This window comes from [Empedobacter] haloabium (assembly GCA_008011715.2).
Taxonomy (GTDB): Bacteria; Pseudomonadota; Gammaproteobacteria; order Burkholderiales; family Burkholderiaceae_D; genus Rugamonas; species Rugamonas haloabia.
Genome location: CP136508.1, coordinates 1,610,213 through 1,667,883 on the forward strand (window position 1 = coordinate 1,610,213; position 57,671 = coordinate 1,667,883).

Annotated in this window: 46 protein-coding genes, 2 tRNA genes and 2 rRNA genes (2 of these 50 running past the window's edge); 28 read left to right on the forward strand and 22 right to left on the reverse strand. The window is 65.9% G+C overall.

Annotated elements, in window-relative coordinates:
- The 3 genes from icd to E7V67_007040 all read left to right on the forward strand — a co-directional run.
- Positions 1–712, forward strand: partial view of an NADP-dependent isocitrate dehydrogenase gene (gene icd / locus E7V67_007030; GenBank protein WUR14858.1) — the 3' portion only. It extends 542 nt beyond the left edge of the window; only the last 712 of its 1,254 coding nucleotides appear in the window; its start codon lies off the left edge, out of view; the stop codon is at positions 710–712.
- 93 nt (positions 713–805) lie between these two features.
- Positions 806–1,501 carry an aspartate/glutamate racemase family protein gene (locus E7V67_007035; protein WUR14859.1) on the forward strand — a complete coding sequence of 232 codons (696 nt, stop codon included), beginning with the start codon at positions 806–808 and terminating at the stop codon, positions 1,499–1,501.
- 138 nt (positions 1,502–1,639) lie between these two features.
- On the forward strand, positions 1,640–3,682 hold the full coding sequence (locus E7V67_007040) for an ATP-binding protein (GenBank protein ID WUR14860.1): 2,043 nt from the start codon (positions 1,640–1,642) through the stop codon (positions 3,680–3,682).
- Positions 3,683–3,737: 55 nt separating this feature from the next.
- On the opposite strand, the gene E7V67_007045 is transcribed toward E7V67_007040, so the two are convergent.
- Positions 3,738–3,941: a cold-shock protein gene (locus E7V67_007045; GenBank protein WUR14861.1), complete on the reverse strand. Its 204-nt coding sequence runs from the start codon at positions 3,939–3,941 to the stop codon at positions 3,738–3,740.
- A gap of 325 nt (positions 3,942–4,266) precedes the next feature.
- Between E7V67_007045 and clpS the strand changes: the two genes are divergently transcribed.
- Both clpS and clpA read left to right on the forward strand, forming a co-directional pair.
- The gene (gene clpS / locus E7V67_007050) at positions 4,267–4,569 is read left to right on the forward strand and encodes an ATP-dependent Clp protease adapter ClpS (GenBank protein ID WUR14862.1); all 303 of its coding nucleotides are present in this window, start codon (positions 4,267–4,269) and stop codon (positions 4,567–4,569) included.
- Positions 4,566–6,866: an ATP-dependent Clp protease ATP-binding subunit ClpA gene (gene clpA / locus E7V67_007055; GenBank protein WUR14863.1), complete on the forward strand. Its 2,301-nt coding sequence runs from the start codon at positions 4,566–4,568 to the stop codon at positions 6,864–6,866. Before clpS ends, clpA begins: the two co-directional genes overlap by 4 nt.
- A gap of 67 nt (positions 6,867–6,933) precedes the next feature.
- On the opposite strand, the gene E7V67_007060 is transcribed toward clpA, so the two are convergent.
- Together E7V67_007060 and E7V67_007065 are read right to left on the reverse strand one after the other, a co-directional pair.
- Positions 6,934–7,380: a hypothetical protein gene (locus E7V67_007060; GenBank protein WUR14864.1), complete on the reverse strand. Its 447-nt coding sequence runs from the start codon at positions 7,378–7,380 to the stop codon at positions 6,934–6,936.
- Between the two features lie 90 nt (positions 7,381–7,470).
- Complete coding sequence (locus tag E7V67_007065) at positions 7,471–8,283, reverse strand: NF038132 family protein (protein ID WUR14865.1); 813 nt, start codon at positions 8,281–8,283, stop codon at positions 7,471–7,473.
- 219 nt (positions 8,284–8,502) lie between these two features.
- Here E7V67_007065 and E7V67_007070 point away from each other — a divergent pair, with 219 nt between their 5' ends.
- Positions 8,503–11,871, forward strand: coding sequence for a S41 family peptidase (locus E7V67_007070; protein ID WUR14866.1), 3,369 nt, complete (start codon positions 8,503–8,505; stop codon positions 11,869–11,871).
- 86 nt (positions 11,872–11,957) lie between these two features.
- Here E7V67_007070 and E7V67_007075 read toward each other — a convergent pair whose 3' ends face one another.
- The 5 genes from E7V67_007075 to prpR all read right to left on the reverse strand — a co-directional run bounded on the left by E7V67_007075 (position 11,958) and on the right by prpR (position 16,976).
- A complete protein-coding gene (locus tag E7V67_007075) occupies positions 11,958–12,659 on the reverse strand; it encodes a LytTR family DNA-binding domain-containing protein (protein WUR14867.1) in 702 nt (233 codons plus the stop codon).
- Positions 12,659–13,696: a histidine kinase gene (locus E7V67_007080; GenBank protein WUR14868.1), complete on the reverse strand. Its 1,038-nt coding sequence runs from the start codon at positions 13,694–13,696 to the stop codon at positions 12,659–12,661. Before E7V67_007080 ends, E7V67_007075 begins: the two co-directional genes overlap by 1 nt.
- Before the next feature lie 7 nt (positions 13,697–13,703).
- Positions 13,704–14,567, reverse strand: coding sequence for an alpha/beta hydrolase (locus tag E7V67_007085; GenBank protein ID WUR14869.1), 864 nt, complete (start codon positions 14,565–14,567; stop codon positions 13,704–13,706).
- Between the two features lie 215 nt (positions 14,568–14,782).
- Entirely contained in the window at positions 14,783–15,274 is a 492-nt protein-coding gene (locus E7V67_007090; protein ID WUR14870.1) for a DUF6328 family protein, read from the reverse strand.
- An 88-nt stretch (positions 15,275–15,362) separates the two neighbouring features.
- Complete coding sequence (prpR, locus tag E7V67_007095; GenBank protein WUR14871.1) at positions 15,363–16,976, reverse strand: propionate catabolism operon regulatory protein PrpR; 1,614 nt, start codon at positions 16,974–16,976, stop codon at positions 15,363–15,365.
- Between the two features lie 158 nt (positions 16,977–17,134).
- Between prpR and prpB the strand changes: the two genes are divergently transcribed.
- The 5 genes from prpB to E7V67_007120 all read left to right on the forward strand — a co-directional run bounded on the left by prpB (position 17,135) and on the right by E7V67_007120 (position 26,453).
- Positions 17,135–18,022, forward strand: a complete 888-nt coding sequence (prpB, locus tag E7V67_007100; GenBank protein ID WUR14872.1) for a methylisocitrate lyase — start codon at positions 17,135–17,137, stop codon at positions 18,020–18,022.
- A 13-nt stretch (positions 18,023–18,035) separates the two neighbouring features.
- Positions 18,036–19,184 carry a 2-methylcitrate synthase gene (prpC, locus tag E7V67_007105; protein ID WUR14873.1) on the forward strand — a complete coding sequence of 383 codons (1,149 nt, stop codon included), beginning with the start codon at positions 18,036–18,038 and terminating at the stop codon, positions 19,182–19,184.
- A gap of 23 nt (positions 19,185–19,207) precedes the next feature.
- Positions 19,208–21,814: a Fe/S-dependent 2-methylisocitrate dehydratase AcnD gene (gene acnD / locus E7V67_007110; protein WUR14874.1), complete on the forward strand. Its 2,607-nt coding sequence runs from the start codon at positions 19,208–19,210 to the stop codon at positions 21,812–21,814.
- Positions 21,814–23,004, forward strand: coding sequence for a 2-methylaconitate cis-trans isomerase PrpF (prpF, locus tag E7V67_007115; protein ID WUR16238.1), 1,191 nt, complete (start codon positions 21,814–21,816; stop codon positions 23,002–23,004). The genes acnD and prpF overlap by 1 nt, the downstream gene beginning before the upstream one ends.
- A gap of 197 nt (positions 23,005–23,201) precedes the next feature.
- Positions 23,202–26,453 carry an EAL domain-containing protein gene (locus tag E7V67_007120; GenBank protein WUR14875.1) on the forward strand — a complete coding sequence of 1,084 codons (3,252 nt, stop codon included), beginning with the start codon at positions 23,202–23,204 and terminating at the stop codon, positions 26,451–26,453.
- Positions 26,454–26,489: 36 nt separating this feature from the next.
- Here the strand turns inward: E7V67_007120 and E7V67_007125 are convergent, their stop codons facing one another.
- Complete coding sequence (locus E7V67_007125; protein ID WUR14876.1) at positions 26,490–27,260, reverse strand: exodeoxyribonuclease III; 771 nt, start codon at positions 27,258–27,260, stop codon at positions 26,490–26,492.
- Between the two features lie 446 nt (positions 27,261–27,706).
- Between E7V67_007125 and E7V67_007130 the strand changes: the two genes are divergently transcribed.
- The 4 genes from E7V67_007130 to E7V67_007145 are packed head-to-tail and all read left to right on the forward strand — an operon-like array spanning position 27,707 to position 33,432.
- Positions 27,707–28,033 carry a hypothetical protein gene (locus E7V67_007130; GenBank protein ID WUR14877.1) on the forward strand — a complete coding sequence of 109 codons (327 nt, stop codon included), beginning with the start codon at positions 27,707–27,709 and terminating at the stop codon, positions 28,031–28,033.
- Positions 28,034–28,042: 9 nt separating this feature from the next.
- A complete protein-coding gene (locus E7V67_007135; GenBank protein WUR14878.1) occupies positions 28,043–28,690 on the forward strand; it encodes a hypothetical protein in 648 nt (215 codons plus the stop codon).
- 36 nt (positions 28,691–28,726) lie between these two features.
- Complete coding sequence (locus E7V67_007140; protein ID WUR14879.1) at positions 28,727–32,005, forward strand: DUF2339 domain-containing protein; 3,279 nt, start codon at positions 28,727–28,729, stop codon at positions 32,003–32,005.
- Positions 32,002–33,432, forward strand: coding sequence for a DUF3999 family protein (locus E7V67_007145; protein WUR14880.1), 1,431 nt, complete (start codon positions 32,002–32,004; stop codon positions 33,430–33,432). The genes E7V67_007140 and E7V67_007145 overlap by 4 nt, the downstream gene beginning before the upstream one ends.
- 144 nt (positions 33,433–33,576) lie before the next feature.
- Here E7V67_007145 and E7V67_007150 read toward each other — a convergent pair whose 3' ends face one another.
- Entirely contained in the window at positions 33,577–35,070 is a 1,494-nt protein-coding gene (locus E7V67_007150; GenBank protein ID WUR14881.1) for a leucyl aminopeptidase, read from the reverse strand.
- Positions 35,071–35,172: 102 nt separating this feature from the next.
- Between E7V67_007150 and lptF the strand changes: the two genes are divergently transcribed.
- From lptF to E7V67_007170, 4 genes are read left to right on the forward strand one after another with little or no spacing between them, the layout of a single operon-like run.
- Positions 35,173–36,291 (forward strand): LPS export ABC transporter permease LptF, encoded by a 1,119-nt coding sequence (gene lptF / locus E7V67_007155; protein WUR14882.1) that lies wholly within the window; start codon positions 35,173–35,175, stop codon positions 36,289–36,291.
- Positions 36,288–37,451, forward strand: a complete 1,164-nt coding sequence (gene lptG, locus E7V67_007160) for an LPS export ABC transporter permease LptG (protein ID WUR14883.1) — start codon at positions 36,288–36,290, stop codon at positions 37,449–37,451. Before lptF ends, lptG begins: the two co-directional genes overlap by 4 nt.
- A gap of 8 nt (positions 37,452–37,459) precedes the next feature.
- The gene (locus tag E7V67_007165; protein ID WUR14884.1) at positions 37,460–37,828 is read left to right on the forward strand and encodes a CbiX/SirB N-terminal domain-containing protein; all 369 of its coding nucleotides are present in this window, start codon (positions 37,460–37,462) and stop codon (positions 37,826–37,828) included.
- A complete protein-coding gene (locus E7V67_007170; GenBank protein ID WUR14885.1) occupies positions 37,825–38,568 on the forward strand; it encodes a carbon-nitrogen hydrolase family protein in 744 nt (247 codons plus the stop codon). The genes E7V67_007165 and E7V67_007170 overlap by 4 nt, the downstream gene beginning before the upstream one ends.
- Positions 38,569–38,658: 90 nt before the next feature.
- Here the strand turns inward: E7V67_007170 and E7V67_007175 are convergent, their stop codons facing one another.
- Positions 38,659–39,399, reverse strand: a complete 741-nt coding sequence (locus tag E7V67_007175) for a hypothetical protein (GenBank protein ID WUR14886.1) — start codon at positions 39,397–39,399, stop codon at positions 38,659–38,661.
- Positions 39,400–39,527: 128 nt separating this feature from the next.
- On the opposite strand from E7V67_007175, the gene E7V67_007180 reads away from it, so the two are divergent.
- Complete coding sequence (locus tag E7V67_007180; GenBank protein ID WUR14887.1) at positions 39,528–40,019, forward strand: DUF2382 domain-containing protein; 492 nt, start codon at positions 39,528–39,530, stop codon at positions 40,017–40,019.
- On the forward strand, positions 40,016–41,149 hold the full coding sequence (locus tag E7V67_007185; GenBank protein ID WUR14888.1) for a YsnF/AvaK domain-containing protein: 1,134 nt from the start codon (positions 40,016–40,018) through the stop codon (positions 41,147–41,149). Before E7V67_007180 ends, E7V67_007185 begins: the two co-directional genes overlap by 4 nt.
- A 173-nt stretch (positions 41,150–41,322) precedes the next feature.
- On the opposite strand, the gene E7V67_007190 is transcribed toward E7V67_007185, so the two are convergent.
- From E7V67_007190 to E7V67_007220, 7 genes are all read right to left on the reverse strand, one after another.
- Positions 41,323–41,808, reverse strand: a complete 486-nt coding sequence (locus E7V67_007190) for a DUF6328 family protein (protein WUR14889.1) — start codon at positions 41,806–41,808, stop codon at positions 41,323–41,325.
- A gap of 202 nt (positions 41,809–42,010) precedes the next feature.
- Positions 42,011–42,730 carry a uroporphyrinogen-III C-methyltransferase gene (gene cobA, locus E7V67_007195; protein WUR14890.1) on the reverse strand — a complete coding sequence of 240 codons (720 nt, stop codon included), beginning with the start codon at positions 42,728–42,730 and terminating at the stop codon, positions 42,011–42,013.
- Positions 42,731–42,771: 41 nt separating this feature from the next.
- Positions 42,772–44,082, reverse strand: coding sequence for a GTP-binding protein (locus E7V67_007200; protein WUR14891.1), 1,311 nt, complete (start codon positions 44,080–44,082; stop codon positions 42,772–42,774).
- The gene (gene cysD / locus E7V67_007205) at positions 44,082–45,026 is read right to left on the reverse strand and encodes a sulfate adenylyltransferase subunit CysD (GenBank protein ID WUR14892.1); all 945 of its coding nucleotides are present in this window, start codon (positions 45,024–45,026) and stop codon (positions 44,082–44,084) included. Before cysD ends, E7V67_007200 begins: the two co-directional genes overlap by 1 nt.
- A 34-nt stretch (positions 45,027–45,060) precedes the next feature.
- Positions 45,061–45,777, reverse strand: coding sequence for a phosphoadenylyl-sulfate reductase (locus tag E7V67_007210; GenBank protein WUR14893.1), 717 nt, complete (start codon positions 45,775–45,777; stop codon positions 45,061–45,063).
- Between the two features lie 9 nt (positions 45,778–45,786).
- Positions 45,787–46,347 carry a DUF934 domain-containing protein gene (locus tag E7V67_007215; protein WUR14894.1) on the reverse strand — a complete coding sequence of 187 codons (561 nt, stop codon included), beginning with the start codon at positions 46,345–46,347 and terminating at the stop codon, positions 45,787–45,789.
- The gene (locus E7V67_007220; GenBank protein WUR14895.1) at positions 46,340–48,031 is read right to left on the reverse strand and encodes a nitrite/sulfite reductase; all 1,692 of its coding nucleotides are present in this window, start codon (positions 48,029–48,031) and stop codon (positions 46,340–46,342) included. Before E7V67_007220 ends, E7V67_007215 begins: the two co-directional genes overlap by 8 nt.
- A gap of 166 nt (positions 48,032–48,197) precedes the next feature.
- Here E7V67_007220 and E7V67_007225 point away from each other — a divergent pair, with 166 nt between their 5' ends.
- The 3 genes from E7V67_007225 (at position 48,198) to E7V67_007235 (ending at position 51,025) form a co-directional block, all read left to right on the forward strand.
- Positions 48,198–49,139, forward strand: a complete 942-nt coding sequence (locus E7V67_007225; protein ID WUR14896.1) for a CysB family HTH-type transcriptional regulator — start codon at positions 48,198–48,200, stop codon at positions 49,137–49,139.
- Positions 49,140–49,142: 3 nt separating this feature from the next.
- Entirely contained in the window at positions 49,143–49,781 is a 639-nt protein-coding gene (locus E7V67_007230) for a class I SAM-dependent methyltransferase (GenBank protein ID WUR14897.1), read from the forward strand.
- Positions 49,782–49,936: 155 nt separating this feature from the next.
- Entirely contained in the window at positions 49,937–51,025 is a 1,089-nt protein-coding gene (locus tag E7V67_007235; GenBank protein WUR14898.1) for a porin, read from the forward strand.
- 52 nt (positions 51,026–51,077) lie between these two features.
- On the opposite strand, the gene E7V67_007240 is transcribed toward E7V67_007235, so the two are convergent.
- The 4 genes from E7V67_007240 to E7V67_007255 all read right to left on the reverse strand — a co-directional run bounded on the left by E7V67_007240 (position 51,078) and on the right by E7V67_007255 (position 54,391).
- On the reverse strand, positions 51,078–51,353 hold the full coding sequence (locus tag E7V67_007240; GenBank protein WUR14899.1) for a hypothetical protein: 276 nt from the start codon (positions 51,351–51,353) through the stop codon (positions 51,078–51,080).
- 3 nt (positions 51,354–51,356) lie between these two features.
- The gene (locus E7V67_007245; protein ID WUR14900.1) at positions 51,357–52,124 is read right to left on the reverse strand and encodes a sensor histidine kinase; all 768 of its coding nucleotides are present in this window, start codon (positions 52,122–52,124) and stop codon (positions 51,357–51,359) included.
- Between the two features lie 86 nt (positions 52,125–52,210).
- The gene (locus E7V67_007250) at positions 52,211–52,972 is read right to left on the reverse strand and encodes a LytTR family DNA-binding domain-containing protein (GenBank protein WUR14901.1); all 762 of its coding nucleotides are present in this window, start codon (positions 52,970–52,972) and stop codon (positions 52,211–52,213) included.
- Between the two features lie 60 nt (positions 52,973–53,032).
- Positions 53,033–54,391 carry a histidine kinase gene (locus E7V67_007255; protein ID WUR14902.1) on the reverse strand — a complete coding sequence of 453 codons (1,359 nt, stop codon included), beginning with the start codon at positions 54,389–54,391 and terminating at the stop codon, positions 53,033–53,035.
- A gap of 515 nt (positions 54,392–54,906) precedes the next feature.
- Here E7V67_007255 and E7V67_007260 point away from each other — a divergent pair.
- The 4 genes from E7V67_007260 to E7V67_007275 all read left to right on the forward strand — a co-directional run.
- A 16S ribosomal RNA gene (locus E7V67_007260) occupies positions 54,907–56,437 on the forward strand.
- A 92-nt stretch (positions 56,438–56,529) separates the two neighbouring features.
- Positions 56,530–56,606 (forward strand) — tRNA-Ile (locus E7V67_007265).
- A gap of 7 nt (positions 56,607–56,613) precedes the next feature.
- Positions 56,614–56,689 (forward strand) — tRNA-Ala (locus E7V67_007270).
- 221 nt (positions 56,690–56,910) lie between these two features.
- Positions 56,911–57,671, forward strand: a 23S ribosomal RNA gene (locus E7V67_007275); it runs 2,113 nt beyond the window's last position.
- Together the 16S and 23S rRNA genes with 2 tRNA genes alongside form the textbook arrangement of a ribosomal RNA operon.

Genomic DNA, 57,671 nt, shown 5'->3' on the forward strand with positions numbered 1-57,671 from the left:
CGAGGAAATGGGCGTCAAGAAGATCCGCTTCCCCGAAACGTCCGGCATCGGCATCAAGCCCGTTTCGCGCGAAGGCACCGAGCGCCTGGTGCGCAAGGCGATCCAGTACGCGATCGACAACGACAAGCCATCCGTGACGATCGTCCATAAGGGCAACATCATGAAGTACACGGAAGGCGGCTTCCGTGACTGGGCCTATGCGCTGGCGCAGAAGGAGTTCGGCGCGGAGCTGATCGACGGCGGCCCATGGTGCAAGTTCAAGAATCCGAAGACGGGCAAGGACATCGTCGTCAAGGATTCGATCGCCGACGCATTCCTGCAGCAGATCCTGCTGCGCCCGGCCGAGTACAGTGTCATCGCCACCCTGAACCTGAACGGCGACTACATCTCGGACGCGCTGGCGGCCCAGGTGGGCGGCATCGGCATCGCGCCCGGCGCCAATATGTCCGACTCGGTGGCGATGTTCGAGGCCACCCACGGCACCGCGCCGAAGTACGCCGGCAAGGACTACGTCAATCCGGGTTCGCTGATCCTGTCTGCCGAGATGATGCTGCGCCACATGGGCTGGACCGAAGCGGCCGACCTGATCATCGCGTCGATGGAAAAAGCCATCACGTCGAAGAAGGTCACGTACGACTTCGCGCGCCTGATGGAAGGCGCGACGCAGGTGTCGTGCTCCGGCTTCGGCGACGTGATGATCGAGCAGATGTAATTGGAACACCGGGCCTGAGCCTCGCAACAGCCCTGCGCCGTCACGGGAAGCAGGGCTTTTTTGTGCCCGCCGCATCTACACAGGAGAGCTGTCATGAAAACCATCGGACTGATCGGCGGAATGAGCTGGGAATCGACGGTGCCGTACTACCGTCAGATCAACGAGACCGTGCGCGAACAATTGGGCGGCCTGCACTCCGCGAAGATCGCGCTTGTCAGCGTGGACTTCCACGAGGTCGAGGCGCTGCAGCGCGCGGGCGACTGGGACGCTGCCGGCGTGCTGCTGGCGCAGGCCGCGCGCAACGTGGCCGCCGCCGGCGCCGACTTCATCGTGCTGTGCACGAACACGATGCACAAGGTCGCGGGCGCCATCGAGGCGGCCGTCGACATCCCGCTGCTGCACATCGCCGATCCCACGGCAGCGGCGATCCGCGCGGCCGGCTGCACGACGGTGGGCCTGTTGGGCACGCGCTTCACGATGGAGCAGCCGTTCTACCGCGAACGGCTGGGCGAGCACGGGCTGGAAGTGGTCACGCCGGAGCAGGAAGACCGCGAGATCGTCCACCGCATCATCTACGAGGAGCTGTGCCTGGGCCGCATCGAGCCGGCATCGCGCACGGCCTATCGCCGCATCATGGAAAACCTGGCCGCGCGCGGCGCCCAGGCCATCATCCTGGGTTGCACGGAGATCACCTTGCTGGTCAACGGCTACGACGCGCCGGTGCCGCTGTTCGACACGACGGCCATCCACGCCCGCCACGCCGCGCTGCACGCCATCGGCGCCGCGTGAGGCCCCGCTCGCGGGCATCTGTCGCGTGAAGCAGCGGGGACAGGTGCCTGTCCCCTTGGGTTTCCAGCCGGACGGGCAGTAAGCGCAACAACTGTTATTGTGCGATAGTCCCGCCCTTGCAAACCGCTATCGTCCACCATGCCCGATTTCGTTCCGTCCGCCGTCCCTGCCGATGCGGTCTACCGTACCTTCTTCGACCAGGCCACCCACTTCGCCGGCCTGATGACGCTCGACGGCACGATGATCGACGTCAACCGCATCTCGCTGGAGGCGGGCGGCCACCGCCGCGAGGACATCATCGGCCGCCGCTTCTGGGACTGCGCCTGGTGGCGCCGTTCGCAGGCCGTGATGGACGAGGTACGCGCCTGCACCCTGCGGGCCGCCGCCGGCGCCACGGTCCGGTGCGAGCTGCCGTATCACCGTGAAGACGAACGCACCTGCTGGACCGACATCGTGTTCGCGCCGGTCACCGACGGGGCCGGCGCGGTGCAGTACGTCGCCGCGACGGGCGCCGACATCACGGAACGGCGCCAGGTCGAGGCGCGCCTGCGCCTGCTCGACACCATCGGCGAAGCCACCCGCGTGGCGACCGATGCGCGCGCCATCATGGCCGAGGCCACGCGCCTGCTGGGCGAGCACCTGGGCGTGACGCGGGTCGCGTATGCCGACGTGGAGCCGGACAACGACCGCTTCACGATCCGCCATGACTGGACCGTGCCGGGCGCCATCAGCACGGCCGGCGTGTACTCGCTTGATTTGTTCGGCTCGCGCGCCACGTCCAATCTGCGCGTGGGCCGCACCCTGCTGATCAACGACGTCGACCGCGAACTGGCGCCGGGCGACGGCGATGGCATGTTCAACGCCATCGGCATCAAGGCCATCATCTGCTGCCCGCTGGTCAAGGGCGGCGCGCTGGTGGCGATGATGGCGGTGCACCAGCAGCAGCCGCGCAACTGGACGACGGACGAAATCGCGCTGGTGGAGGCCGTGGTCGAGCGCTGCTGGGCGCACATCGAGCGGGTCCGTTCGACCGAGGCGCTGCGACAGGCGGACCGCCACAAATCCGAATTCCTTGCCACGCTGGCGCACGAACTGCGCAACCCGCTGGCGCCGATCAGCAACGGTCTCGAACTGCTGCGCCTGGGCGCCGAGCGCGGCGCCGACATGCGCCACGTGCGCGACATGATGACGCGACAGGTGAACCATATGGTCCACCTGGTCAACGACCTGCTGGACATCGCGCGCGTCTCCAGCGGCAAGATCGTGCTGCGGCGCCAGGTGGCGGACCTGAAGGACGTGATCGCGTCCGCCGTCGAGACCAATCTGCCGGCCTTGCAGGCACCGGGCCACCTGCTGACGGTGGACCTGCCGGACCAACCGCTGCTGGTCGACGTGGACGTGGTGCGCATGAGCCAGGTGCTGGGCAACCTGCTGTCGAACGCGGCCAAGTACACGCCGGCTGGCGGGCGCATCGCCGTGGCGGCGCGCCGCGACGGCAGCAACGTCGTCATCACCGTCAGCGACAACGGCATCGGCATCGCATCCGCGGCGCTCGAAGCCGTATTCGAGATGTTCACCCAGGTGGGGCGCAGCATCGAACGCTCGAAGGGCGGTCTGGGCATCGGCCTGTCGCTGGTGCGGCGCCTGATGACGCTGCATGGCGGCAGCGCCAGCGCGGCCAGCGCCGGCGAAGGGCGCGGCAGCACGTTCACGCTGCGCCTGCCGGTCGCCGGCCAGCCCGCGCAGGCCCTTCCTGTCGGGGCGGCCGCAGAGAGCGACGCGGCACCGGCCGGTGGCACGGCCGGCGCCCCGCTGCGCGTGCTGATCGCGGACGACAATGTCGATGCGGCCAACACCCTCGATGCGCTGCTGCGCCTGGCCGGCCACGACACGCGCGTCGCGCACGACGGGGCGGCGGCGCTGGCACTGGCCGAGAGCTTCCGGCCCCAGCTGGCCTTCCTCGACCTGGGCATGCCGCGGCTGGACGGCTACGAGACCGCGCGTCGGCTGCGCGAGCTGCCGCATATGGCGGATTTGGCACTGGTAGCCTTGACAGGGTGGGGCGCCGCCGAGGACCGGGCGCGGGCCCGTGCCGCCGGCTTCGACCGGCACCTGCTGAAGCCGGCCGCGCCGGAAGAAGTCGCCGCCGCGCTGGCGCTGGCGCGGGTGGCGCGGGGATAGTACGGACGAAAAAAAACCCCGCGCGGCGGGGTTCTTTCACGTCTGGGGGAGCAGATCAGCTCGCCTGGATGTTGGAAGCTTGCTTGCCTTTAGGGCCTTGCGTGACTTCGAACTGCACCTTCTGACCTTCTTTCAGGGTCTTGAAGCCGTTCATGTTGATTGCGGAGAAGTGTGCGAACAAATCCTCACCGCCATCATCAGGAGTGATGAAGCCAAAACCTTTGGAGTCATTGAACCACTTAACGGTACCTGTTGCCATAAAAAGAACTTTCAAATATTAACGAATCACACGAGCCATAAAAGCAAGAAGCTTCCTGCCCCCTCCTCGACAACTCACTTCTTACCAACATGTACATTTCTGCACGAGTCGATATGGCATTGTTGGCGGAACAATTTTTAATGTCAAGCGCTTTGTACCCGGGCTAGTAAGATTTTTGCAACATGAAAATTGCCCCCAACACTTGATTTCACGGAAGACAGCGCCATCTGCGCCAAGTCGGGAAAGCGCGTAAGATTGAGCACAAACGGAAAGGCACGCCTAAACGGGCGTTGCATCGGTCACGAAAGCATTAGAATATAAGCGTATGGCAACCAAGCATGACACTGAGACCGTCCTGGAGCGACAAGCGCTGAAACCGCCACCCATGTACCAGGTGGCGTTGTTGAACGACGACTACACCCCGATGGAGTTCGTGGTCGCCATCATCCAGGAGTATTTCAACAAGGACCGTGAAACGGCGACACAAATTATGCTGAGCGTGCATCGCTACGGCAAAGGCGTGTGCGGTGTGTTCTCGAAAGATATTGCATCGACAAAAGTGGAGTTCGTTTTAACGCATGCGCGCAAGGCGGGGCACCCCCTGCAGTGCGTGATGGAGGAAGTATGATCGCGCAGGAATTGGAAGTAAGTTTGCACATGGCGTTTGTCGAGGCTCGGCAGGCACGGCATGAATTCATCACGGTTGAGCATCTGTTGCTGGCGCTGCTGGACAATCCGTCGGCGGCGGAAGTGTTGCGTGCCTGCGCGGTCAACATCGAGGACCTGCGCAAGACACTCACCAACTTCATCGGCGACAACACCCCCACGGTCCCTGGCACGGGCGAGGTGGACACCCAGCCCACGCTGGGCTTCCAGCGCGTCATCCAGCGCGCCATCATGCACGTGCAGTCCGCTTCCAACGGCAAGAAGGAAGTGACGGGCGCGAACGTGCTGGTCGCCATCTTCGGCGAGAAGGACTCGCACGCTGTTTACTATCTGCACCAGCAGGGCGTGACCCGGCTGGACGTGGTGAACTTCATCTCGCACGGCGTGCGCAAGGACCAGTCGGGCGACACGGCCAAGGCGTCCGAAGGCGTCGAGGAGGGCACGCAGGCCGAAGGCCAGACCAAGGAAAGCCCGCTCGACCAGTTCACCCAGAATCTGAACAAGTCGGCAGCCGAAGGCAAGATCGATCCGCTGATCGGCCGCGAGGACGAAGTCGATCGCGTGATCCAGATCCTGTGCCGCCGCCGCAAGAACAACCCGCTGCTGGTGGGCGAGGCCGGTGTCGGCAAGACCGCCATCGCGGAAGGCCTGGCCTATCGCATCACGCAGGGCGATGTGCCCGAAGTGCTGGCCAACGCCGTCGTCTACTCGCTGGACATGGGGGCGCTGCTGGCGGGCACCAAGTACCGCGGCGACTTCGAGCAGCGCCTGAAGGCGGTGCTCAAGCAGCTGAAGGACAACCCGAACGGCATCCTGTTCATCGACGAGATCCACACCATCATCGGTGCCGGTTCCGCGTCGGGCGGCACGCTGGATGCATCGAACCTGCTGAAGCCGGCCCTGGCCAACGGCCAGCTGAAGTGCGTCGGCGCGACCACGTTCACGGAATTCCGTGGCGTGTTCGAGAAGGACCACGCCTTGAGCCGCCGGTTCCAGAAAGTGGACGTGAACGAGCCGACCGTCGAGCAGACCGTGCAGATCCTGCGCGGCCTGAAGTCGCGCTTCGAGGAGCACCATGGCGTGAAATATTCGTCGTCGGCGCTGTCGACGGCGGCCGAGCTGGCGGCCCGCTTCATCAACGACCGCCACCTGCCGGACAAGGCCATCGACGTGATCGACGAAGCGGGCGCAGCGCAGCGCATCCTGCCGAAGTCGAAGCAGAAGAAGACCATCGGCAAGACGGAAATCGAGGAAATCATCTCGAAGATCGCGCGCATCCCACCGCAGACCGTCAACCAGGACGACCGCAGCAAGCTGCAGACGATCGACCGCGACCTGCGCAACGTCGTGTTCGGCCAGGACCCCGCCATCGAGGCGCTGGCATCGGCCATCAAGATGTCGCGCGCCGGCCTGGGCAAGCAAGATAAACCCATCGGCTCGTTCCTGTTCTCCGGTCCGACCGGTGTCGGCAAGACGGAAGTGGCGAAGCAGCTGGCCTTCATCCTCGGCATCGAACTGATCCGGTTCGACATGTCCGAGTACATGGAGCGCCACGCCGTGTCGCGCCTGATCGGCGCGCCGCCGGGCTATGTCGGTTTCGACCAGGGCGGCCTGCTGACGGAAGCGATCACGAAGAAGCCGCATGCCGTGCTGCTGCTGGACGAGATCGAGAAGGCCCATCCGGACATCTTCAACATCCTGCTGCAGGTGATGGACCATGGCACGCTGACGGACAATAACGGTCGCAAGGCCGACTTCCGCAACGTGATCATCATCATGACGACCAACGCGGGCGCGGAAGCGCTGCAGAAGGCGCCGATCGGTTTCACGAACACCAAGGAAACCTGCGACGAGATGGCCGACCTGAAACGGATGTTCACGCCGGAGTTCCGCAACCGGATCGATGCGATCATCAGCTTCCGCGCGCTGGACGAGGAAATCATCCTGCGCGTGGTGGACAAGTTCCTGATGCAGCTGGAAGAGCAGCTGCACGAGAAGAAAGTGGAGGCGATCTTCACGGAGAACCTGCGCAAGTTCCTCGCCAAGAAGGGCTTCGATCCGCTGATGGGCGCGCGGCCGATGTCGCGCCTGATCCAGGACATGATCCGCAAGGCGCTGGCCGACGAGCTGCTGTTCGGCCGCCTGGTCACCGGCGGCAAGGTCACGGTGGACCTGGACGAGAAGGACCAGATCAAGCTGGACTTCCCGGAGCCGGATGCCGCGCCGATGCCGCCGCCGGAAACCGTCGAAGTCGAGTAAGCCAAAACCCGCTCTCCCGAGCGGGTTTTTTTGGGGTCAGTCCCCTTCGGGGACAGACCCCAGGTATTTACCCCTGCCGCCGCAAGAACACCACCAGCATACCCAACAACATCCCCACGCCGAGGGGCACGGCCGCCCCCACGGCGTAGCGCCGCCGCCCGGCCCGCGCCTGCGCCGCCAGCGCCGCATCGTCCGGATGGATGTACGTCTCGAACACCGTGCGGTACGTCTCGAAGTCGTCGTTGCGGACCCGTGCTCCCAGCTCGCGCGCCAGCTCGATCATCATGCCCAGCAACTGAAGGCTGGGATTGCTGACCCACAGCTCGCCCACCTGCAGGAACAGCACGTCGGTGTCGCCGCCCCGCGTCGGGTCATACACCCGCGCATCCGCCCGCGCATCGGGCGCCAGCACATAAGGGCTGTGCAAGCGCTGCAACGCAAGCTCCACCTCGGTTGGCGCGATCGGGGCTGGCGCCGCAGCCTGGGTGCGGACGATCGTGATATGGGAACCCATGGTGTCAAAAATATAATATCGGCGAGCAGCTTAACGCTCTCTTAACTTATTCGCAACGTATCTGTTCCTGAACGGCACGGATGTGCAGATTTACAACTGTCGTGCGGCGAGCCGTCCGCGCAAGTGCTGTCGTAGGGCCAGCACTGCCACGCCAGCGGCCAGCAGTGTGGCGCCTGCCGGTTCCGGCACGGCCGGCAGCGTGCGTCCATCCAGTTCGATCGCGTCGAAGGCCATGCCCGTATCGGACGACGCGTCGACCCAGTTGACGACGCCGAACTCGAGCCGGTACTGGCCGCTGGCGGCGATCGTGTAGCGTGCGCCGATCCAGTCGGTCACCCCGCATGGCTCCACGTAACACGTGCCCGAGTCGGGACCCAGCGGGCTCCAGACCGGTGCCGGCCCCAGCACATTGCTGTAGGGCGGGTCGAGCGTGGCGGCCCCGGCCGGCATGCCGAAGCCGGGCACGGCGCCGCCGCCGGGCGACGTGCGCGCCGTGACCAGCATGGCGACCTGGTTGCCGCCCGCGTCCAGCAGGCGCACCCAGCCGTAGTCGCTGAAGTCGCCGCCGTCCGTCGTCACGTAGTTGAGTTGAAAGCTCAACACCTGGCCAGCGCCGGCGGAAAACGCATGCGAGCGCAACAGGCTGCCGTTGAAGGAATCGCGTGGAACGCCGACGCCGGGCAGGCGCACGCCCGCCACCCCATTGTGGTTCGACACCCAGCCGTAGCGCTCGCCGCCGCCGGGTGCCAGCCAGACATCGCCATCGGTTTCGGCGGTGCCGCAGTTGCCCTGGCATTCCCAGCTCGGCGGCAGGCCGGCGTCGAAAACCTGGGCCGCGGCGGGCGATGCCAGCGCCACGCCGGTCGCGACGGTCGCCATCAAACGATAAATGGACGGTTGCATGATCATTTCTCCACGGTGAATTGAGCGGGAACAAAACAATGCATATTTCGTGCCCTGTGCGTCAATATGCGTATTCCCAGGCATGTCGCCCATTTGGCAGACCTGAATGTAAAAATTACCGACAGCCGTGTAATGGCTACAACGTTGCCGACGTAAATGGTTATTTCCGCCTCGTAAAACTGTGCCAGAATCGCGTTTTCCCTTGCCCCGCCTACTGCCATGCAAATGCGCCGCCTTGCCATCTGTTTCCTCGCCGCCGGCCTCGTTACCATCGCAACCTCGGCCGCCGCACTCGAGCCCTATCTGCGCTACCCCGCCGTACGCGGCGACAACGTCGTCTTCACTGCCGAGGGCGACCTGTGGCGCGTGTCCCGCAGCGGCGGCGCGGCGCAGCGCCTGACGACCCATGCCGCGGCCGAGACGCATGCCGCCATCTCGCCGGACGGCCGCTGGGTTGCCTTCGCTGGCAGCTACGAGGGCGCCCAGGAGGCGTATGTGATGCCGCTGGCCGGGGGCCTGCCGCGCCGCCTGACGTTCGAGAACGGCAGCGTCACGGTGCTGGGCTGGACGGCGCAGGGCGAGGTGCTGGTCAGCACGCAGAATTCGGTCGGTCCCGGTGCGCACCGCATCGTCGCCGCGGTTCATCCGGCGAGCGGCGCGCGCCGCGTGTTCCCTGTTGCCGATGCCAACGACGCGGTGCTGGACGACGCCGGCAAGACCCTGTATTTCACCCGATACGGCCTGGTCATGACGAACGATAACGTGCGCCACTACCGCGGTGGCGCCCATGCCCAGCTGTGGCGTTTCGACCTGGACGGCAAGGCCGAGGCCCGGCCCGTATTTCCGGGCGACGCCGGCAACAACAAGCGGCCGATGTGGTGGCAGGGCCGCCTGTACTTCGTCAGCGACCGTGCCGGCACGGACAACCTGTGGAGCGCCAACGGCGATGGCGGCGAGCCGCGCCAGCTGACGAACTACAAGGACTGGGACGTGCGCAACGCGGCGCTGGGTGACGGCCGCATCGTGTTCCAGCTGGGCGCCGACCTGCACGTGTACGACATCGGTGCCGCCAGCGCCACGCGCCTGCCGGTGACCCTGGTGTCGGACTTCGACCAGCAGCGCACGCGCCTGATCCGTTCGCCGCTGGAGACGTTGACCAATGTGCAGCTGTCCGGCAAGGAGGAGCGCATCGTGCTGACGGCGCGCGGCCGCGTCAGCATCGCCGGCACCGGCAGCCAGCGCCGCGTGGAGATCGCCGTGCCGGAAGGCGCACGGGCGCGCGACGCGATCTTCTCGGCCGACGAGAAGTGGGTCTATGCGATCGTCGATACAACGGGCGAGAACGAGATCTGGCGTTTCGCCGCCGATGGCTCCGGGCATGGCGAGCAACTGACCCGCGACGGCAACAACCACCGCTGGGCGCTGTACCCGTCGCCGGACGGACGCTGGCTGGGCCATACGGACAAGAAGGGGCGCTTCTGGCTGCTCGACCTGGCGAGCAGGCACAACACGCTGATCGACGACGCCGGCAAGGCCGGCATCGACCAGCACGACAGCGTGGTGTGGTCGCCGGACAGCCGCAACATCGCGTTCGTGCGCAGCGCCAGCGACGCCCAGCGCGAGCAGATCGGCATGGTCAACCTGGCCACGAAGGAGGTGGCGTTCGTCACCAGCGACCGCTACACGTCGGGCGATCCGGCCTTTTCGCCGGACGGGCGCTGGCTGTACTTCCTGTCGGCGCGCCACTTCAAGCTGGACAACGGCTCGCCCTGGGGCGACCGCAACATGGGACCGGTTTTCAACAAGCGCACCGGCATCTTCGCGCTGGCGCTGCAGCCGGGTAACCGCTTCCCGTTCAAGCCGGACGACGAACTGAGTCGCGCCGCCGTCAAGCCGGCCGAGAGCCCCGAGGAGACGGCCGCCGAGAAAGCGCTGGAGAAAGCGGCCAGCAAGGACAAGGAAGCCAAGGACAAGGACGGGCGCCAGGCCAAGGACGCCAAGCCGGCGCCGCCGCCCAAGCCGGAGCTGCCCGCCGTGGCGTACGCAGGGCTGGCGCAGCGCCTGTTCGAGGTGCCGCTCGCGCCAGGCAATTACCGCAAGCTGGCGGTGGACGACAAGCGCCTGTACTTCCTCGACGAGGACGGCGCCGACGGCAAGCCGGCTTTGCGAACGCTGGCCATCGCCCGCACCGAGCCGAAGCCGGAAACGTTCGCCGCCAACGTGCGCGATTTCGACCTGGCGGCCGACCGCAAGCACCTGTATTACCGCACGGCCAGCGGCAATCCGGGCGAGATGCTGATCGTGGACGCGGGCGCCAAGGCGCCGCCCGACGTCAGCAAGGCGCGGGTCAAGGTTGACGACTGGAGCATCGTGTCGAACCCGCGGCAGGAGTGGAAGCAGATGTTCAACGACGCCTGGCGCATGCACCGCGACTTCCTGTATGACGTGAAGATGCGCGGCGTGAACTGGGTCGGCGTGCGCGACAAGTATGCGCCGCTGGTCGAGCGCGTGACGGACCGCGCGGAGCTGAACGACATCCTCGGCATGATGGTCGCGGAGGTGGGCGCGCTGCACTCGCAGGTGGCGCCGGGCGACATCCGCAAGAGCGCGCCGGAAGGCACGCCATCCGGCCTGGGCGCCGTACTGACGCGCACGGCCGCCGGCTACCGCGTCGATCGCGTCTACCGCAGCGAAAGCGAGCTGCCGGCGCAGCGCGCGCCGCTGGCGCAGGCGGACGTGGACGTGCGCGAGGGCGACATCATCACCGCCGTCAACGGCAAGTCGGTGCTGGAAGCGCGCGACATCTCGGACCTGCTGCTGAACCAGGCCGACCGCCAGGTGCTGCTGCAGGTGCAGCCGGCCCGCGGCGGCAAGCCGCGCGCTGCCATCGTGATTCCGGTGCCGATGGCGAAGCAGGCGGCGCTGCAGTACAGCGACTGGGAGCAGGGCAGGGCGGAGCAGGTCGAGCAGGCCTCCAACGGCCGCATCGGCTACCTGCACCTGCGCGCGATGGGCGCGGACGACATCGCCGCCTTCGCGCGCGACTTCTACGCCAACGTCAACCGCGAGGGCCTGATCATCGACGTGCGCCGCAACCGCGGCGGCAATATCGACAGCTGGATCATCGAGAAGCTGCTGCGCAAGGCCTGGGCGTTCTGGTCCACCCCGGTGGGGCAGACTTCGCCGAACATGCAGAACACCTTCCGCGGCCACCTGGTGGTGCTGGTGGACGAGCTGACGTACTCGGACGGCGAGACCTTCGCGGCCGGCGTCAAGGCGCTCGGCCTGGGCCCGCTGGTGGGCAAGCGCACGGCCGGCGCGGGCGTCTGGCTGTCCGACCGCAACCGCCTGGCCGACAACGGCATGGTGCGGGTGGCGGAGACGGGCCAGTTCGACAGCGACAAGGGCGTCTGGCTGATCGAGGGCGTGGGCGTGGTGCCGGACGTGGAAGTGGACAACCTGCCCAACGCCACCTTCAACGGCCAGGACAAGCAGCTGGAGACGGCGCTGGCGCTGCTGAAGAAGAAGATCGCGGAGCAGCCGGTCAAGCGCTATCAGGCGCAGCCGATCCCTTCGCTGAATTATTGAAGCGAACCCGCGTGAGGCAAACCCGCGGTGACAGGCTCCTATCTCAGGGTCTCCGACCCTGAGATAGGAGCCTGTCACCATGGGTCTCACAAGCCGGCGCTACGCAGCGCCGCGGCCCGCCGCCGCGACACCTCCACCCGCATCCCGTCCGTCATCTCCAGCACCAGCGCCCCGCCATCGCCCGCCGTCATCGTCCGCGCATGATCGAGGTTGACGAGGTGCTTGCGGCTGGCGCGCACGAAGCGCGGGCCGAGCCGTTCTTCCAATTGGTTCAGGGAGCGCAGCAGCAGCGGCCGTTCGGCATCGAAATACACCCGGGCATAATTGCCGTCCGATTCGAACAGCCGGATGCGGCCCGTCTCGACAAACCAGCAGCGTTCGCCGTCCTTGATGAACAGCTGGCGCGGCGCTGCGGCCGCCGCTGGCAGCGGGTGCAGCGACAGGCGCCGCGCCGCCCGCTGCAGCGCGGCCGCCAGCCGCGGCGCCTGGATCGGCTTTTGCAGATAATCGAGCGCGTTGACCTCGAAGGCCTGCAGCGCGTAGCGGTCGAACGCGGTGGTGAAGATCACCTCGGGCGGATCGTCCAGCGCCTGCAGCAGGTCGAAGCCGCTGGCGCCTGGCATCTGCACGTCCAGCAGCAGCACGTCCGGGCGCAACTGCGCCACCTGCTCGATGGCCTGCGCCGCGTTGACCGCTTCGCCGGCGATCGTCACCTCCGGATGCGCGGCCAGCAGCCGCCGCAGTTCCGCCCGCGCCAGCCGTTCGTCGTCGACGATCAGTACGCGCATCACACGGCCTCCGGCAGCGACAGCGTCGCGCGCACCCAGCCGGCGTCGGCACGCAGTTCCAGCGCGGCCTGCTCTCCCAGCGCAAGCGCCAGGCGCTTGCGCGCGTTGGTCAGCCCGACCTGAGTGGAACCGCCCGGTTCCGCCAGCGCGCCGGTATTGGCCACTTCGATGTGCGCGGCGCCGGCCGTGCGCCAGGCGCGGATGCGAATCTCGCTGCCCGCGGCGCTGGTCTCGACGCCGTACTTGACGGCGTTCTCCACCAGCGTCTGCAGCGCCATCGGCGGCACCGCCACGCCGTCCAGCCCCGCTTCGATCTCGGTCGCCACGCGCAGCCGCTCCTCGAAGCGGATCTGCTCGATGGCGAGGTAGGCTCGCACGGCCGCCAGTTCGGCCGCCAGAGGCACCGTCTGCGCATGGCCCGACTGCAGCGCATAGCGCATCAGGTCCGCCAACTGGTCGATCATGCGCGCGGCCGCATCGGCATCCTGGTAGATCAGCGCGCGCACGCTGTTCAAACTGTTGAAGAAGAAGTGCGGGTTGACCTGGGCTTGCAGCGCGCGCAGTTCCGCTTCCTTGGCGGCGAGCGCCAGGCGCAGCGCGGCGGCTTCGGCCTGGCGCGCGCGGCGCACGGCCTGCACGGCATGGTAAAAAATGGTCCACGCCAGGAAAGTGCCGACCCAGAAGATCATCGCGTTCGGCAGCCAGGCCAGGCCGTGCGGTTGCCCGAACGGCTGGAACACGAGGAACAGCGCCCACATCGCGGCCGTTTGCGCGCTGGCCAGCACGAGGATGCCGAGGGCAAGCGCGGGCCACGCCAGCGGCCGGCTCGCGGCCCGCCGCCGCAGCAGCACGCGGCGCCACTGGTGCGACAACGCGATGCCGGCGCAGCCGCCGCCGACGCAGACGGCCGTGATGGCGGCGCCCGGCCGGCTCATGAAAACAAAGGACAGGTTGAACAGCACGACGCTGCCCCAGCCGGCCAGCTGGCAAAGCCAGTACCAGTGGATGCCGCGCCGCGCCGGCAGTGCTGGAGTCATCGTCGCATCACTTCAGGAATCGGTCGATGCGATCATACATCCAGGCGGGGTCGTCGACCATGATGAAGTGGCGCGCCGTCTCCGCCATCTCGATGCGCACGCCGGGCAGGCGGGCATATTGCAGCGCGAAGTTGCGCTCGATGGCCTCGCGCGGCGCGAACTGCTTGTACGCGATCCAGGTGCCCAGCACCAGGGTCGGCGCCTTGATGCGGGCGACGTCCTGGCGCAGGTCCGTCGCCAGCAGCTCCGCCATCGCGTTCGCCACGGCCGTACGGTCGGAACGCTTGCCCCATTCGATGACCCTTTCGACGTCCTCCGGCCGCGTCACCATCGACGCCACCGTGTAGCGCTGCGACTGGGCGTGGCTGGCCTCGTCCTGCGCGAGCATGCGCGCGCGCGCGCCGGCCGCCATGGCGCGCAGCTGTTCGGGTGTGGCATCCGGCGCCTGCGCGGCGCCCAGCGCCGGCAGCGCATCGACGACGACCAGGCGGCTCAACTGGTCGGGATGGTCGATGGCGAACTTCAGGCCGAGGAAGCCGCCCAGGCTGTGGCCGACGATGACCGGTTTCTCGAGCTTGTGGGCGGTGATATAGGCGGACAGCTCCTGCTCCACTCGCGGCAGCAGCGGGCCGTCGATGGCCGGCTGGCCGGCAAACCCCGCCAGCGTCAGCACATGGCACTGGCGCGGCCCGCACAGATGCCTGACGGTGTCGTCCCACACCGCGCCGGACGAGGCCAGGCCCGGGATCAGGATGACGCTCTGGCCGCTCCCAGTCACTTCGGCCTTGAAGGCGCTGGCGGCGTGGGCGGACAGGGAGACGGCGAGGGCGGCGGCGCACAGCGCGGCCTTGTGCAGCAGGTTCTTGGTCATGGTGGTTCCTCCTTGGGACGTATCGTCACATGGAGGGAGCCACTGGGGCAGCGGATTGGGATGAGCGGTTCGATTGCGGGATGAGTGGTGTGGCTGGGGTCTGTTCCTTCAGGCTTGGGGTCTGTCCCTTCGGGACTGACCCCGGTTTTCATCGTGAAGCGCGCGCCGCGGACAAAAACCAGGGTCAGTCCCAAAAAACGGGACAGACCCCAACCTCAAGCGCCGGCGTCGGTCGCCCCATAGCCATGCACCCGCCGCCGATGCAGCGGATACACGAACCACAGCCCGATCAGCAGTGCGAACGACGCCACGGCGCTGGCGATGCTGAGCACATCGTCGCTCGTCACCGCGTGCAGCACCACGAACATGTCCAGCGACAGCCCGGCCGCCAGCGGCGCCAGCGCGTAGCAGATCGCGCGCGAGCACACCTTGATCGTTTGCAGCGTGGCGCGGTCCGGCGTGGCCAGCCGGTGGTAGGCGGCCGGCATCATGACAAGGGCGATGGCGACGACGACCAGCGCCAGCGCGACCATGTGGCAGGCCTGCACGCCGAACGGCAGGTCGGCAAAGCGTTCGTTGAACACAGCCACGGTCTGGAAGCCGAACAGGGCCTGGATGCCCGGCAGGACCATGCGCGCTTCCTCGATCAGGTGGCCCATCTGGTCCTTCAGCGAATCGCGCTCCGCCGGCGGTTGTTGTTCGTCCATGTGCTCTTTCCGAGGCGTATCGATTGTCGGCGCCTTCTCTCGTGCTACCCATTCTAGCGTGCTGCGCGCCTGGTCGGCGCGCAGCAGGTCAGCCCTCCATGCCTTCCTCGCGCAGCCGGCGCCACAGTGTCGTGCGGCTGATGCCGAGGTATTGCGCCGCCGCGTCGCGCCGGCCGCCGAAGCGGCGCAGCACGTCCGCCGTGCTCTCCCGCCCTGGCGGCAGGGCCGTCGGCGTTGGGGCGGCCGCCAGCTCGGGGGCCACCTGCAGCATGAACGCCGGCGTCAGCGCCTGCAGCGGCTCGGCCGCCAGGAACAGCGCCAGCCGCTCGGCCAGGTTGCGCAGTTCGCGCACGTTGCCAGGCCACGGGTAGGCGCGCAGCAGCGGCGCGCAGGCCGCCAGTTCCGCCGCCAGGTTGGGCGCGGCGCGCGTGCCCAGCGCGGCCAGCGCATTGCGCAGCGACCACTCGGCCAGCGGCACGATGTCTTCGTGGCGCTCGCGCAGCGGCGGCAACGTCAGGCGCAGCACCGCCAGGCGGTAGAACAGGTCGGCGCGGAAGCGGCCGTCGCGCACGCGCTGTTCCAGGTCGCAGTGGGTGGCGCTGACGATGCGCACGTTGATGGGCACGGGCCGGGTGCCGCCCACCCGCACCACCTCGCGTTCCTCCAGCACGCGCAGCAGGCGCGTTTGCAGCGCCAGCGGCATCTCGCCGATTTCGTCGAGGAACAGCGTGCCGTGGTTGGCCGCCTCGAACAGGCCCGCATGACCGCCCCGGCGCGCGCCCGTGAACGCGCCTTCCTCATGACCGAACAGTTCCGACTCCAGCAGCGACTCGGCCAGCGCGCCGCAGTTGACGGCGACGAAGGGCGCGCCGGCTTTCATATGGCGCGGGCTCTCACGGTGGATCGCCTGCGCCACCAGCTCCTTGCCGCTGCCTGTCTCGCCCTGGATCAGCACCGTGGCCGACGAGCGCGCATACAGAACGGCAGCCTGGCGCACCTTTTCCATCGCCGGCGACGCGCCGCGCAGGTCGGCCACGCCATGGCGGGCCCGCAGCGTGTCCGGCACCGCGCTGGCGCGGCTGCGGTGCCGCTGTGCTTCCAGCTGCCCCAGGCGGGCGATCTCCAGCGCGTCGTCGAAGGCCTGGCGGATCGAGGCCGCCGAGTAGACGAACACGCCGGTCAGCCCGGCTTGCTCGGCCAGGTCCGTGATCAGGCCCGCGCCGACGATGGCGCGCACGCCGGCCGCCTTCAGGTCGGCGATCTGCGCGCGCGCATCCTGTTCGGTGGCATAGGTGCGCTGCACGATGCCGATGCCGAAGGTGTCCGCGAACCGGCTCAGCTCGGGTACCGGCGCCTGGTACGTCACGACGCCGATCGGCCCGCCGCCCGCCGCCCGCCGTGCCCGCGCCAATGCCTGCAACATGTCGTAGCCGCTGGCCTTGGCCACGACGACCGGCACCGACAGCCGGCTTTTCAGCCAGGCCGCATTCGACCCGGCCGAGATGACGGCATCGCAGCGCTCCGTGGCCAGGCGCTCGCGGATGTGGCGCACGGCGTCGTCGAAGCCCAGGTTGATGGGTTCGATGGTGGCGAGGGCGTCGTACTCCAGCGTGATGTCGCGGAACAGCGCGGCCAGGCGCGAAACGGACACCGTCCAGATGACGGGCTTGTCTTGCTCGACAGGAAGAATAGGTTGGGCCATGTCGCAGATTATATTGCAACGCTGCGTTTCAATGTTTCAATCTGAAACACGACCTCAGCGACTAGAACGTTGCAAGTGCTTGATTTTGCTTGTTCGCAATCGCTGGCACGGCATTTGCAATATGGCAGCATCCGTTCTTCATTACCCGAAAGGTCACCATGAGTCAGTTTTCCGCCGGCGCCGCGTTCCGCCAGGCCGTCCGTGAAGAGTCGCCGCTGCAGGTCGTCGGCGCCATCAATGCCAACCACGCGCTGCTGGCCCGGCGCGCCGGCTTCCGTGCCATCTACCTGTCCGGCGGTGGTGTCGCGGCCGGCTCGCTGGGCCTGCCCGACCTGGGCATCTCCGGCCTGGAGGACGTGCTGGTGGACGTGCGCCGCATTACCGACGTGTGCGACCTGCCGCTGCTGGTCGACGTCGACACGGGCTTCGGCGCTTCCGCCTTCAACGTGGCGCGCACGGTGAAATCGCTGATCAAGGCCGGCGCCGGCGCGATGCACATCGAGGACCAGGTGGGGGCCAAGCGCTGCGGCCACCGCCCCGGCAAGGAGATCGTCAGCAAGGCCGAGATGGTGGACCGCATCAAGGCCGCGGTGGACGCGCGCACGGACGAGAACTTCGTCATCATGGCGCGCACCGACGCGCTGGCCGTCGAAGGCCTGGATGCCGCGGTGGACCGCGCGCTGGCCTGCGTCGAGGCGGGCGCCGACATGATCTTCCCGGAAGCGATGACGGAACTGTCGATGTACAAACAGTTCGCCAATGCGGTGAAGGTGCCGATCCTGGCCAACATCACCGAGTTCGGCTCGACGCCGCTGTTCACCGTGGAAGAGCTGAAGACGGCGGACGTCGGCCTCGTGCTCTACCCGCTGTCCGCCTTCCGCGCGATGAACAAGGCCGCCGAAAACGTCTACGGCGCGATCCGTCGCGATGGCACCCAGAAGGCCGTGCTGGACACGATGCAGACGCGCGAGGAACTGTACGAGCGCATCGACTACCACGCATTCGAACGCAAGCTGGACGCACTGTTCCAGGCCCAGAAAAAATAAGGAGACCCGTGAAATGACCGAAACCACCACCTTCAAGCCCAAGAAATCCGTCGCCCTGTCCGGTGTTGCCGCCGGCAATACGGCCCTGTGCAGCGTCGGCAAGACGGGCAACGACCTGCATTACCGCGGCTACGACATCCTGGACGTGGCCGACAGCTGCGAGTTCGAGGAGATCGCCTACCTGCTGGTGCACGGCAAGCTGCCCAACAACGCGGAGCTGCGCGGCTACAAGGCCAAGCTGCGTTCCCTGCGCGGCCTGCCGCAAGCGGTCAAGGCCGCGCTGGAAGCGCTGCCGGCCGGCGCCCACCCGATGGACGTGATGCGCACCGGCGTCTCGGCGCTGGGCTGCGCGCTGCCGGAGAAGGACGACCACAATGTCGCCGGCGCGCGCGACATCGCCGACCGCCTGATGGCCTCCTTCGGCTCGATGCTGCTGTACTGGTACCACTACAGCCATAACGGCAAGCGCATCGAGGTCGAGACCGACGACGACTCCATCGGCGGCCATTTCCTGCACCTGCTGCACGGCTTCAAGCCGTCCGACAGCTGGGTCAAGGCGATGCACACGTCGCTGATCCTGTACGCCGAACACGAGTTCAACGCCTCCACCTTCACGGCGCGCGTGATCGCCGGCACGGGATCGGACATTCACTCTGCCATCACCGGCGCCATCGGCGCGTTGCGCGGTCCGAAGCACGGCGGCGCCAACGAAGTGGCGCTGGAGATCCAGAAGCGCTACGAGAACGCCGACGAGGCCGAAAGCGACATCCGCGCCCGCGTGGCGAACAAGGAAGTGGTGATCGGCTTCGGCCACCCGGTCTACACGATCTCCGACCCGCGCAACAAGGTGATCAAGGAAGTGGCGCGCAAACTGTCGCAGGAAGGCGGCTCGATGAAGATGTTCGACATCGCCGAGCGCCTGGAAACCGTGATGTGGGACATCAAGAAGATGTTCCCCAACCTGGACTGGTTCTCCGCCGTGTCGTACCACATGATGGGCGTGCCCACCGCCATGTTCACGCCGCTGTTCGTGATCTCGCGCACCTCCGGCTGGGCCGCGCACATCATCGAGCAGCGCATCGACAACAAGATCATCCGCCCGAGCGCGAACTACGTCGGTCCCGAGGACCTGCGCTTCGTGCCGATCAGCGACCGCAAATAAGAGGTAGAGAAGTGACCATCCCCATGAACAGCGCGTACCGCAGAAACCTGCCCGGTACGACCCTGGATTACTTCGACGCGCGCGCCGCCGTCGAGGCGATCGAAGCGGGCGCCTACGACAAGCTGCCCTACACGTCGCGCGTACTGGCCGAGAACCTGTGCCGCCGCTGCGATTCCACCCAGTTGACGGCTTCGCTGCAGCAGATCATCGGCCGCAAGCGCGACCTGGACTTTCCCTGGTTCCCCGCGCGCGTGGTGTGCCACGACATCCTGGGCCAGACCGCCCTGGTGGACCTGGCCGGCCTGCGCGACGCCATCGCCCAGCAGGGCGGCGACCCGGCTCTGGTCAATCCCGTCGTGCCGACGCAGCTGGTGGTGGATCACTCGCTGGCCGTCGAATGCGGTGGCTTCGACCCGCAGGCCTTCGAGAAGAACCGCGCCATCGAGGACCGCCGCAACGAGGACCGCTTCCACTTCATCGACTGGACCAAACACGCGTTCAAGAACGTGGACGTGATCCCGCCCGGGAACGGCATCCTGCACCAGATCAACCTGGAGCGCATGTCGCCGGTGATCCAGGTGGACAACGGCGTGGCCTATCCGGATACGCTGGTGGGCACCGACTCGCACACGCCGATGGTCGATGCGCTGGGCGTGATCGCCGTCGGCGTCGGCGGCCTGGAGGCGGAAACGGTCATGCTGGGCCGCGCCTCCTGGATGCGCCTGCCCGATATCGTCGGCGTGCAGCTGACCGGCCGGCCGCAGCCGGGAATCACGGCCACCGACATCGTGCTGGCGCTGACCGAATTCCTGCGCAAGCAAAAGGTGGTGTCGGCCTACCTGGAGTTCTTCGGCGAAGGTGCCGCCGCGCTGACCTTGGGCGACCGAGCCACGATCTCGAACATGGCGCCGGAGTTCGGCGCCACGGCGGCAATGTTCTACATCGACCAGCAGACCATCAACTACCTGCGCCTGACGGGGCGCGACGACGAGCTGGTGGCGCTGGTCGAGCTGTATGCGAAGCAGGCCGGCCTGTGGGCCGACAGCCTGGCGCAGGCCGAGTACGAGCGCACCTTGACGTTCGACCTGTCTTCCGTCGTGCGCAATATCGCCGGGCCGTCCAACCCGCACAAGCGCGTGCCGACCTCCGAGCTGGCCGCGCGCGGCATTTCCGGCGTGGTCGAGAACGAGCCGGGCAAGATGCCGGACGGCGCCGTCATCATCGCCGCGATCACCAGCTGCACCAACACGAACAACCCGCGCAACATGATCGCGGCGGGCCTGTTGGCCCGCAACGCCAACCGCGCCGGGCTGCTGCGCAAGCCCTGGGTAAAAACCTCGCTGGCGCCGGGCTCGAAGGCCGTCACCTTGTACCTGGAAGAAGCCGGCCTGCTGCCGGAACTGGAAGCACTGGGCTTCGGCGTGGTCGCGTATGCCTGCACGTCGTGCAACGGCATGTCCGGCGCGCTCGATCCTGTCATCCAGCAGGAGATCGTCGAGCGCAATCTGTACGCGACCGCGGTCCTGTCGGGCAACCGCAACTTCGACGGCCGCATCCACCCGTTCGCGCAGCAGGCCTTCCTGGCCTCGCCGCCGCTGGTGGTGGCCTACGCCATCGCCGGCACGATCCGCTTCGACATCGAGAAGGACGTGCTGGGCACGACCGCCGACGGCCGTGAGATTCGCCTGGCCGACCTGTGGCCGAGCGATGCCGAGATCGACGCCATCGTCGCGGCCAGCGTCAAGCCGGACCACTTCCGCAAGGTCTACATCCCGATGTTCGCGCGCAGCGGCGACGCGGCCGCCGCGGTCAGCCCGCTGTACGACTGGCGCGCGCAGAGCACCTATATCCGCCGTCCGCCGTACTGGGAAGGCGCGCTGGCGGGCGAGCGTACCTTGCGCGGCATGCGGCCGCTGGCGATCCTGGGCGACAACATCACGACCGACCACCTGTCGCCGTCGAACGCGATCATGGCCGATTCGGCCGCCGGCGAGTACCTGGCGAAGATGGGCCTGCCGGAGGAGGACTTCAACTCCTACGCCACGCACCGGGGCGACCACCTGACGGCGCAGCGCGCCACCTTCGCCAACCCCACCTTGAAGAACGAGATGGTCGTCGTGGACGGGCAGGTCAAGGCCGGCTCGCTGGCCCGCATCGAGCCCGATGGCGTGGTCACGCGCATGTGGGAAGCGATCGAGACCTATATGGAGCGCAAGCAGCCGCTGATCATCGTGGCCGGCGCCGACTACGGCCAGGGCTCCTCGCGCGACTGGGCGGCGAAAGGCGTGCGCCTGGCCGGCGTCGAGGCCATCGTCGCGGAGGGTTTTGAACGAATTCACCGCACCAACCTGGTCGGCATGGGCGTGCTGCCGCTGGAATTCACCGGCGGCATCAACCGCCTGACCCTGGGCCTGGACGGTACCGAGACCTACGACGTGGTGGGCGAGCGCCAGCCGCGCGCCACGCTGACCCTGGTGATCCACCGCGCCAATGGCGAGAGCCTGACGGTGCCGGTGCTGTGCCGGCTGGACACCGCCGAGGAAGTGGCGATCTACGAGGCGGGCGGCGTGCTGCAGCGCTTCGCCCAGGACTTCCTGGCCGCGACCGTACCGGCAAGCGAGGCCGCATGATGGCGCACGTACCGCAAATCAAAATCCCCGCGACCTATATGCGCGGCGGCACCAGCAAGGGCGTGTTCTTCCGGCTGCAGGACCTGCCGGCAGCGGCGCAGGTGCCGGGATCGGCGCGCGATGCGCTGCTGCTGCGCGTGATCGGCAGCCCGGACCCGTACGGCAAGCAGATCGACGGCATGGGCGGCGCCACCTCCAGTACCAGCAAGGCCGTCATCGTGGCGCCGTCCACCCGGCACGGCCACCACGTCGACTACCTGTTCGGCCAGGTCTCGATCGACAAGCCGTTCGTCGACTGGAGCGGCAACTGCGGCAACCTGTCGGCGGCGGTGGGCTCGTTCGCCATCGCCAGCGGCTTGCTCGACCCCAGCCAGGTGCCGCGCGACGGCATCTGCGTGGTGCGCATCTGGCAGGCCAATATCGGCAAGACCATCGTCGCGCACGTGCCCATCACCGATGGCGCCGTGCAGGAGACCGGTGACTTCGAGCTCGATGGCGTGACCTTCCCGGCCGCCGAGGTGCAGCTGGAGTTCCTCGATCCGGCCGCCGAGGAAGGCGAGGGCGGCGGCGCCATGTTCCCGACCGGGAACCTGGTGGACGAGCTGGAGGTGCCGGGTGTCGGCAGGTTCCGCGCCACGCTGATCAACGCGGGCATCCCCACCATCTTCCTGGACGCCGAGGCGCTGGACTACACCGGCACGGAGCTGCAGGAAGCCATCAACGGCGACGCGCAGGCCCTGGCCCGCTTCGAGACGATCCGCGCACATGGCGCCGTGCGCATGGGGCTTGTCGCCAGCGTGGAGGATGCGGCCAAACGCCAGCACACGCCGAAGGTGGCATTCGTGGCGCCGCCGCGCGGCTACACGTCGTCCAGCGGCAAGGAAGTGCGCGCGGACGACATCGACCTGCTGGTGCGGGCCCTGTCGATGGGCAAGCTGCACCACGCGATGATGGGCACCGCGGCCGTGGCGATCGGCACGGCCGCCGCCATTCCCGGCACGCTGGTCAACCTGGCCGCCGGCGGCGGCTCGCGCACGGCGGTGCGTTTCGGCCACCCGTCCGGCACCCTGCGCGTGGGCGCCGAGGCCACGCTTGTGGACGGCCAGTGGAGCGTGACTAAGGCCATCATGAGCCGCAGTGCGCGCGTGCTGATGGAAGGCTTCGTGCGGGTGCCGGGCGACGCCTTCTAAGGCTGTTGTTTCGGCAACGACGGGGCGCCAGGTGCGCCCCGTTGTTATTTCCAAGGCATCGATTGTTGTACGGTCGCCCCGGCCGGGGCGTTCCGGCTGGCGCCAGGATGGCTATTGCCGGGCTGGTGGTTTATGATCGTCGGATGACGTTGCCATAAGGCAGCTGTTATTTCAACTGCCTGATTATGAACGCTGTCGTGACCCCTCCGGAGCTTGTTGCCGACGCCTTGCGGCTGATCGGCATGCCCGCGTGCGCGTGCGACGCGGATGGCCGCGTGCTGGCGGCGAACGACGAGCTGGCTGCGCTGCTGGGCCGCGACCCGCACGACCTGACGCCGTCCGGCCTGTTCGCCCGCCACGTGCTGGCCGACAGCGTGGTCACGCTGACGGCGGCGCTGTGCGGCATCCGCTCCGCCAGCTGGGAAAGCTGCGTGGCCACGAGCGATGGCCGCTACCTGCCCGTCCAGGTCACCGTCAAGCCGTTCCCGCCGGCGCTGGAGCAACGCGGCGCCACCATCGTCCTGCAGGACATCAGTGCGATCCAGCGCGACCAGCGCGCGCTGCGCAAGGCGCTGCTGGAGCAACAGGCGATCCTGGAGAACGCGGCGGTCGGCATCATCTACAGCAAGCGTGACCAGATCCACGAATGCAACCTGCGCGCGGCCGAGATGTTCGGCTACGAGCGCGGCGAGCTGGAAGGGGCGCCCAGCGTGGTCCTGTACCCGGACCCGGACGAGTTCACGCGCCGGCGCGCGCGCTGGCTGCCCGTGCTGGGGCAGGGCAAGTCCGTCACGCTGGACGTGCAGATGCGCCGCAAGGACGGCGGCCTGTTCTGGACCCGCTGCTACGGCCGCCTGATCGACCCGTCCGACGCCGACGAGGGCATGGTCTGGATCGTCGAGGACATCAGCGAGCAGCGCGCCGCCACCGAGGCCACGCGCAAGCTGCTGATGGAGCAGCAGGCCATCCTGGACAACGCCTCGGTCGGCATCCTGTTCACCAAGAACCAGCGCATGCTGAGCTGTAATCCGCGCATGGCGGAGATGTTCGGCTATGCGCCCGACGAGATGATCGGCATGCATTCGGGCGCGGTGTTTCCGTCGCCCGAGGTGTACGCGGCGTTCGGCCTGGAGGCCGGGCCCGTGCTGGCCGCCGGCCAGCCGTTCGAAAAGAAGGATTTCCGCTTCCAGAAGAAGGACGGCTCGCTGTTCTGGTGCCGCGTGCGCGCCAAGGCGGTGGACCAGGAACACAACGACGGCGGCACGATCTGGATCCTGGAGGACGTGACGCAGTCGCGCGAGATGCAGATGGACGTGGAAGCGATGATGACGAACGCGTCGATCAGCATTCTGTTCACGCGCAACCGCGTCATCACGCGCTGCAACCGCGGATTTCGTGACATGTTCCGCTACCACGACAAGGAATGCCTGGGCATGCCGGCGGCCGCGCTGTATCCGTCGGCCGAGGCGTATGCGGCGCTGGGCGCGCTCGCCACGCCGCTGCTCAGCCAGGGCAAGCCGTTTCAGACCGATGTCGAGATGCGCCGCAGCGACGACAGCACCTTCTGGGCCCAGCTGATCGGCTATGTCGTCAATCCGATGGACCCGACCCAGGGCACGATCTGGATCGTCGAGGACCGCACCGAGCACAAGGCCGCCGAGGCGTCGCTGCGCAACGCGCTGCTGGAAAACCAGGCGATCCTGGACAGCGCCGTGCTGGGCATCTCGATGGTCGAGCAGGGCCGCAACCTGCGCTGCAACCGCAAGATGGAAGAGCTGTTCGGCTACGACGCCGGCGAGTTGACCGGCCTGCCGATTCGCGGCCTGTACCCGGACGAGGCGGCGTGGCAAGCGGCCCGCCGCGAGACGGCGGCCGATTTCCAGGCCGGCCGTGTCAGCTCGTCCGAGCACCTGCTGGTACGGCGCGACGGCAGCCAGTTCTGGGCGCGCCTGTCGGGCCGGCCATACGACTGGGCCCAGCCGCGCGGCCGCTCGGTGTGGATGATCGACGACGTGACGGCACGGCGCGAGGCGGCCGATGCGGTGCGCCGCGCCCGCGACGAGCTGGAAGTGCGTGTGCTGGAACGCACGGCCGAACTGGCCGGCGCCAATGCCAAGCTGCAGGCCGAGATCGTCGAGCGACGCCAGGCCGAGGCGCGCGTGCACCACATGGCCTACCACGACAGCCTGACGGGCCTGCCCAATCGGGCGCTGCTGGCGGACCGGCTCGACCGCGCCATGCTGGCCGCACAGCGCTCGCAGCGCAGCCTGGCCGTGATGTTCATCGACCTGGACCGCTTCAAGACCATCAACGATTCGCTGGGCCACATGACGGGCGACCTGTTGCTGAAGGAAGTGGCGGTCCGGCTGTGCCGCGCCGTGCGCGCCAGCGACACGGTGGCGCGCCTGGGCGGCGACGAATTCGTCGTGCTGCTGCCGGGCATCCGCAACAACGACGAGGCGGCGCACGTGGCCGACAAGATCATCGACGCGCTGGCGCAGCCGTTCCCGCTGGACGGGCACATGTTGCACATCACCCCGTCGATCGGCATCTGCGTCTACCCGGACGACGGCCAGGACGTGGAAACCCTGATGCGCCACGCCGACGCGGCGATGTACCACGCCAAGGCGGCAGGCCGCAACAACTACCAGTTCTTCACGCAGAAGATGAACCTGGCGGCCGCGCACTTCGAGCTGGAGAGCAGCCTGCGCAGCGCGCTGGCGCTGCAGCAGTTCGAGCTGCATTTCCAGCCCATCATCAACATGGGCACGCGCAAGCTGCATTCGCTGGAAGTGCTGCTGCGCTGGCGCCGTCCGAACACGGGCCTGGTCATGCCGGACAAGTTCATCCCGATCATCGAGGACAACGGCCTGATCGTGCCGATCGGCGAATGGGTCATCCGCCGCGCCTGCGAGCAGAGCATGGAATGGCGCCGCCAGGGCCTGCGCCCGGTGCCGCTGGCCGTCAACCTGTCGCCGCGCCAGTTCATGCACAAGGGCCTGGTGCCGTCGATCCGCCGCATCCTCGACGAGACCGGCATCGAGCCCTCGCAGCTGGAATTCGAGATCACGGAGACGGCGTTGATGCAGCATGGCGATCACACCCTGGACATCCTGGACCAGATCAACGCGATGGGCATCCGCCTGTCGATCGACGACTTCGGCACCGGCTACTCCAGCCTGGCCTACTTGAAGCGTTTCCCGGTCAAGAAGATCAAGATCGACCGCGCCTTCGTCAAGGACCTGGAGCACAGTGCCGAGGACCGCGCCATCGTCTCGGCCATCGTGGCGCTGTCGGACAGCCTGCAGCTGTCGGTGGTGGCGGAAGGGGTCGAGACGGAAGGGCACTACTACCTGCTGCAACGGCAGGGCTGCCAGTTCGCGCAGGGCTACCTGTTCTCCAGGCCGGTGCCGGCCGAGCAGGCCGTCCATCTGCTGGAGCAGGGTTGAGTCTGCGGGGGCGGCACCACGGGTTCCTCGCGGGGATCAGGCCTCGGCCAAGGTCGCGATGACCGGCGTGTGATCGGACGGCTGCGGCCATTTGCGCGGCGCCCGGTCGATCGTGCAGGCCGTGCAGCGCGCAACCAAAGGCTGCGACAGCAGGATGTGGTCGATGCGCAGTCCCTGGTTCTTCTGGAAGCGCAGCATGCGGTAGTCCCACCAGCTGTACGACTTTTCCGGCTGCTCGAACAGGCGGAACGAATCCGTCAGGCCCACGTCCAGCAGGGCCTGGAACGCGGCGCGCTCGCGCGGCGACACGTGCACCTCGCCTTCCCACACGGCCGGGTCGTGCACGTCGCGGTCTTCCGGCGCCACGTTGTAGTCGCCCAGCACGGCCAGGTTCGGGTGCCGCGCCAGTTCCTCGGCCAGCCAGTCGCGCAGCGCCGCCATCCAGCCCAGCTTGTACACATACTTTTCGGAGTCCACCGCCTGGCCGTTCGGCACGTAGGCGCAAACGACGCGCAGGTCGCCGATGGTGGCGGCCAGGATGCGCTGTTGCTCGTCCGGGTAGCGCGGGTTGTTGCGCACCACGTCCGCCAGCGGCTGGCGCGACAGGATGGCCACGCCGTTGTAGGTCTTCTGGCCCGAGAAGGCGACGTGCCAACCCGCGGCCTCGAGCGCGGCCAGCGGGAACTTGTCGTCGGTCAGCTTGGTCTCCTGGATGCAGACGACGTCCACCGGGTTCTCCTCCAGCCAGCGCAGCAGATGCGACAGACGTACGTTGAGCGAATTGACGTTCCAGGTTACCAGCTTCATTAGCGATCTCGAGTGTGAAAATGAGTGAGAATCTTACAGGATTTGACAGGTGTTACAAGTTGCCGAAAGCGAATACAATGTGCGACAATGAATTGCACAAAAACATTGCTACCAAAACAAGTGCAACTCTCTCAGACGCAATTTCTGTTGCAAAATGCGACATCCCCCAAAAATAATTGCCGATAATGTCTCGGAGTTATCAAAATAGTACTAAGATTCGATTAACGTTCGAGGGAAAGCGCAATATACTTACGCTGTTCGGCATCGAACGATTTCCAACTGCATCTACCTTTGTAACTGTTGAGCAAAAAGATACTGCAAAGATATGTTGTCTTAGGTAAATTAGTGGTACTATACGGAAACAGTCGGATTAACGTGCAAAGCATTTGTAAAGGAAGAAAATGCGATCTGCATTCGAAGCATGGGCACAGCGGGACGGACACATCGTGCGCCGCCGCGAAGACAAGCCAGAAGAGTATCTGGTATATGAAACGCAGCGCCGCTGGCTGATCTGGCAGGCGGCTCTGGAACATGGCAAGACGCCGGCCGCCCGCAAGGCGGCCGCGAAGGAAGCCGGTGAGAAGGCCGTCGGCGCACGCGCTGGCGTGCAGCGCGCGCCCGTCATGGGCGCCGACGAAGCGGCGGTGCGCAACCAGGTGTTGAACGAGGTCATCGACGCGTTCTCCGGCCTGAACGGAACCACGGCGATGGAAGACATCGTGAACGTGATCCAGGGACTGAAGCAGAAGCAGAAGTCCGACAGCGGCGAGTAAGCCCGCCGTATGCCATCCTGGCCCAAGCCCGTCACCGGCATTGCCTGGCTGGCGGCGCTCGCCCGGACCATCAAGCCGTGCAATGCGACGCCATTCGTGCCGCGCAGCGTCCCGCTGCACGGTCGCGGTGGCGCTGCGCTTGCCGACGATAAGGGAACTGGCCTCCGGCCGGGCCGATGGCAGCTTGCCGGTCGAGTCGCCGCCGCGCTTGGCATGGCGGCATCGGCCGGCTGCGCGACGATCACCGAAAGCAGCGAGCAGTACGTCATGGTCGTAACCGTGCTCGACCACCAGCAGGTTGGCGGCATCGGTTGCGTCCTCGCCAACGACGCGGGGCGCTGGTTCGTCACGTCCCCCGGTCGCACCCAGATCAAGAAAAGCACCAAAGCTCTCACCGTCGACTGCCGCAAGGACGACGTGTGGGCCTATGACGAAATCGGTCCGCGTCAGAATGCCTCGCGCTGGGGCAATATCCTGCTGACGGCAGGGACCGGCCAATTCATCGACCGCCAGACCGGCGCCGGGTTCGACTACCCGCAGGTCCTGACCGTCGTCCTGCAGCGCGGCGAGCGCAGCGTCCAGCCGGCACGTCCGGCCGCTCCCGCGGCCACGCCTCCCGCCAACCCGCCGCCGACCGGCGGTGGTATCATTTACTAATTTAACAACAATAACCCCGTCTCGGGGCTGATCGACTTGGAATACCTTTATTTGCTGGTCACCTTCGTGGTGGCCATTATCGCTTTGCGCGCCGCGACGGAGGCCAGGAGCAAGGTGCGCGAGCTCGAGCGCCGCAACGCGCTCTTGCAGAGTGCGCTGAACGAGTTGCGCGGACGCGTCGACTACTGGGTCGGCCGTCAGGCGGCGTCAACCGAGCCCGCTGCGCCGGCCGCGCAACCCATCCCCGCCGCGGCAGCCCCGGCGCCCGAGGCCGCGCAGCCACCCGCAACGTCAACGCAGCCGGCGCCCGCGGCGGCGCCTGGAGCTGCCGCGCGCACTGCCGCGCCGGCGTCCATTTTCCCGGTCTTCGCCACCGGGACGCCCGCTGTCCAGATGCCGCAATGGCAGCCGCCGCCGGTGCGCGCACCGCAGGCGGAGCACACGCCCGAACCGGTCGCCAAAGCGGTGCCGGCCGCGCCACAGCCAACGCCGCCCGCGCCCGCCGCCAAACCTGAGCCGGCCCGCCCGGCCTCGCGCCCCGCGCCGGCCTGGGTGGAGGCCGCCCGGCGCTGGCTGTTCACGGGCAACCTGGTGGCCAAGCTGGGCCTCGTCATCCTGCTGATCGGCGTCAGCTTCCTGCTGAAATACGTGGCCAGCCAGATCGTCATCCCGATCGAACTGCGCATCGCCGCCGTCGCCGTGGCCGACATCTTCCTGCTGCGCTGGGGCTGGCGCATCCGCGACTCGCGGCGCGCCATCGCGCTGCCGGTGCAGGGTGCGGCCATCGGCATCTTCGAGCTGCTGACCTTTGCCAGCTTCCGCCTGTACGACCTGATCCCCGGTGGCGCCGCGTTCGTGCTGCTGTTCGCGCTGACCGTCTTCACCTGCCTCCTGGCCGTCATGCAGAACGCCGTGTGGCTGGCGCTGTTCGGCATCGTCACCGGCTTCGCCGCGCCGATCGTGACGTCGACCGGCGGCGGCAGCCATATCGGGCTGTTCTCCTACTACGCTCTGCTCAATGCCGGCATTTTCGCCATCGCGCTGAAGCGTTCCTGGCGCTCGCTCAACCTGGCCGGCTTCATCATGACCTTCGGCATCGGCACCGCCTGGGGCCTGCGCTCGTACACGCCGGCCGATTACCTGTCGGTACAGCTGTTCCTGCTGCTGTTCGTGCTGTTCTACACCGGCATCTCGCTGGCGTTCGCCGCCAGCAGGCAGGTCGGCCAGCGGCCGTATATCGACGCGATCCTCGTGTTTGGCACGCCGGTGGCAGGTGCCGGCCTGCAGTTCGCGCTGGTGCGCGACATGCCGTTCGGCGTCGCCTTTGCCGCGCTGGGCATGGGCCTGTATTACACGGCGCTGGCCGTGTACTTGTGGCGTCACCGGGGCGAGCACTTCCGCCAGCTGGTCGGCTCCTTCCTGACGGTAGGTGTGCTGTTCGGTACCCTGGCCATTCCGATGGCACTGGACGGCCGCGCCACGTCGGCGGCGTGGGCCGCCGAGGGGGCCGCCATCGTCTGGGCCGGCTTGCGCCTGCAGCGCCGCCGCACCTGGATGTTCGGCCTGGCCCTGCAGCTGGGCAGCTGGCTGGCCTTCCTCGGCAGCACGGCAAGGCTGACGCCGCAACAGGCGCTCGACGCGTCGATGTGGCTGGGCTTCCTGATCCTGGCCGCCAGCGCCGGCGTGATGGCGTGGCGCTTCCAGGCCGTGGGCGACCACGGCCGGGCCCGCAATGGCATCCGCATGGGCCTGTGGTGGCTGACGGCCGCCACCCTGCTGATCGGCGCGTGGATCGAGATCGGCCTGCGTGCCGACGGCACCGTTCGCGCCGCGCTCCTGGCCGGCAGCGCCTTGCTGCTGTGCGCCGCCGTCGCCACCGCGGGGCCGCGCTTGCGCGTGGCCGGCACGCGTGTCGTGGCGCTGGCGATCCAGTTGCTGGCCGCGCTGGCCGTGCTGTGGCAGATCCTCGGCTCCTGGACACTTGGCACCGGCAACTGGGCCGAACGGCCTGTCGTGGCGATCCTGATGATCACGGGCAGTGCGCTGTTCAGCGCATGGCGCCTGCGCGAGGACGCGCCGCGCTGGTCGCGCACGATGCTGGCCTGGAGCGCCGCCTGGTGGTATGGCAGCGTGGCGAGCATCGGCGCGGACCTGCTGGCAGACCTGATCGACATCCGCTCCGGCATCGTCTCGCTGGACTGGTGGTCCGCCTATGCGCTGTGCATCGCCGTTTCCGCGCTGCTGTTCACGTTGGCCGCGCGGCGGCTGGCCTGGCCGGCCTTGCGCTGGCTGGCCGCGCCGTGCTGGCTGGCGCTGGGGCTCGCACTCGCCACCGCATTGGTGATCCTGTACAGCGGCCACACACTGGCCTGGCGCGAGTGGGGCGTGTTGGCGGTGCTGCTGGTCGTCAGCGAAGTGCTGCTGCAGGGCTGGCCGCGCAACGGCTGGGAGCTGGGCCGCAAGCGCACGCTGGCGGTACACGCGCTGCGCACGGCTGGTCCGTGGCTGGTGATCTGGCCGGCGGGGTACGAGCTGCTCGTGCGCTGGCTGGCCGGTCCCGCGCTGTACCGGGACTTGCTGGCGACGGCCGGCTGGGATGCCGCCGGAGTGTGGGGCCAGTGCCTGCCGGCCTGGCTGCAGATGGGCGTGCTGGCCTGGCTGCTGCGCGCGGTGCGCCAGGAGCGCTGGCCGGTGGCGCCGTTCGGCCCCTGGTACGCGCGCATGCTGCTGCCGCTGGCGACCCTCTGGTGCGTGCTGCGGGTGATCTGGTGGAATCTGGTGCAGGACGGCGGCATGGCGCCGCTGCCTTATCTGCCCTTGCTCAATCCAGTGGACCTGTCGACCGCCTTCGCCGCGGCGCTGGTATTCGCGCACTGCCGCGTGGCGCTGCCGGATCTGGCCGCAGCGGCGCGTGGCCGGCTGCGCTGGCTGGCCGGCGTGGCGGCATTCGGCTGGCTCAACCTGATGCTGCTGCGCACGGCGGCGCACGTGCTGGATCTGCCGTACGAGGCTGGCGCGCTGCTCGCCTCGCGCGCGGTGGAGGCGATGCTGTCGCTGGTGTGGGCGCTGTCGGCACTGGTGCTGATGCGCTTTGCCGTGCGCCGGTCCTTGCGCGCGGCCTGGCTGGCCGGGGCGGCCATCCTGCTGCTGGTGGTCGCCAAGCTGTTCCTGGTCGATCTCGATGGCAGCGGCAGCATGGAGCGCATCGTGTCGTTCGTCGGCGTGGGCCTGCTGATGCTGGCAATCGGCTACCTGGCGCCATTCCCGACCGACAGATCGGGACCCGACGACAAACGCGATGGAGAAGCGGCATGAGAGGTTCGATGATTTCCGGCGTCGCGCTGGCCTGGCTGGCGCTGGGCAGCGCCGCGGCGGCCGAGAAGGCAGGCGACAAGGCGGACGACTACGGCTGGCAGCAGAAGCTGTCCACCAGCGGCCGCGAGGCTGTGGTGCAGTACCGTCTGCCGGCCGGCGTCTACCTGCACGCGCGCTCGGCGCGGCTGGACGACCTGCGCGTCTTCGACAGCCGCGGCACCGTGCTGCCGTTCGCGCTGCGGGCGCCGGCCGAACAGGCGCAGGCCAGCCGCCATTCGGTGCCGGTGCGGATATTCCCCGTCTTCGGCGCGCCGGACGACAGCGCCGCCAGCACCGCCATCGACATCCGCCGCACGGCGGACGGTGCGCTGGTCTCGCTGGGCACGCGCAACCCGGCGCGCGCCGATGCGCCGCTGGCCGCCCTGGTGCTGGACATGCGCCCGGACCAGCAACGCGACCCGCAGGCGCCCGGTACGTTCGACATGCTGCGCTTTACGCTGCCGCCGGGCACCCAGCGCTACCAGGCGCTGCTCGCCGTGGAAGCCAGCGACGACCTGAAGACCTGGCGCGAGGTCGCCCAAAGCCAGGTCAGCTGGATGGTCAGCGGCGATGGCGCGGCGCTGGCCGCCGACCGGATCGAGTTCGAGCCGCGCGAATTCCGCTATGCCCGCATCCGCTGGCTGGAGGGCAAGCCGCTGCAGTTCGCCGCCATCACGGGCGAAGCCGTGCATTACATGGGCCAGGCCGCGCCGCTCGACACGCTGGTGCTGCCAGCCACCCCTGGCAAGAACCCGGGCGAATGGCTGTACGCGGCATCGAGCGCGCTGCCGGTGCAGCGTATCGGCCTGGAGCTGGCCGAACGCAACGTCAGCCTGCCGGTGGAGCTGGGCCGCTACACCGAGCTGCCGGCATTGAAGGGGCGCAGCGCCACCACCTGGCGCTTCGATCCCATGCTGAAGGCGACGTTCTACCGCATCGAGCAGGGCGGGCGCGAGCGCCGCTCGGGCGACCTGGCGATCGAGCCGACGCACCAGCCGCACTGGGTGGTGCGGCCGCTGACGCCGACCGAGAGCAAGCCCTCGCTGCGGATCGGCTGGGCACCGGCCACGCTGGTATTCCTGGCCAGCGGCCATGCCCCATACACGCTGGCTTACGGCCGCGACGATGCCAGGCCGGCCACGCGCGACCTGGCCGAAGTGGCGCCCGGCCTGTCGGCGGCGGAGATCGGCAAGGCCGAGCAGGTGACGGCAGGGCCGGAGCAGGCCACGCCACGCGCGCAGGAGCGCGCGGCCAGCGCGGCCGAACAGGCCGCGACGGCGTCGCAGTATCGCAAGGCGGCCCTGTGGGCGGCGCTGCTGGCGGGACTGGCGGTGCTGGGAGGGATGGCGTGGCAGCTGCACCGGCAGATGAAGGCGGGGCAGAAGTAAAGGAAGATGCGTCTAGGGTCTGTCCCCGCAGGGGACTGACCCTGGTTTTAATCGCAGAACCATGCAAGTCAAGCGATAAAAACCGGGGTCAGTCCCAAAAAGCGGGACAGACCCCAAGCGAGCGTCTGTCCCCTGGGGTTTACATCAGGTACGGCCGATCAGGAAGTTGGTCAGCAGCGGCACCGGACGGCCGGTGGCACCCTTGGCGCCGCCCGACTTCCAGGCCGTGCCGGCGATGTCCACGTGCGCCCAGGTGTACTTGCGGGTGAAGTTCTCCAGGAACGCGGCGGCCGTGCACGAGGCGCCGCCCGGCGTGCCGATGTTGGCCAGGTCGGCGAAGTTCGATTTCAGCTGCTCGTTGTACTGCTCGCCGATCGGCAGGCGCCAGGTGGTGTCGCTGACGGCCTTGCCGGCGTTCGCCAGTTCCTCGGCCAGCGCGTTGTGCTGGTCGTCGTCACGGGTGAACAGGCCGCTGTGGTGGTGGCCCAGCGCGACCACGCAGGCGCCCGTCAGCGTGGCGATGTCGATCACGGCGGCCGGGTTGAAGCGTTCCGCGTAGGTCAGCGCGTCGCACAGGATCAGGCGGCCTTCGGCATCCGTGTTCAGGATCTCGATGGTCAGGCCGTTCATCGACGTGACGATGTCGCCCGGCTTGGTGGCGCGGCCGGACGGCATGTTCTCGCAGGCGGCCACGATGCCGATCACGTTCAGCTTCAGGCCCAGTTCGCCGATGGCGCGGAAGGTGCCCAGCACGGAGCCGGCGCCGCACATGTCGTACTTCATCTCGTCCATGCCGGGGCCCGGCTTGATCGAGATGCCGCCCGTGTCGAACGTGATGCCCTTGCCGACCAGGACCACCGGCGCGTCCTTCGGCTTGCCGCCCATGTGCTTCATCACGATGAACTTGGGCGGCTGCTCGCTGCCGTTCGTGACGGACAGGAAGCTGCCCATCTTCAGCGCTTCGAGCTGCTTGCGCTCCAGCACTTCCACGTTGAACTTGTAGTCCTTGCCCAGCTTCTTGGCCGTCTCGGCCAGGTAGGTCGGGGTACAGACGTTCGGCGACAGGTTGCCCAGGTCCTTGGTCAGCTGCATGCCGTTGGCGATGGCGATCGCCTGCGCCAGGGCCAGCTTGGTGGCGGCGTTGTTCGGCACGGCCAGGGCCAGCTTGCGCACGCCGGCGGGCGCCGGGTCCTTCTTCGACTTCTGCGCATCGCTGCGGTAGGCGGCGTCGCGCGCGATCTGCACCACGGTGCGGATCGCCCAGTTGACGTCGCGCTCTTTCACTTCCGTCATCGGTAGTGCGATAATGGCGTCCGCCGCGCCGAGGGTCGAGAACACCTTGACGGCGGCTTGCACCGCACCGGTAAAGCTTTTCTCCGTCACGCCTTCCACGTTACCCAGGCCGACCAGCAGGACGCGCTCCGCCGCCACGCCCGTGACGCCGCGCAGCAGCAGCGTGGAGCCGGGCTTGCCCGTGATGTCGCCGGATTTCAGTGCGGCCGTGATTTCACCGCTGCCGTCGAGGGACTGGGCCGCTTGCGAGAGCTTCTTGTTTTCGAAAACAGCAACTGCGACACAGCCGGTCTTGGCCGACGTGATGGTGTTCTTTGTGTCGAATGCTTTTATGCTAAAGTCCATTTGGTTCTCCGTAGGTATGCCGTGGTGGCCTTGCGCATGACAGTGTCTTCTGGACGCGGTCACCGCTGTAAACTAACTTGCTAAGCGAATTATAAACTTCGAATGATTTTTCAACGTGCCTTGAGGCGTGAGCTGGCCAGCTCCGCAGGGGCTACCTTTACGGTGCTGTTTACCATCATCGTCACGTGGACCCTGATCACCATCCTGGGCAGGGCTGCCGGGGGCAAGGTGGCATCGTCCGACGTGCTCGCGCTGATCGCCTTCGCGGCCCTGAATTATCTGCCAATGATACTGATACTCACCAGTTTTATTTCGGTGCTGATGGTCGTCACGCGCAGCTATCGCGATTCCGAAATGGTGGTATGGTTCGCTTCCGGGCAGAGCCTGACCAAGTGGATCAGGCCCGTGCTCACGTTCGGCTTCCCCATCATCCTGCTGACGGGCGTGCTGGCGTTCTACGCCACGCCCTGGGCCAAGCAGAAAAGCGCCGAATACGTCGAGCGCTTCGCCAAGCGCGAGGACCTGCAGAAGGTCTCGCCCGGCCAGTTCAAGGAATCGTCGTCGGCCAACCGCATCTTCTTCGTCGAAGGGAACGCGGGCCAGACCGCGTCCGTGCAGAACGTGTTCGTCAACCAGGTCGATGCGCGCGGCACCTCCGTCATCGTGGCCAAGGAAGGCGTGATCGAGACGGCGCCGAACGGCTACCGCTACCTGGTGCTGAAGAACGGCCGGCGCTACCAGGGCACGCCCGGCCAGGCCGATTTCCAGACCATGGAGTTCGACCGCTACAGCATGCGCGTGGCGCAGCAAGCGCAGGAGCTCGACGCCAAGCGCGACGCCAACGCGATCCCCACGCTGGAGCTGCTGGCGCTGCCGACCAACGCGGCCCGCGCCGAGATCCTGTGGCGCATCTCGCTGCCGATCACCTGCCTGATCCTGATGCTGCTGGCGATTCCGATGGGCTTCGTCAATCCGCGCGCGGGCAGTTCGACCAACCTGATCATCGCGCTGTTGATCTTCTTCATCTATAACAATACCGTCAAGATGTTCGAAGCCGCGGTCAAGCAGGGCAAGTTCAGCTTCGAGATGGCCTGGTGGCCGCTGCACCTGCTGGCGGCGCTGACGGTGCTGGCGATGTTCGCCTGGCGCCTGAACGTCAACCACCGCCTGCATCCGCGCGCGCTGCTGGCCGGCCTGCGCCGCAAGGGAGCGGCACGATGAGCGTATTGCAGCGTTACTTCACCGTCTCCATCCTGCAGGCGGTCGCGTTCGTGCTGCTGGCCTTCCTGGGCCTGTTGGGTTTCATGGACCTGACGGGCGAGCTGCCTGGTGTGGGCAAGAACGGCTACGGCATGCAGCACGCGCTGCTGTACGTGATCGTGATGGTGCCGCAGCACGTGTACGAGATCATGCCGGTGGCGGCGCTGATCGGTACCATCTACACGATGGCGCAGTTCGCGTCGACGTCGGAATTCACCATCATGCGCGCGGCCGGCATGTCCACCCGCACGGCCGGCTGGATGCTGTTCAAGATCGGCATCATCCTGGTGGCCGTCACGTTCGTGTTCGGCGAACTGATCGCGCCGCGCACGGCCCTGATCGCCGAGCGGCTGCACCTGACGGGCAAGGGCGCCACCGTGTCGGCCGAGTTCAAGTCGGGCCTGTGGACCAAGGACATCGTCAAGAGCGAAGGACTGAAGGGCACCGTGCTGGGCTCGCGCTTCTTCAATGTGCAAAAAGTGCTGCCGGACGGGCGCCTGGTGGGCGTCAAGCTGTACGAGTTCGACAACAGCTTCCGCCTGCGCACGCTGACGGTCGCCAGGAACGGCGTCTACCAGGGCGAGAACGTATGGCGCCTGTTCGACGTCACCGAGAACCATTTCAGCAATCCGGCGCTGCTCAAGGGCGAGGCGACCGCGCGCAACAACTTTGCCCAGGAGACCGGCGTGGTGGCCACGCAGCGCCATGCGAGCAAGGACCTGCTGTCCGAGATCACGCCGAAGATCCTGTCGGTATCGGCCTCGGACCCGGAGCGCATGTCGGCCAACGAGCTGGCCGTGTACACCCGCCACCTGCAGGAAAACCGCCAGCAGACGGAGCGCTTCAAGATCGCCTTCTGGAAGAAGCTGATCGACCCGCTGGCGATCTTCGTGCTGATGGCGCTGGCGCTGCCGTTCGCCTACCTGCACACGCGCAGCGGCGGCGTCAGCCTGAAGATCTTCATCGGCATCATGATCGGCGTCGGCTTCCTGCTGGTGAACACGCTGTTCGCCCACCTCGGCCTGCTGTCCTCGCTGCCGGCCTTCGTCACGGCGATCATGCCGAGCCTGATCTTCCTGCTGCTGGCGCTGGCCGCCTTGTACTGGGTCGAACGACACTAGGAACCTTCATGAGCACACAAGCACTGATCCTGTTCGCCCACGGCGCCCGCGCCGCCAGCTGGGCCGCGCCGTTCGAGCGCCTGCGCGACCTGGTGGCCGCGCGCACGCCCGGCGTGGACGTGTCGCTGGCCTACCTCGAACTGATGGAGCCGCGCCTGCCGGAGCGGGCGGCGGCGCTGGTGGCGCAGGGCGTCACCCATCTCACCGTGGTGCCCGTGTTCCTGGGGCAGGGCGGCCACGTGCTGCGCGACCTGCCGTTGATGATCGACGAGCTGCGCGCGGCGCATCCTGGCTTGACGGTGAAAGTGGTCGAGGCGGCGGGCGAGAACGACGCCGTGCTGCGCGCGCTCGCGGATTACTGCGTCGGCGCGCTGTGACGGCGCCTTGCGTCGCGGCGGCGCAGACGGTCGCCGCCCGTGGCGACATTGCGGCCAACGTGGCGCGCCATGTCGCGCTGGCCCGGCGCGCCGCGGCCGAGGGTGCGCGGCTGGTGCTGTTTCCGGAATTATCCCTGACCGGCTATGAGCCCACGCTGGCGGCGGAGCTGGCGCTGTCGCCCGGCGACGCGCGCCTGGCGCCCCTGCGCGACGTGGCGTCGCGCGAGCGTATCTCCGTCGTCGCCGGCGCGCCGCTGGCCAATGCGGACGGCAAGCCACTGATCGCGGCATTGACGTTTACGCCGCAGGGCGGGCTGCACGTGTACACCAAGCAGTACCTGCATCCCGGCGAGGAAACCGCGTTCGCGCCCGGCACGGGTGGCGCCGCGCTGGACGTGGACGGCCGCCGCGTCGCACTGGCGGTGTGCGCGGAGATCGCCCATGCGCGGCACGCGGCCGCGGCGGCGGAAGATGGCGCGCGGCTGTATGCGGCCAGCGTGCTGGTGTCGGTCAATGGCTATGCGGCCGATGCGGCGCTGTTGCAAGGGTATGCGGCCATGCACCGGATGCCGGTGCTGATGGCCAACCATGGTGGCATGACGGGTGGCTGGGAGAGCGCCGGGCGCAGTGCGTTGTGGGATGAGCGTGGAGAGTTGGTGGTCGCGGCGGCTGGCGGGGGCGAATGCCTGCTGGTGGCGCGCTGCGATGATGTGGGCTGGCGCGGGCGGGTCGTGAAATAGACTGAAGGCGATGACCCACAGGTGACAGGCTCCTATCTTCGGGTCGGAGACCCGAAGATAGGAGCCTGTCACCTCGGGTTGCCTCTGGAGTCAGTTCTGCTCCCGCCGCGCATGCGCCAGCATGGCGGCGATGGTGGCGCCCGGCGTGTCGAACTCGCGCTGCACGGCGTCGCGCAGCGCGAGGGAGCGCAGCTCGTCCAGCGCCGCCGTCGTGACCTGCGCCGCCAGCTCCTCCTCGTCCACGCGCGCCAGCACCAGCGCGATCATCCGCACTTCCTTCGTATAGTTCAGCACCGTGGCCAGCAGCGCGGGCGCGGACGACGTGCTGCCGCTTTTCGCCAGCTGCTCCGTGTAGGCGTTCAGGTGGGTGGCCAGGTGGCTGACGCGTTCCAGCGGCTCCGGCAGGTGGCGCCGCGCCAGCGCCCAGTCCTCGGCGGCCACCAGGGCCGGCAAGGCCAGGTCGGCGCACTGCTGCGCCAGTTGCGGCATCTGGATGTCGACCTGGACGAACAACTCATGCGTGGCGCGTTCCTCGCCCAGCGCGCCGTTGATGGCGCTGATGTCGCGGAACAGTTCGCGGCTGGCGGCGCCGTTCAGCATGCGCGCCGTGTCGCGGTCGCGCAGGCCCTGCAGCGCGCGGCGCGCCAGCGGGAACTGCTCGGCGAGGTAGATCCAGTCGCGCAGGGCGAACGACAGCCGCACTCCCGCCATGCCCGGCTCGACGGCCAGCGCATTCTCGTGGAACCACAGGTGATCGCGCAGCGCATCCTCGAACCGGTTCTCCAGCCGGGCCTTGCGGGCCCGCTCCAATACTTCGTGTGCTTGTCCCATGACGTCTTTCGGTTCAATCGTGCAAAGGCGGTATTTTAGCGCGCCACGGCCGCGTCTTGTGACTGTCAAAATGATAGCGATAGGCAAGGTGGCGCCCCTCTCGCGCTGAGCGACTTAGACTTTTGTCCATGAACCAGGACCGGAACCCGCCCATCGACCGTACCGGCACCGCCACGGTGCCTGTTGCCCACTCACAGCCCGACGGCACCGTCACGGTGCCCGTCAGCCAGGAGGAGGTGGCGATCACGACCCGTGTCGTCGACACGGGCCGCGGCGTACGCGTCAGCAAGACCGTCACGGAGCAGCCCGAGGAAGTGCGGGAGATCCTGTGGCAGGACAGCATGGACGTGCGCCGGGTCCCGGTCGACAAGGTGGTGGCCCAAGCCCCACCGTCGCGTTACGAGGGCGACACCCTCGTGGTTCCGGTCCTCGAAGAGATTCTGGTGGTGGAGAAGCGCTACCGGATCAAGGAGGAGCTTCACATCACCAGGGTACGCAAGCAGCATGAGCACCGGGAGACCGTGCCGTTGCGGGTCGAAGACGTGCGCGTGGAAGCGTTCGACGACGGCCGGCCGGGCGATCGCCATCATCCATCACAGCAAGAGGAGAACGAATCATGAGCCATACCTTAGCAGCCGTGTTCGACAACCGTGCCGACGCCGAACGCGCGCGCGACGCACTGACCGCCGCCGGCATCGGCGCCAACTCGGTGAAGCTCAATGCGGCATCGACGGGAACGTCGACCGCGACGACCACGGGCTCCACCGCGACGACGCACGACGAGTCGGTCGGCGACAGCATCAAGCACTTCTTTTCCAACCTGTTCGGCGATGACGACGAACGCGTGGTGTACGGCGAGGCCGTCAACCGCGGCAACGTCGTGCTGACGGTGCAGACGGATACACAGGACGAGATCGAGCGCGCCGCCGACATCGTCGAAGGCTTCGGCCCGGTCGATATCGACGAGTACAAATCGCAGTGGCAGGCCAGCGGCTGGACCGGCGCCGAGGCGCTGCGGTCTGGCAGCGGCGCGCAACTGTCGGCATCGCGCCAGAGCGAGAACCTGCAGAACGGCGGCGCGCTGCTGCAGGGCTCGCAGCAGGGCCTGTCGAACAGCGGTTCGATGCAGCGTGCCGAGGTGGACGAGCGCGTCATCCCCGTCATGCAGGAAGAGCTGAAGGTCGGCAAGCGCATGGTGCAGCGCGGCGGCGTGCGCATCTACCAGCGCCTGGTCGAGACGCCGGTGCAGGAAAGCGTCAGCCTGCGCGAGGAGCACGTCAACGTGGAGCGCCGTCCGGTGGACCGGCCGATCGATCCGTCGCAAGTGGGCGCCTTCCAGGAAACGTCGTTCGAACTGCGCGAGAACGCCGAGGAAGCGGTGGTGCAGAAGACCGCCCGTGTCGTCGAGGAAGTCGTCGTCGGCAAGGAAGTCACGCAGCGCACCGACCAGATCAGGGACACGGTGCGCAGCACGCAGGTGGATGTGGAGCAGCTGGGCAGCACGGACGACGACGAGTACTACCGCAGCCACTGGACGTCCAACTACGGCAACCTGGGCGGCAGCTTCGACGAGTACGCGCCGGCCTACCGCTACGGCGCGTCGATGCGCGGCAGCGAATCCTATCGCGGCCGCTCGTGGGATGAGGCGGAGACGACGCTGCGCAGCAACTGGGAGAGCCACTATCCGACCTCGGCCTGGGACAAGTTCAAGGCCGCCGTCAAGCATGGTTGGGAGCGCATGACGTCGTAAGCGCGCCGGTCAGGGTCAGTCGCCGCAGGGGACTGACCCTGAAGTTTGGCTGGCCCGTCTAGCGGGTTCGGACACACGGTGCTGGGCCGCATGCCAGCACCGCGGTGCCTGCGAGGAGCGATGCTGCGCGAAGCGCCTGCTGCGCCCCCTGTGCAAGGGCAGACCGCACAGCTTCAGATATCCTGGCTGCGCCGTATCCAGAACGGCAGCAACCACCACGCCAGCACGACGATTGTCCCCATCGTACCCGCCGCGACCAGGCCGACGCGGTGGCCGAACACTTCCGAGATCACCAGGTTCGTCCCCAGCACCAGCGCGATGCCGAGGGCAAAGGCGCCCGCGACGATCTGGCGCGTGGCGAAACACTTGAAGCGCTCGCGGTCCTTCAGCGGCCGCATGATGCGGTGCTGCACGGCCGGAGCGCTCAACAGGATCAGGCTCGACAGCGCAAAGAAGAACGTGGCCAGGAACACGTATTTCTCCGACTGTACGATCTGGCGAAAGCCACCATTGAACGGCAGCACGATCAGGAAGGCCGACAGCATCTGCGCCCCAGGCAGCAGGATGCGCATCTCGCTGAGCATATCGGAAAAGTCGCCGTCTTCCGGCATGTCGGGACGGTCCTCGACCTCCCGCTGGGATTGGGGATCGGCGTGCATGGCGCTCTTTCGTATCTCGGCACGGACTTTGCCGTGCCTTGTCATTGTGTTGTCACATTATACGAACGAACGCTGCTGTGCAGCGCAGCCGTGGCATGCGAGGCTCGGCATGCGCGCGTTACAGATGCTTTTTCACCCGAAAGCAAGCGCCGGGGTCAGACGGGGACGCCGAGTCCCGTCGGGTCCGACCCCGGTTTTCGGTTCAAAGTGGCTGATTGGGGCGCGCGGCCATCGCTTCGCCCAGCATCACCAGCACCGGACCCTTGCGCACGTCCAGGCCGTGGGCGAGGGTGGCCAGCGTGATGCGGCTGATGTGCTGGTCGGGGCGGCTGACGTTGTCGATGACGACAACCGGCGTCTCGGGCCGGCGGCCCTGGTCCAGCAGGCGCTGCGCGGTGGCGATGGCTTCGCGTCCGCCCATGTACTGCACCAGCGTGTCGGTGGAAGGGATGGCCGGTTCGTCCGGATGGCCGGGCGCCGTGCTGGAGGTGAAGAAGGCGACGCTGCGCGCGACGCCGCGCTTGGTCAGCGGTTGCTTGGTCGCTGCCGCCGCCGCGACGGCGGTGGTGATGCCGGGGACGACCTCGACCTCGATGCCCAGTTCCTCCAGCGCCGTCAGCTCCTCGTCGGCGCGGCCGAACAGCATCGGGTCGCCGCCCTTGAGCCGCACCACGCGGCCGTACTGGCTGGCGCAGGCAACCAGCTGGGCGTTGATGGCGCTCTGGTCGGCCGAGCGCTGGCCGGCCCGCTTGCCGACGGAGATCAGCACGGCCTGGCGGCACAGGTCCAGCATCTCGTCCGTCACCAGCGCGTCGTAGAGCACCACGTCGGCCTCGCCCAGGATGCGGGCGCCGCGCAGGGTGATCAGGTCCTGGGCGCCGGGACCGGCGCCCACCAGATAGACTTTTCCGACTGCAGCCATCGACTCTTTCGTGCTTGCGCGCCTGGGCAGGCGCGCCTGGGTTATGCGTCGGCCAGGCGGATCATCCCCGCGGCCACCGTCTGGTGCGTCACTTCATCGATCAGGATGAAGGCGCCCGTCGCGCGGATGTCGGCATAGGCATCGGCCGCCAGCGGCTGCTGGACGGTCAGCGCGATGCGCGCCACATCGTTCAACTTCAGCGCATCCGCATCGTGCCGCTGCTGGGTGTTGATGTCAAGGATCGAGTCGATCCGGTTGATTTTCGCCGCCGTCTGCTTGGTGCCGTGCTTGATCCAGTATTTGCGGCGCAGGTCCAGCGGCTCCTCGGACAACCAGCACACGTCCGCATTGACCTGTTTCAGCAGGGTGGCCGGCTGCGCGCTGGAGGACAGCACGTCGCCGCGCGACACGTCCACGTATTCGTTCAGCACGATCGTGACGGACTGACCGGCGCTGGCCGTCTGCAGGGAACCGTCGAAGGTGACGATGTCCTTGACCGTGGCGGCGTGGCCGGACGGCTGTACCACCAGCTGGTCGCCGACGGACACGCGGCCCGATTCGATGCGGCCCATGTAGCCGCGGAAGTCGTTGGCCTCATGGCCGTTGTGGCGTGCCACCAGCTGCACCGGGAAGCGCAGCGGCGCGGCGTGCGCCTCGTCGTACACGGACAGCGATTCGAGCAGCTCGATCAGGGTCGGCCCTTTGTACCAGTCCATCCTGGCGCTGGGTTCGACCACGTTGTCGCCGGCCAGCGCGGACAGCGGAATGGCCGTGATGTCCTTCAGGCCCAGGGTCCGGGCGAATTCCGTGTAGGCGGCGACGATGCGCTCGTACACCTGCTGGTCGTAGTTCACCAGGTCCATCTTGTTGACGGCGACGACCACGTGCTCGATCTGCAGCAGGTGGGCGATGGTCGAGTGGCGCTTGGTCTGGATCAGCAAATCGACGCCGCCATCCTCATGCAGCTTCACCTTCGACACGTCGATCAGGATGATGACGGCGTCCGCCGTCGAGGCGCCCGTGACCATGTTGCGGGTGTACTGCTCGTGGCCCGGCGTGTCGGCGATGATGAACTTGCGCTTGGGCGTGGCGAAGTAGCGGTAGGCCACGTCGATCGTGATGCCCTGTTCGCGTTCCGCTTCCAGGCCGTCCGTCAGCAGCGACAGGTCGATCGTGTCGCCCACCGTGCGCTTGTGCTTGGCGCGCGAGACGGCGGCCAGCTGGTCGGCGAAGATGCCCTTGCTGTCGAACAGCAGGCGGCCGATCAGGGTGCTCTTGCCGTCGTCCACGGAGCCGGCGGTAATGAAGCGCAACAATCCGCGCTGCGACAGGTTTTCGTTCATGGCGTTCATTAGAAGTATCCCGCTTTCTTGCGTTTTTCCATCGAGGCTTCGGAGGTCTGGTCGTCCATCCGCGTGGCGCCCCGCTCCGTGATCTGCGTAACGGCCGTCTCGGCGATGATGGCCGCGACGTCGGCCGCGTCGGACGACACGGGGCAGGTGCACGAGATGTCGCCGACGGTGCGGAAGCGCACCACCTGCTTTTCCACCGTCTCGCCTTCGCGCGGCGGCGTCAGGTCGGTCAATGGCACCAACAGGCCATTGCGCGGGATGACTTCGCGCTCGTGGGCGAAGTAGATCGACGGCAGCGCCAGGTTCTCGCGGGCGATGTACTGCCACACGTCCAGCTCCGTCCAGTTCGAGATCGGGAACACGCGCATGTTCTCGCCCGGGTGCACGCGGGTGTTATACAGGTCCCACAGTTCCGGGCGTTGCGCCTTCGGGTCCCACTGGCCGAATTCGTCGCGGAAGGAGAAGATCCGCTCTTTCGCACGCGCCTTTTCCTCGTCGCGGCGGGCGCCGCCGATGCAGGCGTCGAAGCCGTGTTCGGCGATCGTCTCCAGCAGGGTCACGGCTTGCGCGGCGTTGCGCGAGTCGGTTTGCGGATTGCGCAGGCGCACGGTGCCCTTCTTGATGGAGTCCTCGACGGAGCCGACGATCAGGCGTTCGCCCAATTCGGCCACGCGGCGGTCGCGGAACTCGATGACTTCGGCGAAGTTGTGGCCCGTGTCGATGTGCACCAGCGGGAACGGGAATTTGCCGGGGCGGAAAGCCTTCTCGGCCAGGCGCAGCAGGACGACGGAGTCCTTCCCGCCCGAGAACAGCAGGGCAGGGTTGCTGCACTCGGCCGCGACTTCGCGCAGGATGTGGATGGCTTCCGATTCCAGCGCGTCCAGGTGGCGCGCATTCAGGTCGCCGAGGATGCCGTCGGCGGCGGTGTCTGCTAGTGCGTTCATGTTCTCTTTCTGCGGAGTAGGGCTCATGTGGGGCTTACGCCGCCACGGATTTGATGCGTATCAGTTTGCCGTCCACGACGTGCAGGCCGCATTCCTTCGATTCCGGGTTCTCCCACCACCAGCGGCCGGCGCGCACGTCTTCGCCCGGCTCGATGGCGCGGGTGCACGGCTCGCAGCCGATCGACGGGTAGCCTTGCGCATGCAGCGCGTTGACCGGCACATCGTTGGCGCGCAGGTAGTCCCACACGTCTTCCTCGCTCCAGTCGGCCAGCGGATTGAACTTGTCCATCAGGTGGGCCGGGTCGTCCTCGTGCACGGCCAGGCTGGAACGGGTCGCCGCCTGGGCGCGGCGCTGGCCCGTGATCCAGGCCTTGTTGCCGGCCAGCGCGCGGCCCAGCGGCTCGACCTTGCGGATGCGGCAGCATTCGCGCCGCATCTCGACGCTGTCGTAGAACGCGTTCAGGCCGTTCTGCGTGACGTACTGGTCGACCGCGTCCTGCTGCGGCTTGTACAGGGCGATGTCATAGCCGTAGCGTTCCTTCACCTTGTCCAGCATCGCCAGGGTCTCCTTGTGCAGCCGGCCCGTCTCCAGCGAGAAGATGCCGATGGGGAGGCCGTGCCGCAGGATCAGGTCCGTCAGCACCATGTCTTCCGCGGCCAGGCTGGAGGCGAACACCGCCGGCGAGTACTCGGCGGCGATGTGGCGCAGCGTTTGCAGCGTGTCGGCGACCAGCGTGTCAAGCTTGCTCATGACCGCTCCTCAGATGCCCGCGCCGACGTCTTTGTGCTCGGCGGCCGTGGCCACGCGGGCATGGCGGCGGAACAGCGGGCGCTGGTCGTCCACGGATGCCTGGTAGGTTTCCGAGAACACCGTCAGGCCCTTCAGCGCGTCCTCGATGCTGCGGTCCGGCCGCGTGGCGTAGGCGTCGAAGCCGCAGCGCTTCATCTGGAACAGCTGGTCGCGCAGCACGTCGCCGATCGCGCGCAGCTCGCCGGTGTAGGCGAGGCGCATGCGCAGGTTGTAGGCGATCGAGTAGCCGCGGCCATCGGTGAATTTCGGGAAGTCGACAGCGACGACGGCGAATTTGTCCAGCTCCCCCTTCAGTTCCTCGGGACGCTCGCTGGAAGCCAGCCAGACGCCGATGGCCGGGCGCGTGGACAGGGTGTCCTTCTGCGCCTGCCAGGTCGCCAGCGGCACGATCACCTTGCCGTCCGGGACGGCGATGGTGGCGGCATCCTCGCCCTCGGCGGGGCGCAGCACGGTCCAGTCGTCGGCGACGATCTCGCGGCCTTTGATGATGCGATTGGTTTGATCAGGCATATTCGTCCTCTCCCACGAGCCGGCCCGCCGTTTCGATCGGGGTGGCGTATACAAATTCCTTGAATGGCGCGATGCCGAGGCGCTGCGCCGTGTCGACGAAGCGTTCTTCCGGCGTGCGCTCGCGCAGGTAGACCTGCAGCAGGCGGTCGATCACTTCCGGCATCTGCTGCGCCGAGAACGACGGGCCGATGATCTTGCCGATGGCGGACTGGTTGCCCTGCGCCCCGCCGATCGACACCTGGTACCATTCGCTGCCGTCCTTGTCGACACCCAGGATGCCGATGTGGCCGACGTGGTGGTGGCCGCAGGCGTTGATGCAGCCGCTCATGTTCAGTTCCAGGTCGCCGATATCGTGCAGGAAGTCGATATGGTCGAAGCGCTCCGCGATGGCGGCGGCGATCGGGATCGATTTCGCGTTGGCCAGCGAGCAGAAGTCGCCGCCGGGGCAGCAGATCATGTCGGTCAGCAGGCCGATGTTCGGCGTGGCCAGGCCATGCGCCTTCGCTTCCTGCCACAACTGGAACAGCTGGCGCTGTTCGACGTCGGCCAGCACGATGTTCTGCTCGTGCGTCACGCGCAGTTCTCCGAAGCTGTAGCGGTCGGCCAGGTCGGCCATGAAGTCCATCTGTTCGGCAGTGGCGTCGCCCGGCGGCACGCCGGTTTTCTTGAGCGACAGCACCACGGCGGCGTAGCCCGGCACCTTGTGCGGCTTGACGTTGCGCTTCAACCAGTTGGCGAAGGCCTTGTTGTCCGCATGGTCGGCCAGCGGGTCGATGGCCGGCAGCGTGGCGTAGGCGTGCGGCTGGAAGTAGGCGATGATGCGCTCCATCTCTTCCAGCGTCAGCGTCTCGGCGTTGCCTTTCAGGTCGGCCCACTCCTCTTCTACCTGGCGCGCGAATTCCTCCACGCCGATGGCTTTCAGCAGGATCTTGATGCGGGCCTTGTACTTGTTGTCGCGGCGGCCGTACTGGTTATACACGCGCATGATCGCTTCCGTGTACGTCAGCAGGTGCTCGCGCGGCAGGAACTCGCGGATCACGCTGCCCAGGATCGGGGTGCGGCCCATGCCACCACCCACCATGACCTTGAAGCCGATTTCCCCGGCCTCGTTCTTCACGGCGGTCAGGCCGATGTCGTGCACGGCGATGGCGGCGCGGTCTTCCAGCGCGCCATTGATCGCCACCTTGAACTTGCGCGGCAGGGCGATGAACTCGGGGTGGAAGGTGGACCACTGGCGCAGCACTTCGGCGTACGGGCGCGGATCGACGATCTCGTCGGCCGCGACGCCGGCGAATTCGTCGGCCGTCACGTTGCGGATGCAGTTGCCCGAGGTCTGGATCGCGTGCATCTCGACCGAGGCCAGGTCGGCCAGGATATCCGGCGTCTGTTCCAGCTCGACCCAGTTGAACTGGATGTTCTGGCGCGTCGTGAAGTGCCCGTAGCCGCGGTCGTACTTGCGGGCGATGTGGGCGAACATGCGCATCTGCTTCGACGCCAGCAGGCCGTACGGCACCGCGATGCGCAGCATGTACGCATGGCGCTGCATGTACAGGCCGTTCTGCAGGCGCAGCGGCAGGAATTCCTCTTCCGTCAGCTCGCCCGCGATGCGCCGCTGCACCTGGTCACGGTACTGGGCGATGCGTTCGCGCACGATGAGATGGTCATATTGGTCGTATTGGTACATGTCGATCCTGTAGTTGGCTCGCTGGGTCCGGCCATGAAAGCTTCCCCAAAGTAGGCGTATGGTAATAAACTCACGCTTTATTCCAAACGACTTAGTCTTTATTTGCTTATATGCGTAAGGGGCATAAGCTTGCGCGTAAAATAACGACATCACAGTCGAGAACCCAATGAACCTCCACCAACTCCGCTTCGTACGCGAAGCCGTACGCCAGAACTACAACCTGACCGATGCCGCCAAGGCGCTGTTTACGTCGCAGCCGGGGGTATCGAAGGCCATCATCGAGCTGGAGGAAGAGCTGGGCGTGGACATCTTCACGCGCCACGGCAAGCGCATCCGCGGCCTGACGGAGCCGGGCCGGCTGGTGCTGGAGTCCGTCGAGCTGATCATGCAGGAGATCGACAGCCTGAAGCGGATCGGCAAGGAATACGCGGCGCAGGACAGCGGCAGCTTCACGATCGCCACCACCCACACGCAGGCCCGCTATACGCTGCCCAAGGTGGTGCAGGCCTTCATGCAGAAATTCCCCAAGGTGCGCTTGTCTTTGTTGCAAGGTAATCCGCGCCAGATCGCCGAGATGGTGCAACGCGACCAGGCCGACCTGGCGATCGCCACCGAATCGATCGCCGGCGTGGACGGCCTGGTCACCTTGCCGTGCTACCAGTGGGAACACGTGGTCGTGGTGCCGCCCGAGCATCCGTTGCTGAAGAACAAGTCGGTGACGCTCGAGGAGATCGCCGCCTATCCGGTCATCACCTACGACGGCGCGTTTGCCGGCCGCAGCAAGATCGACCATGCGTTCTCGCTGCGCGGCCTGAAGCCGGACGTGCTGCTGGAAGCGATCGACGCGGACGTCATCAAGACCTATGTCGAGCTGGGCATGGGCATCGGCATCATCGCCGGCATGGCGTTCGATGCCGAACGGGACCGCAACCTGCGGGCGATCTCGGTAGGACACCTGTTCGGCATGAACGTCTCGCGCGTGGCCGTCAAGCAGGGCGCCTACCTGCGCTCCTATATATATACCTTTATCGAATTACTGGCCCCCACGCTGAACCGCAAGCTGATCGAGCAGGCGATGCGGGGCGAACATGAGAACTACGAGCTGTAAGATATGAATCAAGAGTTAGCAAATTATTACGCCGCCAACGCGGCCGAGCTGGAAGCCCCTTATGAGATGCCGGAGCGCCAGGCCGACCTGGCCGCGGTCAAGGACCGCGTCGCCGAATTGCTGCGTGGCCACAAGGTGCTGGAACTGGCCTGCGGCAAGGGTTACTGGACAAAGGTGATCGCCGCGACGGCCGCCTCCGTTCACGCCATCGACATCAACGAGGACCTGCTGGCCGAGGCCCGGCGCGACGCGCCCGACAACGTCATCTACGCCCAGGCGGACGCCTTCGAGCTGCCGGCCTCCGTCGGCCGCTACACCGCCGTATTTGCCGGCTCCTGGTGGTCGCACGTGCGGCGCGAGAACCAGGACCGTTACCTGGCGCACCTGCGCGCCCAACTGGGCAAGGATGTGCTGCTGGTGCTGCTGGACGAGTGCTACGTCGACGGCACCAGTACCGTGATCGCGCGCACGGACGTGGAAGGCAACACGTTCCAGTTGCGCATGGCGGGCGGCGAGCGCGTCGAGGTGCTGAAGAATTTCCCGACCGACAGCTACCTGCGCAAGAAGCTGGCCAACGCCGTGCGCGAGATCCGCATCGAGCGGCTGACGCATTACTGGCTGCTGACGGCCCGGCTGAAATGACTACACCGTTCGTTGTATAGCAGCAACAAGTTGCAGATGTCATATTGTTGAAGTATTTGGAAGGCAAGATACGCCGCGGTAGATCCACGGCGCCCGGAACGCGGTAGTACGTGGTTCCTGAGCCTCAACCTGAAACTTCAATAAGAGAACATCAAGTGAAAAAACTTACTCTCGCCGCCATTTTCGCCGGCAGCTTCGCAGCGCTTACCGCCCATGCTCAATCGAACGTCACGATCTACGGCATCGTCGATGCCGGCATCGTCCGCGAGACGGGCGGTGCCGCGGGCGACGTGACGAAGGTAACGAGCGGCATCGGCAGCCAGTCGCGCATCGGCTTCCGTGGTGTCGAGGAACTGGGCGGCGACCTGTCCGCCATCTTCACCCTGGAATCGGGCTACAAGATCGACGACGGCTCCCTGGACAGCAGCAACACCCTGTTCAACCGCCAGGCCTTCGTCGGCCTGAAGAGCAAGACGATGGGTACGTTGACCATTGGCCGCCAGTACAACCCGCTGTACAACGCCATGAGCCAGGTGGCCGACCCGTTCGGCGCCGGCTACGCGGGCAATATCAAGAACCTGTTCCCGGCCGGCGGCGTCAACACCCGCGTCAGCAATGCGCTGGTGTACTCGACGCCGAACTGGTCCGGTTTCTCGGTGGACGGCCTGTACGCGCTGGGCGAGCAGCCGGGTGACAACACCGCCGGCCGCCAGTTCGCGATCGGCCTGAACTACTCGGGCAATGGCCTGAACGTGCGCCTGGTGCACAACAACCGCAACAACGACTCGGCGCCAACGAGCACCGCGGTAGGTGTGGACCGTGAAGACGGCAAGAACACGCTGCTGGCCGCCAACTACGACTTCAAGGTCGTCAAGCTGTTTGCCGCCTATGAATGGGACAAGGGCCTGAACAGCTCGCCGATCCCGGTCGCCAACGCCTACGGCCTGAAAACGGCGCCGAAACCATCGACGGACGCCAACGACGCGCTGATCGGCATCACCGCGCCATTGGGCAATGGCACGCTGATGGCATCGTGGATGAACAAGAACGACAAGACGGTCAACAACCAGGACGCGCACCAGTGGGCGATCGGCTACTCGTACGCGCTGTCGAAGCGCACCAGCGCCTACACGGCCTATGCGAAGATCAAGAACAAGAACGGTGCCGGCTACACGGTGGGTAACAACAACGAGGCGGGCAGCGGCGACGCGGCCTTCAACCTGGGCGTGCGTCACACCTTCTGATCGAGCTTGACGGGATCCGAGAGCCGCCGGTGCAAGCCGGCGGCTTTTTTTGTCAGTGGGGCAGGTAGATTTTCAGGACTGCAGGCAGCAGCTGCGCCACGAACACGGCGGTCACGACCCACATGATGATCGAGGCTTTCGCGTCGGCGATGTCCGCCTTGGTGGCGTAGGTCGCCTTGATCACGGCCAGATCGGCCTTGATCGTCGCGACATCCTCTTCAAGTTTTTCCACTCGTCTGATCATTGTTTCATCATAGGGCGGCCCGCCACCGCTTACAAGCCTTCTTTGCTTGCGCTCACTGGGCCCGGGTAACTGGTCGACGCTCATGGCTTACTCCGGCAATGGCAGATGGATGGCGATGCGGGTGCCGCGCGGGCTGCCCGTGATCGCAATATCACCGCGGATGGCCCAGACCCGCTCGCGCATGCCGAGCAGCCCGAACGAGGCGGGCTTTTCCATGTCGGACTGGGCGATGCCGCGACCATCGTCGTCGATCGTCACGTGCAGCATGCCGTGGGCTCGCCGCAGGACGATACGGACGTGGCTGGCGTTGGCATGACGGGCGATGTTCGTCAGCGATTCCTGCACGATGCGGTAGATGGCGGTACTGGTGCGGTCGTTCAGCACCAGTTCGCTTTCGCGGGCCTCGAGCTTGCATGCGACGCCGTGGCGCTGCTCGAAATCGTGCCGCAGCGACTGCAGCGCGAAGTACAGGCCGCCTTCGTCCAGCGCGCGCGGGCGCAGGTTGCTGGCGATGCGCCGCAGCGACGTGATGGCGGACAGCAGCCGCTCGTCCATGCCGGTCATCAGCTCGCGTATCGCCGGATTGGGGGCGGGTTGCTGCAACAGCAGGCTCATGTCCACGCGCAAGGTGGCCAGCAACTGGCCCAGGTCGTCATGCAGCTCGCGTGCGATATAGGCGCGCTCTTCCTCGCGGATGTTCTCCAGTGCGTAGTCGGTGGCGCGGCGGCCGGCCAGGCGCGCGCGCGCGTCGGCCTCGCGCTGTTCCGCCGGGGTCGCCTCGCACGCACTCATGCGCAGGGTCAGGCGGACTACCAGCAGCAAGGTCGCTGCCAGCAGCAGGGATGTGGGTCGCATGCGGTCTCCTCCGGCCGCCGCAGGGCGGCCTTACGCAAACGACCCTAATACGGGAGCGGGGCAGGGCGGTTGATCTGGCTCAGCAGTTACATCTGCTTGAACAGGTGCAGGAAGCTGCGGCTGACCTCAAGCTTGTCCGGGCGGCCCTTGATCATGACCAGGTGGCGGCCGCGGATGTCGCGCGTGACGCCTTCGATCGCATTCACGTTGACGAGCGTGGCACGGTGGATCTGCCAGAACAGCGACGGGTCCAGCTCCTCGGCCAGGTCGCGCACGGGCTTGCGGATCAGCGCTTCGAATTTCTCGGTCTGCACGCAGGTGTATTTCTCGTCCGAGCGGAAGAACAGGATCTCTTCGACGGGGATCATGCGCAGGTCCTGGCCGATGCTGGCCTGGATCCACTGCAGGTACTTCGGTTTCGGGGTGGCGATCTTTTCGGCCAGTTGCGACAGCATGGCGGTGACGCTGGCGTTGACGTCGCCGGCCGGCCTGGCCAGGCGGTCCTTCAGGCGCTCGGCCGTGATCTTCAGGCGTTCCTGCTCAGGCGGCTTCAGCACGTAGTCCACCGCGCCGCGCTCGAAAGCTTCGACGGCATAGGCGTCGTACGCCGTGACGAACACGACGTGACTCTTGTTGCCGATGGCGGCAGCCGCTTCCATGCCGGTCTTGCCAGGCATGCGGATATCGAGGAAGGTGAAGTCCGGCTTCAGTTCGTCGACCAGGCTGATGGCTTCGTCGCCATTCTTCGCCTCGCCCACGATGTCCAGGTCGGGCCACACCTGGCCCAGGCGCATGCGCAGCTGGTCGCGCATCAAACGTTCATCGTCGGCTAAGATCGCAGTAGGCATGTTCGGCTTAAGAAGAAGGCAACAGGCGTCAATTATTCAAGAATTTAGCGCCGGGTGCAATCATTTCGGGGCTTGTTGCGACAGCTGGTACGGCACCTCGATGGTGGCGATGACGCCGCTCGGGCTGTTCGGCTCGATGTGCAGCTGACCCTGGTCGCCGTGCAGCAGTTTCAGGCGTTCGCGGATCGTCATCAGGCCCAGGCCGGTGCCGTCGCTGGGCTTGGCGCCGAAGCCCAGGCCGTCGTCCGCCACGATGACGCGCAGCTTGCTGTGCGCCACCTCGGCACGTACCTTCAGCGTGCCGCCCTCCGGCTTGGCTTCCAGGCCATGCTTGATGGCGTTTTCCACCATCGACTGCAGCATCATCGGCGGGAAGGCCGCGCTGCGCAGGCCGTCGGGTATATTGAAGTCGATCGTCAGCCGTTCTTCCATGCGCATCTTCAGCAGAGCCAGGTAGGCGACCACCATATCGGCTTCCCGGCCCAGGTTGGTGATCAAGGTGTTGTCGCGCATCTGCGGCAACACGGCGCGCAGGTACTTGATCAGGCTGCGCTGCATCGCCGAGGCGCGTGGCGGGTCCGTCTCGATCAGATGCTCGACGGAGGCCAGCGTGTTGAACAGGAAGTGCGGCTCGACCTGCGCCTGCATCATCTGCATCTTCGCTTCCGACAGCTGGCGCTGCATGGATTCGCGCTCGGCGGCAGCGTTGGCATACTGTGTCTGGGCCTCGGCCTTCTTTTTGCCGCCCATCAGGGCCTTCATGCCGAACAGCGTCAGGACCAGCAGCGACACGAAGCTCTTGAACCACGTCGAGGCCTGCTCGTGGTAGCGCGAAACCTTCTCCTCGGCGGCGTTGTCGACGGCCTTTTCCAGGGCGTTCGACAATTCCTCGCCGATCTGCGGCGGTAACTCGATATGGACCTCTTCGCCAGGCAGGGCCGTGACAGCCGGCGCCGACTTGGCCGGCCTGGCGGGAGCCGCCGGTGCGGCAGGCGCGGCCGGTGCCGCGGGAGCGGCTGGTGCCACCTCCGGCGCGGGCGGTGCTTCCGGCGCATCGGGGACCTCGCCCGGTTCGGTCGCGTCGGGCGTTTCCGCTGTCTGCGGCGTGTCGATGTCCGGGCTCTTGCGCAATTTGCCGCCGCGCGGGTTGAAGCGGATGCCACTGTCGTCGATGACGATATTCGGTGCGTCGGCATCCGCCTTGGCACGCTTGTGGGAGTACATCTCCAGGTCCTCGTCCATATTTGGCGAGAACAGTTCCTCCTGGAGGATGGAGGCCGCGATCAGGGCCAGCGCGGCGAACAGGAAGAATTTCCACCAGGAGAGTTGCGTGACCCAGGTCGCCGTGCGGTCGAACGCCTTGTGCAGCCAGGCCAGTGCGGTTTTGAACGTCTCTTGTGCTTTGGGCGTGGGGAACATCTGCGGCTTTCGGTCTTAGGTGGTCAGCAAGTGTAGATAACCTTGCGCAAAACTGTCCACCGCAGCCAGGGCCATGCGACAGGTTGCACAAAGCCGGGAGTGGAAGGTCGATCGGCCCGACGGCCAGTTGCGCGAAATAGTGCTTGCGCAGGGCAAGTATCGTTTGCTATAGTTCTGTCCCTGCCGCAGCGTAGTAGTGAAAACGAAACGATGCGACAGAAACCGAGGGGTTGACGAGCTGCACGAAACACCGCATAATCTCATCTCTCTGCTGCTGACAAACACAACGATTTGTCGCCGGGTTTGACCGGATCGCAGCATGCCTTCAAAGGCAGAATTCTTTAACAATCAACAGTCGATAAGTGTGGGCGTTTGATGTGAGTGTGCCCGGGATTTCGGTCCCGATACTCAAAATATATAGCATCAAACGCTCGCAAGAAATTAAACGTGACCTCGCAAGAGGAACGTCAGTATCTTGAGAGTGACCATGTCAGCAATGACATAAAACAGAGATTGAACTGAAGAGTTTGATCCTGGCTCAGATTGAACGCTGGCGGCATGCTTTACACATGCAAGTCGAACGGTAACAGGGAGCTTGCTCCGCTGACGAGTGGCGAACGGGTGAGTAATATATCGGAACGTGCCCAAGAGTGGGGGATAACGTAGCGAAAGTTACGCTAATACCGCATACGATCCAAGGATGAAAGCAGGGGACCGCAAGGCCTTGTGCTCCTGGAGCGGCCGATATCTGATTAGCTAGTTGGTGAGGTAAAGGCTCACCAAGGCGACGATCAGTAGCTGGTCTGAGAGGACGACCAGCCACACTGGGACTGAGACACGGCCCAGACTCCTACGGGAGGCAGCAGTGGGGAATTTTGGACAATGGGCGCAAGCCTGATCCAGCAATGCCGCGTGAGTGAAGAAGGCCTTCGGGTTGTAAAGCTCTTTTGTCAGGGAAGAAACGGTCGTGGCTAATATCCACGGCTAATGACGGTACCTGAAGAATAAGCACCGGCTAACTACGTGCCAGCAGCCGCGGTAATACGTAGGGTGCAAGCGTTAATCGGAATTACTGGGCGTAAAGCGTGCGCAGGCGGTTTTGTAAGTCTGTCGTGAAATCCCCGGGCTTAACCTGGGAATGGCGATGGAGACTGCAAGGCTGGAATCTGGCAGAGGGGGGTAGAATTCCACGTGTAGCAGTGAAATGCGTAGAGATGTGGAGGAACACCGATGGCGAAGGCAGCCCCCTGGGCTAAGATTGACGCTCATGCACGAAAGCGTGGGGAGCAAACAGGATTAGATACCCTGGTAGTCCACGCCCTAAACGATGTCTACTAGTTGTCGGGTCTTAATTGACTTGGTAACGCAGCTAACGCGTGAAGTAGACCGCCTGGGGAGTACGGTCGCAAGATTAAAACTCAAAGGAATTGACGGGGACCCGCACAAGCGGTGGATGATGTGGATTAATTCGATGCAACGCGAAAAACCTTACCTACCCTTGACATGGCAGGAATCCCTGAGAGATCGGGGAGTGCTCGAAAGAGAACCTGCACACAGGTGCTGCATGGCTGTCGTCAGCTCGTGTCGTGAGATGTTGGGTTAAGTCCCGCAACGAGCGCAACCCTTGTCATTAGTTGCTACGAAAGGGCACTCTAATGAGACTGCCGGTGACAAACCGGAGGAAGGTGGGGATGACGTCAAGTCCTCATGGCCCTTATGGGTAGGGCTTCACACGTCATACAATGGTACATACAGAGGGCCGCCAACCCGCGAGGGGGAGCTAATCCCAGAAAGTGTATCGTAGTCCGGATTGTAGTCTGCAACTCGACTGCATGAAGTTGGAATCGCTAGTAATCGCGGATCAGCATGTCGCGGTGAATACGTTCCCGGGTCTTGTACACACCGCCCGTCACACCATGGGAGCGGGTTTTACCAGAAGTAGGTAGCTTAACCGCAAGGAGGGCGCTTACCACGGTAGGATTCGTGACTGGGGTGAAGTCGTAACAAGGTAGCCGTATCGGAAGGTGCGGCTGGATCACCTCCTTTCTAGAGTGGCACGGATCAGAAATGATCGTGCATCAAACGCTCACACTTATCGACTGTTGTTAGGGAAACAGCAATAAACAGAAGAAAGTCGCGGGTCTGTAGCTCAGCTGGTTAGAGCACCGTGTTGATAACGCGGGGGTCGTTGGTTCGAGCCCAACCAGACCCACCACAAACATGGGGGATTAGCTCAGCTGGGAGAGCACCTGCTTTGCAAGCAGGGGGTCGTCGGTTCGATCCCGTCATCCTCCACCATCGCTTCTGTTGAAAGTACAAACGTAAGTCTCGCACTGTCGAGGATTTAGGTTTGATCTTTTAGAGATCTAAGCTGTTTCGCTCTTTAACAATCTGGAAGAAGTAAAGTTTTATTAAGCGTGTGAGAAATCACACACTTAGGGTAGTGTTCGAAAGAACGCATACAAAAACTCATCAAACACAGTAGTAAATGCTTGAACCGATAGCCGTCAAGGTTATAGGGACAAGTGAATAAGTGCACATGGCGGATGCCTTGGCGATTACAGGCGATGAAGGACGTAGTAGTCTGCGATAAGCTACGGGGAGCTGACAAACGAGCTTTGATCCGTAGATTTCCGAATGGGGAAACCCACCCTTTTAGGGTATCACTCACTGAATACATAGGTGTGTGAGGCGAACGCGGCGAACTGAAACATCTAAGTAGCTGCAGGAAAATAAATCAACCGAGATTCCCAAAGTAGTGGCGAGCGAAATGGGAAGAGCCTGTACGTGATAGTCGGACTGATAGTGGAAGCCTCTGGAAATAGGCGCCATAGCGGGTGATAGCCCCGTACACGAAATCAGACCGGTGGTACTAAGCGTACGACAAGTAGGGCGGGACACGAGAAATCCTGTCTGAAGATGGGGGGACCATCCTCCAAGGCTAAATACTCGTAATCGACCGATAGTGAACCAGTACCGTGAGGGAAAGGCGAAAAGAACCCCGGGAGGGGAGTGAAATAGATCCTGAAACCGTGTGCATACAAACAGTCGGAGCGGACTTGTTCCGTGACGGCGTACCTTTTGTATAATGGGTCAGCGACTTACATTCAGTAGCGAGGTTAACCATATAGGGGAGCCGTAGAGAAATCGAGTCCGAACAGGGCGCTAGTTGCTGGGTGTAGACCCGAAACCAAGTGATCTACCCATGGCCAGGTTGAAGGTGCGGTAACACGCACTGGAGGACCGAACCCACTAATGTTGAAAAATTAGGGGATGAGCT

Excerpts from the sequence above, each read along its gene's own strand:
- E7V67_007035 (WUR14859.1), top strand. The coding sequence starts at position 806 with ATGAAAACCATCGGACTGATCGGCGGAATGAGCTGGGAATCGACGGTG.
- E7V67_007040 (WUR14860.1), top strand. The coding sequence starts at position 1,640 with ATGCCCGATTTCGTTCCGTCCGCCGTCCCTGCCGATGCGGTCTACCGT.
- E7V67_007045 (WUR14861.1), bottom strand. The coding sequence starts at position 3,941 with ATGGCAACAGGTACCGTTAAGTGGTTCAATGACTCCAAAGGTTTTGGC.
- clpS (WUR14862.1), top strand. The coding sequence starts at position 4,267 with ATGGCAACCAAGCATGACACTGAGACCGTCCTGGAGCGACAAGCGCTG.
- clpA (WUR14863.1), top strand. The coding sequence starts at position 4,566 with ATGATCGCGCAGGAATTGGAAGTAAGTTTGCACATGGCGTTTGTCGAG.
- E7V67_007060 (WUR14864.1), bottom strand. The coding sequence starts at position 7,380 with ATGGGTTCCCATATCACGATCGTCCGCACCCAGGCTGCGGCGCCAGCC.
- E7V67_007065 (WUR14865.1), bottom strand. The coding sequence starts at position 8,283 with ATGCAACCGTCCATTTATCGTTTGATGGCGACCGTCGCGACCGGCGTG.
- E7V67_007070 (WUR14866.1), top strand. The coding sequence starts at position 8,503 with ATGCAAATGCGCCGCCTTGCCATCTGTTTCCTCGCCGCCGGCCTCGTT.
- E7V67_007075 (WUR14867.1), bottom strand. The coding sequence starts at position 12,659 with ATGCGCGTACTGATCGTCGACGACGAACGGCTGGCGCGGGCGGAACTG.
- E7V67_007080 (WUR14868.1), bottom strand. The coding sequence starts at position 13,696 with ATGACTCCAGCACTGCCGGCGCGGCGCGGCATCCACTGGTACTGGCTT.
- E7V67_007085 (WUR14869.1), bottom strand. The coding sequence starts at position 14,567 with ATGACCAAGAACCTGCTGCACAAGGCCGCGCTGTGCGCCGCCGCCCTC.
- E7V67_007090 (WUR14870.1), bottom strand. The coding sequence starts at position 15,274 with ATGGACGAACAACAACCGCCGGCGGAGCGCGATTCGCTGAAGGACCAG.
- prpR (WUR14871.1), bottom strand. The coding sequence starts at position 16,976 with ATGGCCCAACCTATTCTTCCTGTCGAGCAAGACAAGCCCGTCATCTGG.
- prpB (WUR14872.1), top strand. The coding sequence starts at position 17,135 with ATGAGTCAGTTTTCCGCCGGCGCCGCGTTCCGCCAGGCCGTCCGTGAA.
- prpC (WUR14873.1), top strand. The coding sequence starts at position 18,036 with ATGACCGAAACCACCACCTTCAAGCCCAAGAAATCCGTCGCCCTGTCC.
- acnD (WUR14874.1), top strand. The coding sequence starts at position 19,208 with ATGAACAGCGCGTACCGCAGAAACCTGCCCGGTACGACCCTGGATTAC.
- prpF (WUR16238.1), top strand. The coding sequence starts at position 21,814 with ATGGCGCACGTACCGCAAATCAAAATCCCCGCGACCTATATGCGCGGC.
- E7V67_007125 (WUR14876.1), bottom strand. The coding sequence starts at position 27,260 with ATGAAGCTGGTAACCTGGAACGTCAATTCGCTCAACGTACGTCTGTCG.
- E7V67_007135 (WUR14878.1), top strand. The coding sequence starts at position 28,043 with ATGCCATCCTGGCCCAAGCCCGTCACCGGCATTGCCTGGCTGGCGGCG.
- E7V67_007145 (WUR14880.1), top strand. The coding sequence starts at position 32,002 with ATGAGAGGTTCGATGATTTCCGGCGTCGCGCTGGCCTGGCTGGCGCTG.
- E7V67_007150 (WUR14881.1), bottom strand. The coding sequence starts at position 35,070 with ATGGACTTTAGCATAAAAGCATTCGACACAAAGAACACCATCACGTCG.
- lptF (WUR14882.1), top strand. The coding sequence starts at position 35,173 with ATGATTTTTCAACGTGCCTTGAGGCGTGAGCTGGCCAGCTCCGCAGGG.
- lptG (WUR14883.1), top strand. The coding sequence starts at position 36,288 with ATGAGCGTATTGCAGCGTTACTTCACCGTCTCCATCCTGCAGGCGGTC.
- E7V67_007165 (WUR14884.1), top strand. The coding sequence starts at position 37,460 with ATGAGCACACAAGCACTGATCCTGTTCGCCCACGGCGCCCGCGCCGCC.
- E7V67_007175 (WUR14886.1), bottom strand. The coding sequence starts at position 39,399 with ATGGGACAAGCACACGAAGTATTGGAGCGGGCCCGCAAGGCCCGGCTG.
- E7V67_007180 (WUR14887.1), top strand. The coding sequence starts at position 39,528 with ATGAACCAGGACCGGAACCCGCCCATCGACCGTACCGGCACCGCCACG.
- E7V67_007185 (WUR14888.1), top strand. The coding sequence starts at position 40,016 with ATGAGCCATACCTTAGCAGCCGTGTTCGACAACCGTGCCGACGCCGAA.
- E7V67_007190 (WUR14889.1), bottom strand. The coding sequence starts at position 41,808 with ATGCACGCCGATCCCCAATCCCAGCGGGAGGTCGAGGACCGTCCCGAC.
- cobA (WUR14890.1), bottom strand. The coding sequence starts at position 42,730 with ATGGCTGCAGTCGGAAAAGTCTATCTGGTGGGCGCCGGTCCCGGCGCC.
- E7V67_007200 (WUR14891.1), bottom strand. The coding sequence starts at position 44,082 with ATGAACGCCATGAACGAAAACCTGTCGCAGCGCGGATTGTTGCGCTTC.
- cysD (WUR14892.1), bottom strand. The coding sequence starts at position 45,026 with ATGAACGCACTAGCAGACACCGCCGCCGACGGCATCCTCGGCGACCTG.
- E7V67_007210 (WUR14893.1), bottom strand. The coding sequence starts at position 45,777 with ATGAGCAAGCTTGACACGCTGGTCGCCGACACGCTGCAAACGCTGCGC.
- E7V67_007215 (WUR14894.1), bottom strand. The coding sequence starts at position 46,347 with ATGCCTGATCAAACCAATCGCATCATCAAAGGCCGCGAGATCGTCGCC.
- E7V67_007220 (WUR14895.1), bottom strand. The coding sequence starts at position 48,031 with ATGTACCAATACGACCAATATGACCATCTCATCGTGCGCGAACGCATC.
- E7V67_007225 (WUR14896.1), top strand. The coding sequence starts at position 48,198 with ATGAACCTCCACCAACTCCGCTTCGTACGCGAAGCCGTACGCCAGAAC.
- E7V67_007230 (WUR14897.1), top strand. The coding sequence starts at position 49,143 with ATGAATCAAGAGTTAGCAAATTATTACGCCGCCAACGCGGCCGAGCTG.
- E7V67_007240 (WUR14899.1), bottom strand. The coding sequence starts at position 51,353 with ATGAGCGTCGACCAGTTACCCGGGCCCAGTGAGCGCAAGCAAAGAAGG.
- E7V67_007245 (WUR14900.1), bottom strand. The coding sequence starts at position 52,124 with ATGCGACCCACATCCCTGCTGCTGGCAGCGACCTTGCTGCTGGTAGTC.
- E7V67_007250 (WUR14901.1), bottom strand. The coding sequence starts at position 52,972 with ATGCCTACTGCGATCTTAGCCGACGATGAACGTTTGATGCGCGACCAG.
- E7V67_007255 (WUR14902.1), bottom strand. The coding sequence starts at position 54,391 with ATGTTCCCCACGCCCAAAGCACAAGAGACGTTCAAAACCGCACTGGCC.